General features: G+C 49.8%; 56 protein-coding genes and 4 tRNA genes (1 of these 60 running past the window's edge). 41 read left to right on the top strand and 19 right to left on the bottom strand.

Features of this window, described 5'->3' with window-relative positions; translation table 11 throughout:
- The 15 genes from NOG13_RS05330 to NOG13_RS05260 form a co-directional block, all read left to right on the top strand.
- Positions 1–184, top strand: the end of a protein-coding gene (locus NOG13_RS05330; RefSeq protein WP_283109544.1) for a deoxyguanosinetriphosphate triphosphohydrolase. 812 nt of this gene lie to the left of the window's left edge; 184 of the gene's 996 nt are visible here — the last part of the coding sequence; its start codon lies off the left edge, out of view; the stop codon is at positions 182–184.
- A gap of 44 nt (positions 185–228) precedes the next feature.
- Complete coding sequence (gene dnaG / locus NOG13_RS05325; RefSeq protein WP_283109543.1) at positions 229–1986, top strand: DNA primase; 1758 nt, start codon at positions 229–231, stop codon at positions 1984–1986.
- Between the two features lie 11 nt (positions 1987–1997).
- Complete coding sequence (gene rpoD / locus NOG13_RS05320) at positions 1998–3089, top strand: RNA polymerase sigma factor RpoD (RefSeq protein ID WP_283109542.1); 1092 nt, start codon at positions 1998–2000, stop codon at positions 3087–3089.
- Positions 3090–3107: 18 nt separating this feature from the next.
- On the top strand, positions 3108–3524 hold the full coding sequence (locus NOG13_RS05315; RefSeq protein WP_283109541.1) for an RrF2 family transcriptional regulator: 417 nt from the start codon (positions 3108–3110) through the stop codon (positions 3522–3524).
- 281 nt (positions 3525–3805) lie between these two features.
- Positions 3806–7564, top strand: a complete 3759-nt coding sequence (rpoB, locus tag NOG13_RS05310; protein WP_283111162.1) for a DNA-directed RNA polymerase subunit beta — start codon at positions 3806–3808, stop codon at positions 7562–7564.
- A gap of 17 nt (positions 7565–7581) precedes the next feature.
- Complete coding sequence (gene rpoC, locus NOG13_RS05305) at positions 7582–11124, top strand: DNA-directed RNA polymerase subunit beta' (RefSeq protein WP_283109540.1); 3543 nt, start codon at positions 7582–7584, stop codon at positions 11122–11124.
- A gap of 121 nt (positions 11125–11245) precedes the next feature.
- Positions 11246–11680, top strand: coding sequence for a 30S ribosomal protein S12 (rpsL, locus tag NOG13_RS05300; protein WP_283109539.1), 435 nt, complete (start codon positions 11246–11248; stop codon positions 11678–11680).
- Positions 11681–11844: 164 nt separating this feature from the next.
- Entirely contained in the window at positions 11845–12315 is a 471-nt protein-coding gene (gene rpsG, locus NOG13_RS05295; RefSeq protein WP_283109538.1) for a 30S ribosomal protein S7, read from the top strand.
- 38 nt (positions 12316–12353) lie between these two features.
- Complete coding sequence (fusA, locus tag NOG13_RS05290) at positions 12354–14435, top strand: elongation factor G (protein WP_283109537.1); 2082 nt, start codon at positions 12354–12356, stop codon at positions 14433–14435.
- A gap of 101 nt (positions 14436–14536) precedes the next feature.
- On the top strand, positions 14537–15739 hold the full coding sequence (tuf, locus tag NOG13_RS05285) for an elongation factor Tu (protein WP_283109536.1): 1203 nt from the start codon (positions 14537–14539) through the stop codon (positions 15737–15739).
- Between the two features lie 220 nt (positions 15740–15959).
- Positions 15960–16136, top strand: a complete 177-nt coding sequence (gene rpsU, locus NOG13_RS05280) for a 30S ribosomal protein S21 (RefSeq protein ID WP_283109535.1) — start codon at positions 15960–15962, stop codon at positions 16134–16136.
- Positions 16137–16224: 88 nt separating this feature from the next.
- Positions 16225–16749 (top strand): YqeG family HAD IIIA-type phosphatase, encoded by a 525-nt coding sequence (locus tag NOG13_RS05275; RefSeq protein WP_283109534.1) that lies wholly within the window; start codon positions 16225–16227, stop codon positions 16747–16749.
- Between the two features lie 2 nt (positions 16750–16751).
- Positions 16752–17189: a type II 3-dehydroquinate dehydratase gene (gene aroQ / locus NOG13_RS05270; protein ID WP_283109533.1), complete on the top strand. Its 438-nt coding sequence runs from the start codon at positions 16752–16754 to the stop codon at positions 17187–17189.
- A gap of 106 nt (positions 17190–17295) precedes the next feature.
- Positions 17296–17853 carry an elongation factor P gene (gene efp / locus NOG13_RS05265; RefSeq protein ID WP_283109532.1) on the top strand — a complete coding sequence of 186 codons (558 nt, stop codon included), beginning with the start codon at positions 17296–17298 and terminating at the stop codon, positions 17851–17853.
- Between the two features lie 47 nt (positions 17854–17900).
- Entirely contained in the window at positions 17901–18341 is a 441-nt protein-coding gene (locus tag NOG13_RS05260) for a CD1247 N-terminal domain-containing protein (RefSeq protein ID WP_283109531.1), read from the top strand.
- A 62-nt stretch (positions 18342–18403) separates the two neighbouring features.
- Here the strand turns inward: NOG13_RS05260 and NOG13_RS05255 are convergent, their stop codons facing one another.
- On the bottom strand, positions 18404–19456 hold the full coding sequence (locus NOG13_RS05255) for an FAD:protein FMN transferase (RefSeq protein WP_283109530.1): 1053 nt from the start codon (positions 19454–19456) through the stop codon (positions 18404–18406).
- Positions 19457–19771: 315 nt separating this feature from the next.
- Here NOG13_RS05255 and NOG13_RS05250 point away from each other — a divergent pair, with 315 nt between their 5' ends.
- Both NOG13_RS05250 and trmB read left to right on the top strand, forming a co-directional pair.
- The gene (locus tag NOG13_RS05250; protein ID WP_283109529.1) at positions 19772–20260 is read left to right on the top strand and encodes a YbaK/EbsC family protein; all 489 of its coding nucleotides are present in this window, start codon (positions 19772–19774) and stop codon (positions 20258–20260) included.
- Positions 20257–20913, top strand: a complete 657-nt coding sequence (gene trmB, locus NOG13_RS05245) for a tRNA (guanosine(46)-N7)-methyltransferase TrmB (RefSeq protein ID WP_283109528.1) — start codon at positions 20257–20259, stop codon at positions 20911–20913. The genes NOG13_RS05250 and trmB overlap by 4 nt, the downstream gene beginning before the upstream one ends.
- Positions 20914–21090: 177 nt before the next feature.
- Here trmB and NOG13_RS05240 read toward each other — a convergent pair.
- Positions 21091–21177 (bottom strand) — tRNA-Leu (locus NOG13_RS05240).
- 290 nt (positions 21178–21467) lie between these two features.
- On the opposite strand from NOG13_RS05240, the gene NOG13_RS05235 reads away from it, so the two are divergent.
- From NOG13_RS05235 to NOG13_RS05220, 4 genes are all read left to right on the top strand, one after another.
- Entirely contained in the window at positions 21468–22679 is a 1212-nt protein-coding gene (locus NOG13_RS05235; RefSeq protein ID WP_283109527.1) for a 5-bromo-4-chloroindolyl phosphate hydrolysis family protein, read from the top strand.
- Positions 22680–22708: 29 nt separating this feature from the next.
- Positions 22709–23845 carry a toxic anion resistance protein gene (locus tag NOG13_RS05230; protein ID WP_283109526.1) on the top strand — a complete coding sequence of 379 codons (1137 nt, stop codon included), beginning with the start codon at positions 22709–22711 and terminating at the stop codon, positions 23843–23845.
- Positions 23846–24081: 236 nt separating this feature from the next.
- Entirely contained in the window at positions 24082–24270 is a 189-nt protein-coding gene (locus tag NOG13_RS09515) for an HAD family hydrolase (RefSeq protein WP_283109525.1), read from the top strand.
- Positions 24254–24886, top strand: a complete 633-nt coding sequence (locus NOG13_RS05220; protein ID WP_283109524.1) for an HAD hydrolase family protein — start codon at positions 24254–24256, stop codon at positions 24884–24886. Before NOG13_RS09515 ends, NOG13_RS05220 begins: the two co-directional genes overlap by 17 nt.
- A 192-nt stretch (positions 24887–25078) precedes the next feature.
- Here NOG13_RS05220 and NOG13_RS05215 read toward each other — a convergent pair whose 3' ends face one another.
- Together NOG13_RS05215 and NOG13_RS05210 are read right to left on the bottom strand one after the other, a co-directional pair.
- On the bottom strand, positions 25079–25351 hold the full coding sequence (locus NOG13_RS05215) for a hypothetical protein (RefSeq protein ID WP_283109523.1): 273 nt from the start codon (positions 25349–25351) through the stop codon (positions 25079–25081).
- 120 nt (positions 25352–25471) lie between these two features.
- Positions 25472–25597: a hypothetical protein gene (locus tag NOG13_RS05210; RefSeq protein ID WP_283109522.1), complete on the bottom strand. Its 126-nt coding sequence runs from the start codon at positions 25595–25597 to the stop codon at positions 25472–25474.
- On the opposite strand from NOG13_RS05210, the gene NOG13_RS05205 reads away from it, so the two are divergent.
- On the top strand, positions 25598–26269 hold the full coding sequence (locus NOG13_RS05205; RefSeq protein WP_283111161.1) for a glycoside hydrolase family 18 protein: 672 nt from the start codon (positions 25598–25600) through the stop codon (positions 26267–26269).
- 272 nt (positions 26270–26541) lie between these two features.
- Here NOG13_RS05205 and NOG13_RS05200 read toward each other — a convergent pair.
- Both NOG13_RS05200 and NOG13_RS05195 read right to left on the bottom strand, forming a co-directional pair.
- Positions 26542–26627 (bottom strand) — tRNA-Tyr (locus NOG13_RS05200).
- Positions 26628–26665: 38 nt separating this feature from the next.
- Positions 26666–26741 (bottom strand) — tRNA-Thr (locus tag NOG13_RS05195).
- Positions 26742–26995: 254 nt separating this feature from the next.
- Here NOG13_RS05195 and NOG13_RS05190 point away from each other — a divergent pair.
- From NOG13_RS05190 to NOG13_RS05155, 8 genes are all read left to right on the top strand, one after another.
- Entirely contained in the window at positions 26996–28189 is a 1194-nt protein-coding gene (locus NOG13_RS05190; RefSeq protein WP_283109521.1) for an AI-2E family transporter, read from the top strand.
- 92 nt (positions 28190–28281) lie between these two features.
- A complete protein-coding gene (locus tag NOG13_RS05185; RefSeq protein ID WP_283109520.1) occupies positions 28282–30423 on the top strand; it encodes a glycoside hydrolase family 3 N-terminal domain-containing protein in 2142 nt (713 codons plus the stop codon).
- Between the two features lie 50 nt (positions 30424–30473).
- Positions 30474–30689 (top strand): hypothetical protein, encoded by a 216-nt coding sequence (locus tag NOG13_RS05180; protein ID WP_283109519.1) that lies wholly within the window; start codon positions 30474–30476, stop codon positions 30687–30689.
- A 32-nt stretch (positions 30690–30721) separates the two neighbouring features.
- On the top strand, positions 30722–31987 hold the full coding sequence (locus tag NOG13_RS05175; RefSeq protein ID WP_283109518.1) for a replication-associated recombination protein A: 1266 nt from the start codon (positions 30722–30724) through the stop codon (positions 31985–31987).
- A 210-nt stretch (positions 31988–32197) separates the two neighbouring features.
- On the top strand, positions 32198–32950 hold the full coding sequence (gene rpsB, locus NOG13_RS05170) for a 30S ribosomal protein S2 (RefSeq protein ID WP_283109517.1): 753 nt from the start codon (positions 32198–32200) through the stop codon (positions 32948–32950).
- Positions 32951–32988: 38 nt separating this feature from the next.
- Positions 32989–33903 carry a translation elongation factor Ts gene (gene tsf / locus NOG13_RS05165; protein ID WP_283109516.1) on the top strand — a complete coding sequence of 305 codons (915 nt, stop codon included), beginning with the start codon at positions 32989–32991 and terminating at the stop codon, positions 33901–33903.
- 79 nt (positions 33904–33982) lie between these two features.
- A complete protein-coding gene (locus tag NOG13_RS05160; protein WP_283109515.1) occupies positions 33983–34522 on the top strand; it encodes a M48 family metallopeptidase in 540 nt (179 codons plus the stop codon).
- A 231-nt stretch (positions 34523–34753) separates the two neighbouring features.
- Entirely contained in the window at positions 34754–35206 is a 453-nt protein-coding gene (locus tag NOG13_RS05155) for a YgaP family membrane protein (RefSeq protein ID WP_283109514.1), read from the top strand.
- Positions 35207–35312: 106 nt separating this feature from the next.
- On the opposite strand, the gene NOG13_RS05150 is transcribed toward NOG13_RS05155, so the two are convergent.
- On the bottom strand, positions 35313–35981 hold the full coding sequence (locus tag NOG13_RS05150) for a Crp/Fnr family transcriptional regulator (protein ID WP_283109513.1): 669 nt from the start codon (positions 35979–35981) through the stop codon (positions 35313–35315).
- A gap of 115 nt (positions 35982–36096) precedes the next feature.
- Here NOG13_RS05150 and NOG13_RS05145 point away from each other — a divergent pair, with 115 nt between their 5' ends.
- The 3 genes from NOG13_RS05145 (at position 36097) to hcp (ending at position 38846) form a co-directional block, all read left to right on the top strand.
- A complete protein-coding gene (locus NOG13_RS05145) occupies positions 36097–36810 on the top strand; it encodes an ATP-binding protein (protein WP_283109512.1) in 714 nt (237 codons plus the stop codon).
- Between the two features lie 12 nt (positions 36811–36822).
- A complete protein-coding gene (locus NOG13_RS05140; RefSeq protein ID WP_283109511.1) occupies positions 36823–37167 on the top strand; it encodes a cupin domain-containing protein in 345 nt (114 codons plus the stop codon).
- 86 nt (positions 37168–37253) lie between these two features.
- Positions 37254–38846: a hydroxylamine reductase gene (gene hcp, locus NOG13_RS05135; RefSeq protein ID WP_283109510.1), complete on the top strand. Its 1593-nt coding sequence runs from the start codon at positions 37254–37256 to the stop codon at positions 38844–38846.
- A gap of 56 nt (positions 38847–38902) precedes the next feature.
- On the opposite strand, the gene NOG13_RS09450 is transcribed toward hcp, so the two are convergent.
- The 5 genes from NOG13_RS09450 to NOG13_RS05115 form a co-directional block, all read right to left on the bottom strand.
- Positions 38903–39199 (bottom strand): TspO/MBR family protein, encoded by a 297-nt coding sequence (locus NOG13_RS09450; protein WP_346347643.1) that lies wholly within the window; start codon positions 39197–39199, stop codon positions 38903–38905.
- Positions 39133–39375 (bottom strand): tryptophan-rich sensory protein, encoded by a 243-nt coding sequence (locus tag NOG13_RS09445; RefSeq protein WP_346347642.1) that lies wholly within the window; start codon positions 39373–39375, stop codon positions 39133–39135. The genes NOG13_RS09450 and NOG13_RS09445 overlap by 67 nt, the downstream gene beginning before the upstream one ends.
- A 31-nt stretch (positions 39376–39406) precedes the next feature.
- Entirely contained in the window at positions 39407–40240 is an 834-nt protein-coding gene (locus NOG13_RS05125; RefSeq protein WP_283109509.1) for a tocopherol cyclase family protein, read from the bottom strand.
- On the bottom strand, positions 40230–41456 hold the full coding sequence (locus NOG13_RS05120) for an FAD-dependent oxidoreductase (protein ID WP_283111160.1): 1227 nt from the start codon (positions 41454–41456) through the stop codon (positions 40230–40232). Before NOG13_RS05120 ends, NOG13_RS05125 begins: the two co-directional genes overlap by 11 nt.
- Before the next feature lie 286 nt (positions 41457–41742).
- Positions 41743–42750 (bottom strand): DMT family transporter, encoded by a 1008-nt coding sequence (locus NOG13_RS05115; protein WP_283109508.1) that lies wholly within the window; start codon positions 42748–42750, stop codon positions 41743–41745.
- Between the two features lie 162 nt (positions 42751–42912).
- On the opposite strand from NOG13_RS05115, the gene NOG13_RS05110 reads away from it, so the two are divergent.
- From NOG13_RS05110 to NOG13_RS05085, 6 genes are all read left to right on the top strand, one after another.
- On the top strand, positions 42913–43437 hold the full coding sequence (locus NOG13_RS05110; protein ID WP_283109507.1) for a nitroreductase family protein: 525 nt from the start codon (positions 42913–42915) through the stop codon (positions 43435–43437).
- Between the two features lie 151 nt (positions 43438–43588).
- Entirely contained in the window at positions 43589–44119 is a 531-nt protein-coding gene (locus NOG13_RS05105; protein ID WP_283109506.1) for a flavodoxin domain-containing protein, read from the top strand.
- Positions 44116–44940: a Cof-type HAD-IIB family hydrolase gene (locus NOG13_RS05100; RefSeq protein ID WP_283109505.1), complete on the top strand. Its 825-nt coding sequence runs from the start codon at positions 44116–44118 to the stop codon at positions 44938–44940. The genes NOG13_RS05105 and NOG13_RS05100 overlap by 4 nt, the downstream gene beginning before the upstream one ends.
- Before the next feature lie 81 nt (positions 44941–45021).
- Positions 45022–46719, top strand: a complete 1698-nt coding sequence (gene ade / locus NOG13_RS05095) for an adenine deaminase (protein ID WP_283109504.1) — start codon at positions 45022–45024, stop codon at positions 46717–46719.
- Positions 46720–46917: 198 nt separating this feature from the next.
- A complete protein-coding gene (locus tag NOG13_RS05090) occupies positions 46918–47424 on the top strand; it encodes a DUF2871 domain-containing protein (RefSeq protein WP_283109503.1) in 507 nt (168 codons plus the stop codon).
- Positions 47425–47791: 367 nt separating this feature from the next.
- Complete coding sequence (locus NOG13_RS05085) at positions 47792–48358, top strand: cysteine hydrolase family protein (RefSeq protein ID WP_283109502.1); 567 nt, start codon at positions 47792–47794, stop codon at positions 48356–48358.
- 131 nt (positions 48359–48489) lie between these two features.
- Here the strand turns inward: NOG13_RS05085 and NOG13_RS05080 are convergent.
- The 3 genes from NOG13_RS05080 to NOG13_RS05070 form a co-directional block, all read right to left on the bottom strand.
- A tRNA-Leu gene (locus NOG13_RS05080) sits at positions 48490–48576 on the bottom strand.
- Between the two features lie 35 nt (positions 48577–48611).
- Positions 48612–49640 carry a M23 family metallopeptidase gene (locus NOG13_RS05075; RefSeq protein ID WP_346347674.1) on the bottom strand — a complete coding sequence of 343 codons (1029 nt, stop codon included), beginning with the start codon at positions 49638–49640 and terminating at the stop codon, positions 48612–48614.
- A gap of 62 nt (positions 49641–49702) precedes the next feature.
- Complete coding sequence (locus tag NOG13_RS05070; protein ID WP_283109501.1) at positions 49703–50377, bottom strand: sugar transferase; 675 nt, start codon at positions 50375–50377, stop codon at positions 49703–49705.
- Between the two features lie 165 nt (positions 50378–50542).
- Here NOG13_RS05070 and NOG13_RS05065 point away from each other — a divergent pair, with 165 nt between their 5' ends.
- On the top strand, positions 50543–51490 hold the full coding sequence (locus NOG13_RS05065; protein ID WP_283109500.1) for an ROK family protein: 948 nt from the start codon (positions 50543–50545) through the stop codon (positions 51488–51490).
- 30 nt (positions 51491–51520) lie between these two features.
- Complete coding sequence (locus NOG13_RS05060; RefSeq protein ID WP_283109499.1) at positions 51521–52579, top strand: aldose epimerase family protein; 1059 nt, start codon at positions 51521–51523, stop codon at positions 52577–52579.
- Between the two features lie 88 nt (positions 52580–52667).
- Here NOG13_RS05060 and NOG13_RS05055 read toward each other — a convergent pair whose 3' ends face one another.
- From NOG13_RS05055 to iadA, 4 genes are all read right to left on the bottom strand, one after another.
- A complete protein-coding gene (locus NOG13_RS05055; protein WP_346347673.1) occupies positions 52668–52847 on the bottom strand; it encodes a ferredoxin in 180 nt (59 codons plus the stop codon).
- Between the two features lie 121 nt (positions 52848–52968).
- Positions 52969–55575 carry a cyanophycin synthetase gene (gene cphA / locus NOG13_RS05050; RefSeq protein ID WP_283109497.1) on the bottom strand — a complete coding sequence of 869 codons (2607 nt, stop codon included), beginning with the start codon at positions 55573–55575 and terminating at the stop codon, positions 52969–52971.
- Positions 55565–56380 (bottom strand): cyanophycinase, encoded by an 816-nt coding sequence (locus NOG13_RS05045; protein WP_283109496.1) that lies wholly within the window; start codon positions 56378–56380, stop codon positions 55565–55567. The genes cphA and NOG13_RS05045 overlap by 11 nt, the downstream gene beginning before the upstream one ends.
- A 17-nt stretch (positions 56381–56397) precedes the next feature.
- Positions 56398–57501 carry a beta-aspartyl-peptidase gene (gene iadA, locus NOG13_RS05040; RefSeq protein WP_283109495.1) on the bottom strand — a complete coding sequence of 368 codons (1104 nt, stop codon included), beginning with the start codon at positions 57499–57501 and terminating at the stop codon, positions 56398–56400.
- Between the last annotated feature and the right edge of the window lie 170 nt (positions 57502–57671).

Below are 57671 nucleotides of genomic sequence, written 5' to 3'. Positions count from 1 at the left end.
GGCTTTGATTGAGGCCCTCTACGAATACCTCAACAAACCGGGTGCCCTGCCCGAGGATATGCTTCCCATCGCGGAGCGCGATGGGATGGAGCGCGCAGTCTGCGATTTTATTGCAGGAATGACTGACCACTATGCGGTTCAGCTTTTTGAGAAAATCTACGTCCCGAAGTCGTGGAAGCTATAACCGTGCTTTCGCGGATAGGGCGAGCCGGGCAAGGAGATGATGCCATGCCATTGCCGGAATCATTTCTGGAAGAACTCAAAGCAAGATGCGACATGGCAGAAGTCGCGTCGTCCTATGTCAATCTGAAGCGGAGCGGAAAGAACCTTGTGGGGCTTTGCCCGTTTCACAGTGAGAAAACACCATCCTTCAACGTATACCCGGATAACGGTTCTTTTTACTGCTTCGGGTGCGGTGTTGGAGGGGACGTCATCACATTCATAAGGCGCATCGAGAATCTTGACTACATGGAGGCTGTCCGCTTTCTTGCACAGCGTGCCGGACTGACGGTTCCGGAGAATCAGGTCGATGACGGCATGGCCAAGCTCCGGACACGCATTCTGGCTTTGAACCGTGAAACGGCGCGCTTTTATTATTCGGTTTTGATGTCGGAAGCCGGAGCGGCAGGCAGGGAATATTTTTCAAAGCGTCAGCTTCAGGCATCCACCATCCGCCATTTCGGGCTGGGGTATTCTCCGCCCGGTCGCTTTGCTTTGGTGGACCACCTCGAGAAAAAGGGCTTCACCCAGCAGGAGATGATTCTCGCCAATGTAGCCTTTCAGTCTCGCAGCGGCCGAGCCGTAGACAGGTTCAGCGGCCGCGTCATGTTCCCGATTATTGACCTGCGCGGCAATGTGGTTGCTTTCGGCGGCAGAACGCTCGGCGACGATAAACCGAAGTATCTCAACACAGCGGATACGCCGGTTTTCAATAAAGGGGACATGCTGTTTGCACTGAATTTTGCCAAGAACAACAACGGCGGCCGCCTGATTCTCTGCGAAGGATACATGGATGTAATCTCCCTGCATCAAGCGGGTTTTACAAACGCCGTGGCAACGCTCGGAACGGCGCTGACCCCGTCCCAAGCAAGGCTTATGTCGCGCTATGCGAAAGAAGTCGTCGTTTCTTATGATTCCGACGGCGCGGGCCAGAAAGCGGCGGCAAGGGCAATCCCAATGCTGCGTTCGGCCGGCTTGCTTGTGAAGGTGCTCAGCATCGCAGGCGGCAAGGACCCCGATGAGTACATAAAGACTTACGGCGCGCTGAGGTTCAAGCAGATGCTTGACAACTGCGGCAATGATGTGGAGTACCAGCTGCAGAAGGCAAAGGAAGGCTGTAACCTTCAAACCGCGGAAGGGCGAGTTGCTTACCTGCGCGGATCGGTGCAGGTGCTTGCGGCTCTGGACAATAATGTGGAGCGCGAGGTGTATGCCGGCAAGGTCGCCGAGGAAACGGGAATCGAAACGGCAACGCTGCTCAGTCAGGTTAATGCCGAAAGGCGAAAAATCGAAAAAAACCGCCGTCGGCAGGAATTCCGAGAAATCCGCCAGAAAGCAGTCGGTTACAGGGATAACATCAATCCCGAAAAGGCACAGCATCTCCGTGCGGCAGCCGCAGAAGAAGCACTTATTGCTTATTTAATGAAGAATCCTGGCAGTTTTGAAAGAATTTACGAACTTTTACCACCTGAAAAATTTATCACAGAATTCAATCGCCGTGTATATGCGCGAATTGTGGGAAGAATGAAAGAGGAAAAGTCTGTAAGTTTGACCGATCTTGCCGAAGAATTTTCGCCGGACGAGCTTTCCTACTTGGCCGGCATTCTCGCAAAGCACGACGGCGTCTCCGCTGAATGGAAAGACGCTCTAGAATATGTGAATGTAATCCGGCAGGAAGACGAAAACCGCAGATTAGGCAATGCCGCACAGGCACAGCTAGGGGAAATAGAGAAATATCTGGAAAAGTTGAAACAGCAAAAGAAATAGGAGGCAAAAGTATGCCGGTACCGGATAAGAAAACGGTAATTAGGGAGTTAATCGAACAGGGCAAAAGCAAAGGTCAGCTCACGACCAAAGAAATTTTGGATGCACTGGGCGAACTGGACTTTGAACCGGAACAGATCGAAAAGTTCTACGACAACCTCGAAGCACAGGGCGTGGAAATCGTGGAAGATTTCGGCGATGATTCCATTGACGACATCAGCTTGGAAGGCCACGATGACATCGAAGACCTCGACACCGCTCTGAGCACAGAGGGCATCGCAATCGACGACCCGGTCAAGGTTTATTTGAAAGAGATCGGCCGCGTTCCGCTTTTGACGCCGGAAGAGGAAATTGATCTCGCCGTCCGCATCAAGAATGGCGATGAAAGCGCGAAGAAGCGCCTTTCCGAGGCAAACCTGCGTCTCGTTGTCAGCATCGCCAAACGCTACCTCGGCCGCGGAATGCAGTTCCTTGACCTCATTCAGGAAGGAAATCTCGGCTTGATTAAAGCAGTCGAGAAGTTCGACTACACCAAAGGGTTCAAATTTTCGACGTACGCCACTTGGTGGATTCGTCAGGCCATCACCCGCGCAATCGCAGACCAGGCAAGAACCATTCGTATTCCGGTCCACATGGTCGAGACCATTAATAAGGTAAAGAAGGTTTCAAGCCAGCTGCTTCACACGAACGGGCATGAGCCGACGGCAGAGGAAATCGCCGCAGAGTTGGACATGCCGGTCGATAAGGTTCGTGAAATTATGCGCGTTGCACAGGAGCCTGTTTCACTGGAAACGCCGATCGGCGAAGAGGAAGACAGCCATCTCGGCGACTTCATTCCGGATGACGACGCTCCGGCGCCGCAGGATGCCGCTTCCCACACACTGCTCAAAGAACAGCTTGCTGATGTGCTCGATACGCTGACACCGAGGGAAGAAAAGGTTCTGCGTCTCCGCTTCGGCCTCGAAGATGGGCGCTCCCGTACCCTTGAGGAAGTCGGTAAGGAGTTCAACGTTACCCGTGAACGAATTCGTCAGATTGAAGCAAAGGCTCTGCGGAAACTGCGTCATCCAAGCCGCAGCAAGAAGCTGAAAGATTTTCTGGATTGATGAGGAGATGCCGCTTCTATGGTTATGACGCTTGAAGCCGACTATGCGGTTCGCATTGTGGACGCACTTTCGCAGTCGAACCAGAAAGTCGATGCGAAAACGCTTGCTGCGAAAACACAGGTGCCGCTGCGGTTTGCTTTGAAAATTTTGCGGAAACTTGTTGCCGGAAAGATCATTGTTTCCTACAAAGGTGTTCACGGCGGCTATGCGCTTGCAAGAAGTGCGGACCGCATTACACTCCGTCAGGTAATTGAAGCGGTGGAAGGCCCTTATATGATCAGCCGATGTCAGCAGACGGAGTACGGCTGTGCCCATACGGCAGGTTGCCGCTTCCACGGAATTTATGACGAGATTTCCGGATTGGTTCGACAGAAACTCGATTCTTACACATTTGCTGCAGCAAAGCAGGGCACGGCTTGCGAAACAAAGAAATAACAAAAAGCGCCGAAGGTTATCCCTTCGACGCTTTTATCGTTCTAATAACAGTATGATGCTTGACAATTCGTTATGCAAGAAAAGCCTTGACACAGCAGGAATCTTGTAGTAAAATAGTAAACTGCATCATCATGGAAAATTGTCACAAATGGTTCTGTACTATCATAACACAGGAATTCCAAAAAGGCAAGCAAATCTTCTCAGCAATGGTGTATGCACAGCCTTTTAAAACCTGATTTATGCCGCGGAATGTCAAATTTATGAATGGAGTGATTGAGCCGATGGTGAATGTCAAACCGGTGAAGGTCGGCAAGAATACACGCATGAGTTTTGCGCGTATCGACGAAGTCCTAAATATGCCGAACTTGATTGAGGTCCAGAAAAAGTCGTATCAGTGGTTCCTCGATGAAGGCCTCAAGGAAGTCTTTAAGGAAGTTTCCGGCATCACCGATTACACCGGCAACCTTGTCCTGGATTTTGTGGACTATAAACTGGACTCCGACCATCCAAATTACAGTGTGGAAGAATGCAAGGAACGCGATGCTACCTATTCGGCTCCTCTGCGCGTCACTGCCCGCCTGCTGAACAGGGAAAGCGGCGAAATCAAAGAATCCGAAGTCTTTATGGGTGACTTTCCGATCATGACGGAAAGCGGCACTTTTGTTATCAACGGCGCTGAGCGTGTTATTGTTTCACAGCTCGTTCGTTCTCCTGGCGTCTACTATAAAATGGAGTATGACAAAACGGGCAAAGAGCTTTACAGCACCACGGTCATTCCGAACCGCGGCGCTTGGCTGGAATATGAAACGGATGCCAGCGACGTTTTTTATGTGCGCATTGATAAGAACCGTAAGCTTCCGGTAACTGTTTTCATCCGTGCCCTTGGCCTTGGAACCGATGAGCAGATCCGCGATTTCTTCGGCAATGACGATCGAATTAACGCTACCATTGAAAAAGACCCATGCAAAAACATGGAGGATGCTCTGTTTGAAGTCTACCGCAGACTCAGACCAAGCGAGCCGCCTACCATTGAAAGTGCACAGGCTCATTTGAATGGCCTTTTCTTTGACGCCCGCCGTTATGATCTTTCCCGCGTGGGCCGTTATAAATACAACAAAAAATTGGCACTTGCCGGCCGCCTGACCGGTCAGAAGATTACAAGACCGATTGTCAACCCGTACACGGGTGAAGTCATGGCGGAAGAGGGCACTGTCATTACCCGCGAACTCGCAGCGGACATTGACAATGCCGGCGTAACCGAAGCCTTTGTGGAAGTTGGAGACAAGGAAGTCAAAATCATATCCAATGGTATGGTGGACATTTCCAAGTACGTCAACTTCGATGCAAAGGAAGAGTGCGGCATCAATGAGCGCGTCTCGTTCAAAGTTTTGCGCGAGATTCTCGATTCCTGTTCTTCTGACGAGGAGATCAAGAAACAGCTCATTGCAAGAGCTGACGACCTTGTTCCAAAGCATATTACAATTGACGATATTTTCGCTTCCATCAACTACCTGAATTGCCTCGCTGTCGGCCTCGGCAATGTGGACGATATTGACCACCTGGGCAACCGCCGCATCCGTTCGGTCGGCGAACTGCTCCAGAATCAGTTCCGCATCGGTTTTTCACGCCTTGAACGTGTTATCCGCGAGCGTATGACGCTTCAGGCTCAGGACCTTGAAGTCCTCACACCGCATTCTCTTATTAATATTCGTCCGGTTGTTGCTGCAATCCGTGAATTCTTCGGTTCATCACCGCTTTCGCAGTTCATGGATCAGACCAACCCGCTTGCAGAGCTGACGCATAAGCGTCGTCTTTCCGCCCTTGGCCCCGGCGGTCTGTCGAGAGACCGTGCAGGATTTGAAGTCCGCGATGTTCATTACACCCATTACGGCCGTATGTGCCCAATTGAGACACCAGAAGGCCCGAACATCGGCTTGATTTCCTACCTTGCCACATTCGCACGCATCAACGAATACGGCTTTATCGAAGCGCCGTACCGCCGCGTTGATAAGAAAACCGGTGTTGTTACCAAAGATGTCGTCTACATGACGGCAGACGTGGAGGATAACTACATTGTTGTTCAGGCGAATGAGCCGCTCGATGAAGAAGGACATTTCGTCCATGCGAAAGTAAATGGCCGTTACCGCGGCGAGTTCGTTGAAGTGGAACGTGAAAAAGCAGATTTCATGGACGTTTCACCGCGGATGGTTGTTTCTGTCGCAACGGCAATGATTCCGTTCCTCGAAAACGACGACGCGAACCGTGCGTTGATGGGATCCAACATGCAGAGGCAGGCTGTGCCGCTGCTTAAAACGGAATCCCCGATTGTCGGCACCGGCATGGAATATAAGGCTGGCGTCGATTCCGGCGTCTGCGTCCTCGCAAAACGCTCCGGCGTTGTCCGCAGCGTAAGCGCCGATGAAATCAAGATTGCCACCGATGATGGTGAGATTGATACCTACCACATCATTAAATTCATGCGTTCCAACCAGGGAACCTGCTTTAACCAGGTCCCGATTGTTTCCGTCAATGACCGTGTCAACGCCGGCGATGTCATCGCTGACGGCCCAGGCACCAAAGACGGCGAAATCAGCCTTGGCAAAAATGTGCTCATCGGCTTCATGACCTGGGAAGGCTATAACTACGAAGACGCTGTCCTGATCAGCGAAAAAGTTGTCCGTGAGGATGTATTTACCTCGATTCACATTGAAGAATATGAGACGGAAGCCCGCGATACCAAGCTCGGGCCCGAAGAAATTACGCGTGATATTCCGAACGTGAATGAAGACCTCCTCCGTGATCTCGATGAGAACGGTATTATCCGCGTCGGTGCTGAAGTCCGTGCGGGAGATATCCTCGTCGGCAAGGTTACCCCGAAGGGCGAGACCGAGCTGACCGCAGAAGAGCGCTTGCTCCGTGCTATTTTCGGCGAGAAAGCGCGTGAGGTGCGCGATACCTCTCTGCGTGTGCCGCACGGCGAATACGGCATCGTTGTTGATGTTAAAGTATTTACCCGCGAGAACAGCCACGACGAATTGAGCCCGGGTGTCAATAAAGTCGTCCGCTGCTATATTGCGCAGAAGCGTAAGATTTCCGTGGGTGACAAGATGGCCGGCCGCCACGGTAACAAAGGTGTTGTGTCCCGCATCCTGCCGGTTGAGGATATGCCGTTCCTGCCGGACGGTACCCCACTCGACATCGTGCTGAACCCGTTGGGCGTGCCTTCCCGTATGAACATCGGTCAGGTTCTGGAAGTTCACCTCGGCCTTGCCGCAAAGCTGCTCGGCTGGAAGATTATGACGCCGGTGTTCGACGGTGCGCATGAAAACGACATCGTAGAGTGCCTGAAGCAGGCGGGAATGCGCCCAGACGGAAAAATTATGCTGAAAGACGGCCGAACCGGAGAATACTTCGATAACCCGGTTACCGTTGGCTATATGTATTACCTCAAACTTCACCATCTGGTTGACGATAAGATTCATGCTCGCTCCACCGGACCGTATTCGCTGGTTACGCAGCAGCCTTTGGGCGGTAAAGCTCAGTTCGGCGGTCAGCGCTTCGGCGAAATGGAAGTTTGGGCGCTTGAAGCTTACGGTGCTGCTTATACCCTGCAGGAAATCCTGACCGTGAAGTCCGATGATGTTGTCGGCCGTGTTAAGACCTACGAAGCCATCGTTAAAGGCCAGAATATTCCGAAGCCGGGTATTCCGGAATCCTTCAAGGTTTTGATTAAGGAACTTCAGGCGTTGGCGCTCGATGTAAAGGTTCTGGATGAAAACAACGAAGAGATCGACCTGAAACAAACCTTTGACGACGACGATATCGGGTTCAATCCGCAGGAAGACCACTTCGATGAGCCGAACGTCGCGGATAACCTTGAGGGCTACTCCGTTGAGGGAGACGAAAGCGGCGATGTCGACCAAGGCGATGACTTGTTTGATGTTTCAGACGATTTCTCCGAAGAAAAGGACGACGACGTTTTGTTTGAAAAAGACGAAATGCTCGATTTCGATTCTGATTCAGACGACGGCATTAATTGACAGGAAGGGGCCAGGGCATGGAATTTAATACTTTTGAATCCATTAAGATTGGACTTGCTTCACCGGAGAAAATCCGTGAGTGGTCGCATGGCGAGGTTAAGAAGCCGGAAACGATCAACTACCGAACCCTGAAACCGGAACGCGACGGACTTTTCTGTGAACGGATTTTTGGACCTACCAAGGACTGGGAGTGCCATTGCGGAAAATATAAGAGAATCCGCTATAAAGGAAAAATCTGTGAGCGCTGCGGCGTTGAAGTCACACGCTCCAAGGTGCGCCGCGAGCGTATGGGCCACATTGAGCTGGCTGCTCCGGTTTCCCACATTTGGTATTTCAAAGGCATCCCGTCCCGCATGGGCCTGATGCTTGACATTTCTCCCCGTATGCTGGAAAAAGTGCTTTATTTTGCACTTTACATCGTAACGAACCCGGGAAATGTCCGCGAACTTCAGAAGAAGCAGCTCCTCAACGAAAAAGAATACCGCGATATGCGTGAAAAATATGAGGACGATTTCCAGGCGGAAATGGGCGCGGAAGCGATTAAGAAGCTTCTCGCCGAAATCGACCTCGATGAGCTTTCAGCGGAACTGAAAGCGGAACTCGCAAATGCCACGGGACAAAAACGCGTGCGCATCCTGAAAAGACTGGAAGTCGTGGAGGCGTTCCGCCTCTCCGGCAACCGTCCGGAGTGGATGATTCTGGATTGCATTCCGGTCATTCCGCCGGATTTACGCCCGATGGTACAGCTTGACGGCGGACGTTTCGCGACATCCGACCTGAATGATCTGTACCGCCGCGTCATCAACCGCAATAACCGCTTGAAGAGACTTCTTGAACTCGGTGCGCCGGATATTATCGTGCGCAACGAAAAGCGTATGCTTCAGGAAGCGGTTGACGCCCTGATTGACAACGGCCGCCGCGGCCGTCCTGTCACCGGACCGAACAACCGTCCGCTCAAGTCCCTTTCCGATATGCTGAAAGGTAAGCAGGGACGTTTCCGTCAAAACCTGCTCGGTAAACGTGTTGACTATTCCGGCCGTTCCGTTATCGTCGTCGGACCTGACCTGAAAATGTATCAGTGCGGTCTGCCGAAGGAAATGGCTCTCGAACTGTTCAAACCGTTTGTCATGAAACGCCTTGTGGAAACCGGTGCATCCGGCAATATCAAGGCGGCCCGCAAAGCGGTGGAACGTGCAAAACCGGAAGTTTGGGACGCACTTGAAATTGTCATTAAGAATCACCCGGTTCTGCTGAACCGTGCACCTACGCTGCACCGCCTCGGTATTCAGGCATTTGAGCCGGTTTTGGTAGAAGGCCGTGCTTTGAAGCTCCATCCGCTCGCCTGCACAGCATACAACGCAGACTTCGACGGCGACCAGATGGCTGTTCACGTGCCGCTTTCTTCCGAGGCACAGGCAGAAGCCCGCTTCCTCATGCTTGCGGCAGGAAACCTGCTGAAGCCTTCGGACGGGCGTCCGGTTACGGTTCCAACACAGGACATGGTCCTCGGTTCCTACTACCTCACGCTGGATAAAGACGGCGAATTGGGCGAGGGCAAAGCGTTCCGTAACTTTGAAGAAGCCATCATGGCGTATGACAATCATATTATCGGCCTGCATGCAAAGATTAAAGTTCGCAGAACGGTTGAAGTAAACGGAAAGATTGAGTCCGGCGTCATTGAAACGACTGTCGGTAAGATGATTTTCAACCAGCCGATTCCGCAGGACCTCGGTTTTGTCGACCGCTCCAAGCCGGAAAACAGATTCCGTCTTGAGATTGAGTTCTTGGTCGGCAAGAAGCAGCTCGGCGAGATTATTGACCGCTGCATTAAGGTTCATGGTGTGCCTAAGACCTCCGAGGTTTTGGATGCCATTAAGGCTCAGGGTTATAAATACTCCACTAAGAGCGGCATCACCGTTTCCGTCAGCGATGCGACAATTCCGCCACAGAAAGCGGAAATCATCGCAGAAGCGGAAAAGAAGATTGATACGATTACCGAACTCTATAAGAACGGTCTTCTGTCGAACAGCGAGCGCTATGATGCGGTTCTGAAAACATGGACGAAGGCAACGGATGATGTTTCCGACGCGCTGCAGAAGAACCTTGACCGCTACAACCCGATCTTCATGATGGCGGATTCCGGTGCCCGTGGTTCTATGAGCCAGATTCGTCAGCTCGCCGGTATGCGCGGATTGATTGCAAATACGTCCGGTAAAACAATTGAAATTCCGATTCGTGCAAACTACCGTGAAGGCCTGAATATCCTCGAATACTTCATTTCATCGCGCGGTGCTCGTAAAGGCCTCGCCGATACGGCTTTGAGAACGGCTGACTCCGGTTACTTGACCCGCCGCCTTGTCGATGTTTCGCAGGATGTTATCATTCGCGAAGACGACTGCGGTACAAATGAAGGCCTTGAAGTCTACGACATCAAGGAAGGCAAGGAAGTTATCGAGTCCCTGCACGAACGCCTCATCGGCAGATATCTTGTAGAAGACTTTGTCGATGAAAAGACGGGCGAAGTGCTTGTTTCCAAAGATAAGATGATGGACGACGAAGATGCAGACATCATTGAAAGCCATGGCGTCAAGCGCATCAGAATTCGTTCCATCCTGAACTGCCGTGCAAAGCACGGTGTCTGCCGCAAATGTTACGGCTCCAACCTTGCAACACGCATGCCGGTCAAGGTCGGTGAGGCTGTCGGTATCATCGCCGCTCAGTCCATCGGTGAACCGGGTACGCAGCTTACCATGCGTACGTTTCATACCGGCGGTGTCGCTAGCGCAGAAGACATCACACAAGGTCTGCCGCGTGTTGATGAATTGTTTGAAGGCAGAAAACCGAAGCATCTTGCCATCATCAGCGAGATTTCCGGCAAGGTCTCCTTCGAGGAAATCAAGAAGAGCCGCCATGTGGTGGTTACCAATGACGAAACCGGCGAGAGCAAGTCATACCTGATTCCGTTCGGTTCACGCGTCATCGTGAACGATGGCGATGAAATCAAGGCAGGTACGCGCCTGACGGAAGGTTCCGTCAACCCGCACGATATTCTTGCAATCAGCGGACCCGAAGCTGTCCAGGATTACCTCATTGAGGAAGTTCAGAAGGTTTACCGCATGCAGGGCGTTGATATCAACGACAAGCACATTGAGGTCATTATCCGCCAGATGATGAAAAAGGTTCGCGTTGACGACCCGGGCGACACAACTCTGCTTCCGAGTGCCCTCGTGGAGAAGAGCGAACTTGAGGCCGAAAACGAGATTATCCGTGAGCGCATCGCTGCCGGTGAAACCGAACTCAGAGAAGCAACGGCTACGCCGGTGCTCCTCGGTATCACCAAGGCGTCTCTTGCTACGGATTCGTTCCTGTCTGCTGCTTCCTTCCAGGAGACAACGCGCGTCCTGACCGATGCGGCGATCAAAGGCAAAGTTGACCCGCTGCTCGGCCTGAAGGAAAACGTCATCATTGGTAAGCTGATTCCTGCAGGAACTGGTATGAAATGCTATCGCGACACGAAAGTTGAGGTTGTAAACGACAACTTGACAGATAACGCGGGATAGTGATATACTAACGAATTGTGATGGTCTGTTCTGCCGAGGTATGGCAGAACAGACCCAAATATGTTGTTTTGCGGTCTTTTCGGCCGTTGAACATAGATATTTTCGTGTGAGGAGGTGTACTATGCCAACCTTTAATCAGCTCGTCAACAAAGGGAGAGAAGTCCCCGTGCGCAAGGCGAAGGCTCCTGCCCTTCTGAAAGGCTGGAATGCCAAGAAAAGGGTTCCGATCGATCAGAATTCTCCGCAGAAGCGTGGTGTTTGCACAGTCGTAAAGACCGCGACCCCGAAGAAGCCGAACTCCGCACTTAGAAAGATTGCAAGAGTTAGGCTTTCCAATGGAATCGAAGTTAGTGCTTATATTCCGGGCGTCGGCCACAACCTTCAGGAGCACAGTGTTGTGATGATCCGCGGCGGTCGTGTAAAGGACCTGCCTGGTGTGCGTTACCACATCATCCGCGGAACCCTCGATACACAGGGCGTTGCAGGACGTATGCAGGGTCGCTCCAAATATGGTGCAAAGAGACCGAAAGCCGGCGCTGCAAAAGCCGCTAAGTAAAGCGGTTGATTTTTAAGACAGAAACCTTACGGCTGCATATTTGTGCATGTTGAAAAACAGGATGCAGCGGCGTTTGAATATAGATTTAACGCCTCTGTATTGGCCACGGGAGTTTGTCGCTTTCGAGTACCGATGATATCATTTCTGTGAAGGAGGGAAGTAAAGTGCCAAGAAGAGGTTCAACCGCGAAACGTGATGTTTTGCCGGATCCACTTTATCATTCCAAATTAGTTACACGTTTGATTAATAATGTTATGTATGACGGCAAGAAGGGCGTAGCCCAGAAAATCGTCTACGGCGCATTTGATATTGTCAGGGACAAAACAGGCAAAGATCCGCTTGAAGTTTTCGAGCAGGCAATGGAGAATGTTATGCCGTCCCTGGAAGTAAAGGCACGCCGTGTTGGCGGTGCAACTTATCAGGTTCCGATTGAGGTTCGGCCAGAGAGAAGACAGACTTTGGGTCTGCGCTGGATGGCTGACTACGCTCGCCAGAGATCAGAAAAAACAATGAAAGAACGGCTTGCCGGCGAAATTCTCGACGCTGTGAATGGTGCGGGCGGTGCCGCCAAGAAGCGCGATGAGACGCATAAAATGGCGGAAGCGAATAGAGCATTTGCTCATTATCGCTGGTAAATGCGGTTCTGCACGTTTTCAGTATGTAGGAGGGAATTATGCCTAGGCAAGTACCACTAAATTTAGTCCGCAATATCGGTATTACGGCGCATATCGATGCAGGAAAGACAACCACGACGGAACGTATCCTTTACTATACGGGCATCAACCACAAAATCGGCGAAGTTCATGACGGCGCTGCTACCATGGACTGGATGGTGCAAGAGCAGGAGCGCGGCATTACCATCACTTCCGCAGCAACAACATGCTTCTGGAAGGGCCATCGTATCAATATCATTGATACCCCGGGCCACGTCGACTTTACAGTCGAGGTTGAGCGTTCCCTTCGCGTGCTGGATGGTTCTGTAACAGTATTCTGCGCTAAGGGTGGCGTCGAGCCGCAGTCCGAGACGGTGTGGCGTCAGGCCGAGCAGTTCGGTGTCCCGCGTTTGGCTTATGTCAATAAGATGGACATCATGGGCGCAGATTTCTTCCGCTGCGTCAATATGATGCGCGAGCGCCTCAAAGCCAACGCCGTTCCGATTCAGCTTCCGATCGGCAGTGAAGATACCTTCAAGGGTATTATTGACCTGATCGATATGAAAGCTGACGTCTATTATGATGAAATGGGCAAGGACATGAAGGTCGAGGAAATTCCGGAAGACATGAAAGACCTTGCCGAAGAATATCATGCAAAGCTCATTGAGGCTGTTGCCGAGCAGGACGACGACCTCATGGAGAAATATCTGAACGGGGAAGAACTCACGAAGGAAGAAATTATAGCCGGCATCCGCAAGGCTACGATTGCCAATAAGATGGTTCCTGTCACTTGCGGTTCTTCCTATCGAAACAAGGGCGTTCAGAAACTGCTTGACGCAATTGTCGCTTTCTTGCCCGCTCCGACTGACGTTGCCGCTATCCGCGGAACCAACCCGAATACGGGTGAAGAAGAAGATTGCCATGCGTCCGACGACGAGCCGTTTGCCGCTCTGGCATTCAAGATTGCTACGGACCCATTCGTCGGAAAGCTCGTTTTCTTCCGTGTTTATTCCGGAACTCTCAATGCCGGCGCTACGGTTTATAACTCCGTGAAAGACACGAATGAGCGCATGGGCCGTATTTTGCAGATGCATGCAAACCACAGGCAAGACCTTGAGACCGTTTATGCCGGCGACATCGCCGCAGCAGTGGGCCTGAAGGCAACTACTACCGGTGATACACTCTGCGACCCGAAGCGCCCGATCATTCTCGAATCCATGGAGTATCCGGAGCCTGTTATCCGCGTCGCAATTGAGCCGAAGACGAAGGCTGGCCAGGAGAAGATGGGCATTGCCCTTTCCAAACTGGCGGAAGAAGACCCGACCTTTAGGGCTTATACCGATGAGGAAACCGGCCAGACCATCATCGCAGGCATGGGCGAACTTCACCTGGAAATCATCGTTGACAGACTGATGCGTGAATTCCATGTTGAAGCAAACGTCGGTAAGCCGCAGGTTGCTTACAAAGAAACCATCCGCGGTACTGCAGATGTTGAAAACAAATACGCAAGGCAGTCCGGCGGTCATGGTCAGTACGGTCATGTTAAGATCAAAATTGAGCCGAACCCGGGTAAGGGTTATGAGTTTGTCAACCAGATTACAGGCGGTGCAATTCCGAAGGAATTCATTCCTGCTGTTGACCAAGGTATCCAGGGCGCTATGATGGCCGGTGTTCTTGCTGGCTATCCGGTTGTGGATGTAAAGGTCACGCTGTATGATGGTTCTTACCACGAAGTCGACTCCTCGGAACTCGCATTTAAGATTGCCGCTTCTATGGCGTTCAAAGACGCTATGGCAAAGGCTCAACCGGTTATCCTTGAGCCGATTATGAAGGTTACAGTCATTGTTCCGGAAGAGTATATGGGCGACGTTATGGGCGACCTGAACTCTCGCCGCGGCATGATTGAAGGCATGGATGCGATTCCGGGCGCACAGCAAATTCGTGCGCGTGTTCCGCTCTCGGAAATGTTCGGTTATGCAACTGACCTGCGTTCCAAGACTCAGGGCCGCGGCCAGTATGTAATGGAGCCGGGAGAATATGCTGAGGTTCCGAAGAACATCTCTGAGAAGATCATTACCAGCCGTGCGAAAAAGTCAGAGTAAAGGCTAAAATGCGCTTGCTTTTTGAGACTTTTGTTGCTAGAATATTACCATTAAGTAGCTTTTAGAAACTTATAATCGGATAATAAAAAGGAGGACCCCAAATGGCAAAAGAAAAATTTGACCGCTCCAAACCCCATGTAAACATCGGGACCATCGGTCACGTTGACCACGGTAAAACCACACTGACCGCTGCTATCACGAAAGTCCTTAACTTCAAGGGCGAAGCTGACTTTGTCGATTATGCAAACATCGATAAGGCTCCGGAAGAAAGAGCACGCGGAATCACAATCAACACTGCTCACGTTGAGTATCAGACCGAGAAGCGTCACTATGCTCACGTTGACTGCCCGGGCCACGCTGACTATATCAAGAACATGATCACCGGTGCTGCTCAGATGGACGGCGCAATCCTCGTTGTTTCTGCTGCTGACGGCCCGATGCCCCAGACCAGAGAGCACATCCTGCTCGCTCGTCAGGTTGGCGTGCCTTATATCGTAGTTTTCATGAACAAGGTTGACCAGGTTGACGATCCTGAACTGCTTGACCTCGTTGAAATGGAAATCCGTGACCTCCTGAATGAGTATGACTTCCCGGGTGACGATACTCCGATCATCAAGGGTTCTGCTCTGAAGGCTCTCGAATCCACCTCCACCGATCCGAATGCTCCGGAATACAAGTGCATTCTCGACCTGATGGAAGCTGTTGACAATTACATTCCGAATCCGGAACGTAAGGCTGACCAGCCGTTCCTGATGCCGATTGAAGATGTTATGACCATCTCCGGCCGTGGTACCGTTGCAACTGGTAGAGTTGAGCGCGGTATGGCTAAGATCGGCGATGAAGTTGAAATCGTCGGTTTGTCTCAGGAGAAGAAGAAGTCCGTTATCACAGGACTTGAAATGTTCCGCAAGACCCTTGATTTCGCACAAGCTGGCGACAACATTGGTGTTCTTCTCCGCGGTATCCAGAGAGACGAAATTGAGCGCGGCCAGGTTCTCGCAAAACCGGGTTCAGTGCATCCGCACACCAAGTTCCAGGGCAAGGTTTACGTCCTTACTAAGGATGAAGGCGGCCGTCATACTCCGTTCTTCAACAACTATCGCCCGCAGTTCTACTTCCGTACAACGGACGTTACCGGCGTTATCACTCTGCCGGAAGGCACCGAGATGTGCATGCCTGGCGACAACGTTGAGATGACAGTTGAACTGATCACCCCGGTTGCTATGGAAGAAGGCCTCCGCTTCGCTATCCGTGAAGGCGGCCACACCGTTGGTTCCGGCGTTGTTACCAAGATCTTGGAGTAATTTCAGGGATTCTGCCTGATTTACGAAAACAGATAAATATCCGAAGCTGTTTCGGCAGCTTCGGATATTTTTGTATGTGCCAGAAAAATTACGATAATTCTACATATATGTATGCTATTTAAGATTAATCTTGACAGTATGTGAGAAAATCAGTATAATTAACTAATGTAGCATGTTTTGCTAATAACCCCTGCCTTTTGGCGGATGGGAGGGAAGATAAATGGCTGAGATTAGAGTCAAGGAAAACGAATCTCTGGACAGCGCATTAAGGCGTTTCAAAAAGCAGTGCGCTAGGGCTGGAGTTATCGCTGAAATCCGCAAAAGGGAAGCCTATGAAAAGCCTTCTGTAAGACGTAAGAAGAAATCTGAGGCAGCTCGTAAGCGTAAGTACAAGTAAGTTGTTGCAAAGGTGAAGTGCAAAAAGCGGGCAGTAAGCCCGCTTTTTTGGGTTTACACTCTGGTTTCTTTTCACAGGAGGTACGTAGTTGCCAATCTTAATGCCTTCGGCTTATGTGGCCCGAATAACCGACATTACGCCGTTGCTTCTTCATAAACTTGATGCTGCGGCAGTTTTGCTGGATGTTGATAACACACTTGCCGAAGACGGCTCTCAGGAGCCGTTCCCGGGGTCGATCGAGTGGGCAAAAAAAATCAGCGAAGACGGTTTTAAGCTGCTGATTATATCCAATAATTGCAGTAGCCGCGTTGCACCGTTTGCGGCACTTTACGGACTTCCGTTTTGCTCAATGGCAATGAAACCGCTGCCGGCTGCATATCTGCATGCTGCCCACAAATTGAAGGTACAACGCGAACACACCGTTGTAGTCGGGGATCAGATCTTTACGGATATTCTGGGCGCCAACCTTTCGGGCATGAAGTCCGTTTTGGTTGCTCCGAAATCGAAAGAAGATTCGTTTAGTTTTCGGGTGCGGCGAAGGCTAGAACGGCCGATTCGCCGGAAGTTGGAATTACAAAGCGGAATTAAGACGGATCATGCAGAGGATGATTAAAGATGAATACCAAAAAGATTCTTCTTTTGCTTGGACCGAACCTCAATATGGTCGGAATCCGGGAAAAGGGAATTTACGGCGATGAATCGGCTGACAGCATTAATTTGCAGGTCAAAGAATATGCAAAACAGATCGGCTTTGAATGTGAGATTTACCAGTCGAACCATGAAGGCGACCTGATTGACCGAATCCACGAGGCTCGGGGTAAATATGACGGCGTCATCATCAATGCAGGTGCGCTTACGCATTACAGTTATGCTCTGCGCGATGCAATTGCGTCTGTCTGCATTCCTTTTGTAGAAGTGCACATGAGCAACATTTATGCACGGGAAGAATTCCGCCATAAAAGTGTAATTGCTCCGGTTTGTGTCGGTCAGATTACGGGTTTCGGCAAATACAGTTATCTCCTTGCGCTTTCGGCCTTGAAGAACCTTTTGTAGTATCCCTTTTCCCTGGCGCGGCAGGGAGCGAAATATCTATTGAAAAACCGCGGAAAATATAATAAAATATAATATGTTTGGAATAAATTAATGGGGGCTAAGACCAATGATATCAGCAGGTGATTTCCGTAACGGCGCAACATTTGAAATGGACGGCAATGTCTATTCCATTATCGAATTTCAGCATGTTAAGCCGGGTAAGGGCGCGGCATTTGTCCGCACAAAGATTCGTAATGTTATTTCCGGCGCCGTGACGGAGCGTACTTTCAACCCGAACGATAAGTTCCCGACCGCTTTCATTGAGCGCAAGGAAATGCAGTACCTTTACAATGACGGTGATCTTTACTATTTCATGGATCCCGATACTTTTGAGCAGATTCCGATTAGCAAGAGCGTTCTCGGTGACAACTTCAAGTTTGTAAAAGAGAATATGACATGCAAAGTTCTTTCCTACAAGAACAATGTTTTCGGGGTTGAGCCGCCGAACTTTGTTGAACTCGAAGTCATTAAGACCGAGCCGGGCTTCAAAGGCGACACCGCAACAAACGCAACAAAACCGGCAACTGTTGAGACAGGTGCAGAAATTAAAGTTCCGCTTTTCATTAACGAAGGCGAAAAAATTCGCATTGATACCCGCACCGGTGAATATATGGAGCGCGCTTAACTGATACTACCCCCGAGGAGAAGTTATTAATTAGGAGGGTATGCCCAATGAAAACCACGGAACGGGTATCTTACGTCCGGGGCCTCGCTGAAGGACTCGAATTGGATACCGACAAAAAAGAAGTAAAGGTCATAAATGCAATTATTGACCTGCTGGATGATATGGCATTTTCTCTGTCTGAGATGGAGGATAACCTCAATGATGTCATTGATCAGGTCGATGCAATCGATGAGGACCTCGGTTCTCTCGAAGACGACTTTTACGATGAGGGCGAAGAAGAGGATTCTGATGAAGAAGACGGTTGCTTCTATGAAGTAACTTGCCCGAATTGCAACGAAACCGTGTGCCTTTCCGAGGATCTCGTTCAGAAGGGGCAAATGGAATGCCCGAATTGCGGCGAAATGCTTGAGTTTGACTTGGATGATATTGATGATGAATGCTGCTGCGATTCGGAATGCAGCTGCGATGAAAATTCAGACGACGAATAATCCGTGTGCGAAAAGCGGACTGCCTTTTAAGGCAGTCCGCTTTTTGCGCCCGGAGCAACGAATCAGGATTGAAGCACATAATTGCTGTTTGTTAAGGTAAATTTCTGTTTCAGCCCATCTGTGACGAAAATATGTTTATCGCTGTCTGCGAAAATCGCTTCGGCATTGTACTTTTTCAGAAGGGACATGCTTTTCTCACGGCCAAGGATGAAGCAGGCGTTTGCAAGCGCATCGCTCGTAACGCCGCTCGAAGAAACGACCGTAACGGAGCTTAACCCGTTGTTTTCGGGATATCCTGTTTTTGGGTTGAGCAGGGAATGGTACGTGATGCCGCCCGAAACGAAAGAACAGCTGCCCGTTCCCACGGTGGAAACAAAACCGGAAGTCAGCTTGAGTTCCCCAAAGGTGTCCAAGTAGCCTGAATCCGGCGCAGGGCTGCCAACGGCAATGCTCCAGGCGGAGCCGTCTGCTTTCTGCCCGTAGATGCCGATGCTTGTTCCGACGGAAATGATGCCGCATTCGGCGCCTGCAGAACGATAGGCAGCTACCGCTTCATCGCAAGCGGCGCCTGCGCGAACCGCGTCCAGCGTAACCCCTTCGTAGTGGTTGCGTAAGCTGGCGGTGTCCTCGGAGGAACTGACGCGCAAATCCTTATAATTGACATACCGCAGATATTTTGAAATTTCCGATTCCGAAGGTACATGCTGATTTTCGCCGCCAAAATCCCACAAGGCGGAAACGGGCAGGATGGTCGGGTCATAGGCACCGTCCGAGTCTTTGGCAATGGCTAAAACAGTGCGCAGAAGCCTTGCCGTTTTCGCATGAATGGGAATCCAGACGGTTCCCGCCGCAGCGTTCAGCTTCGCCATGTCGGAGTCGCTGGATTTCAGCGTGATTAAGTTCTCAAGCGTGCCAATCGCGGATGCGGCGGCGGATGCAGCGGTTTTCGCGTTTTCTCCGTAAATATTCTGCTGGATGTAGTAGCCCATGGCGTAATTTGTGCAGGAGTACAGGCTCGCACGCTGTCCGAATTTGCTCCAGAGAAATATGACCGTTCCGATAAGAACGACCAGCACACTAGACAGCAAGATGATTATTTTCTTCTGTTTTGTCATATCTGTCTCCAAACGAAAAATCTTTTCTTCATCATATCCAATCCATACCGAGAAATCAAATGAAAATCGGTAGGACTGCGTAAAATTATATTTCGGAAATCGGGCGGGAATGGTTACTCTCCCGATTTCTTTTTGCAAATATAGCTTTAAAAACTTGGATTAAAACGGGTAAAAAAATCGGGTGGCTTGATGGTCGAGTACAAAAAGCGTACCGCTAGCGTGACAGGCGGAAAGGAAAGTTGCGGAGAAACGGGAAAAATGTTATACTGAACGAGATTTTTGCGGAGTTCTCATATCTTCTCAGGAGGGTTAACCATGTCTGTTGAAAAGGTCAGAAGCTATCTTTCCCGCTACGGCTTGGAAGAGCGGCTGACAGTTTTTCCGGTTTCCAGTGCAACGGTTGAGTTGGCTGCGAAGGCGCTTGGAGTAGAACCTGCGCGGATCGCCAAATCCATCTCGTTCTATGATAAAGACGGCGGATGTCTGCTGATTGTAACTGCTGGCGATGTCAAAATCGACAATGCGAAGTTCAAAGCCGAGTTCGGTTTTAAAGCGAAGATGCTGAGCCACGACGATGTGGAAAAACTGACGGGGTACCGTGTCGGAGGGGTATGCCCGTTTGATAACCCGCCCTCCGCAAAGGTTTACTGTGACAGTTCGCTGCAGCGCTTTGATTGCATTTATCCAGCCGGAGGAAGCGACAATTCGTGTGTCAAACTCACATGCGATGAGCTGTTCCGTGTTTCCGGTGCGATTAAGTGGGTTGATGTCTGCAAGAGTATGGAGGTTTCTGCAACAGCATGAGAATGCGTTATAAGCCATGGGCGACAAAGGAACTTGACGCCTGCCCGTTCTTTATCCGTCATCCCGAGCAGTATTTGGGAAAATGGCACAGCTTGTTTCCGAGGAGTCAGCCCGTGGAACTGGAGCTCGGCTGCGGCAAAGGACTGTTTCTTGCCGCCCTTGCACCGGCCAATCCGCAAGTGAATTACATTGGCGTCGACCTAAAAGACACCGTTTTAGGTCCGGCCAAACGCAATCTGGAGGCCGCCTACCGTGAGGCTGGCCGTGAGCCGGACAATATCATCCTTACCGCTATGAATATTGAGCGCATCGCCGATTCCATGGGTCCGGAAGACACGGTGCAGCGCATCTATATCAATTTCTGCAATCCCTGGCCGAAGAAAAAACACCACAAAAGGCGCTTGACGCATCCACGCCAGCTCGAAAACTACAAAAAAATTCTGGTTCCGGGCGGTGAAATCGCGTTTAAAACCGATGATGACGACCTTTTTGCGGATACACTAGAGTATCTCGCAGAAAGCGGATTCGTCGTAACCGAAAAGACGTATGATTTGCGAGCCTTAAACCGTCCCGATGATATCCCGACGGAGCATGAATTGATGTTTGTGGAGCGCGGAATCAAAATCAAAGCGCTTTGGGCAAAGCTGGCATAGAAAAAGGAGGCGGCGGATATGGTTTCCGCCGCCTTTTTTCGCATGAGACTATCGCCTGCACGCCTCGGTCAGTCGCGGCTCTGGCATGCCACCGGCACGCCATTCGGTACCGCTCCTCTTCGTGTGTGAATGAATATAAAAAAAACTCTGTGGCTTTTATCTTCCACAGAGCTTTCTTGGTGCCGGTGGTGGGGGTCGAACCCACACGGTGTCGCCACCACGGGATTTTGAGTCCCGCACGTCTGCCAATTCCATCACACCGGCATTTTCATTTGTGCAGAGAAGTGTCTCAAGACCACAGCCGCACACAACATAAATAAGTATATCGTAATCAGACTAAAAAATCAAGTTGAAATTGCGTAAGACGTGCCAATACGGCATATTTCTACGGAAAAACACCTGTAACTTTCCCGAGAAATAAAAATTACCTTCGCAAAAGAAAAATTTTACCGTGGAATGAAGGAGGAAGCCATTGTCATTTATTTGGGAATGCTTTATAATTATTTCACTATGGACTGTGTTTACGTTTTTCACAGTAGTATTCGGAGGAAGCTATGCGCAACAGAGATTACAGAGATATTCACCGAACCGTGCGCAATGCAATCCATAACGGCGATATTGAACAGATCGGCCATGCAGTTGAGAACCATGTTCAGGAGATTACGGATGAAATCAATGAAATCCTAGAAAACCTCAGAACACAGGGACGAAATGCTGCTGGCCGCAACCCAGGGCAAGGATTCACCGGAGGGAGCGGAGCACCGGGGCAAGCTGGCTTTGGGCATATCCCTGAGCAAGGGACATTTCGCAGAAGAATGCCAGGCCTCATTTCGGGAATCGTCTTTACGATTATCGGCGCTATCTTTGGAAGTATGCTGCTGATTACGGATATTGCCCTGTTAGCCGGTGCACTTGTCGGAGAGCTTCCAGCAGACAGTATCGTAGTTGCATTGAGCGTCATAACACCTCTTACCGCCGGTTCGTTCTTTCTGATGGGCTACGGAATCGTCTCGCAGAAACGCGCACGCAGGTTTGCCCGTTACCGTGATGCAATCGGCGGAGCGGCGTTCTGCACCATTGCAAAACTGGCGGAACTTGTGGGAGAAGACCCTCAGCGCATCCGAAAAGACCTCAAAAAAATGATATCAACCGGTGTTTACCCCGAGGGACACCTCGACCGAAACGAAACCTGTTTCATGGTTGACGATATCACCTACGAGGAGTTTCTGGAAGCCGAACGGAATTATATGGCTCGCATGAAGGCGAAACAGGAAGAAGAGCAGAAGACGCAGGCTGACCCCAAGGTTGCCGAGCTGGAAGCAGTTAAAAAAGAAGGCAATGATTATTTAAAGCAGATTCGTGCGGTAAACGACGCTTTGCCGGAGAAAGAAATTTCCGATAAACTGGATCAGCTGGAGAATGTGACAGCGCGGATTTTTGCATGCGTCGCACAGCATCCGGAAAAACTGCCGGATATCCGCAGTTTTATGCGGTATTACCTGCCCACAACACTGAAGCTTGTGAAGGCATATCAGGAGTTTGATGAGCAGCCGGTTCAGGGCGAAAACATTAAAAAAGCGAAAACAGAGATTGAGCATGCACTCGATACCGTCAATGTCGCATTCGCCAATCTGCTTGATAAACTGTTTGAAGACGATGTCCTTGATATATCCGCAGATGTTTCCACATTGGAAATGTTATTGAAGCAGGGCGGCCTTACGGGAAGCGATTTTGAAAAAGTGCCGGATAACGGCGGCAAAGAATAGAAAAATTATCAATCGGATGGAGGTTTATCATGGACCAGAATGAGGTGCTTACTCCGGAATTGACTCTTGAACCGACTCCTGCTCCAACGGCAGAGCCGATCGAGAAAATTGCGGCTTCACAATCCGACGAGCTTACGGTTGCGGAACCGATGCTGACCCCGGCGGAAATGAAAATGGTTGAGGAATTCGCTCAAAAAATAGATTTGACCAACAGCAATCAAATCATCCAGTACGGTGCCGGTGCCCAGAAGAAAATGGCGGATTTTTCGGAAAGCGCATTGGAAAACGTCCGCACGAAAGATCTGGGCGAAGTGGGGCAGATGCTTTCCAATGTTGTGGCGGAGCTGAAAAGCTTCGACGTCGGGGAAGAGGAAAAAGGCTTTTTCGCGCGCTTTAAGCGCGGAGGCAACAAGCTGGCTGTCTTGAAAGCTCGTTATTCCAAAGTGGAGACGAATGTCGACAAAATCTGCGAAGCACTCGAAGCACATCAGGTGCAACTGCTGAAGGACATCTCGGTTCTGGATAAAATGTACGAGGTCAACAAGGCCTATTTTAAGGAACTGTCCATGTACATTCTCGCGGGCAAGAAAAAGCTCGAAGAAGTCAGGAGCAAGGACCTTCCCGCCTTGCAGAAAAAGGCACAGGAATCCGGCCTTGCGGAAGATGCGCAGGCAGCAAACGACCTTTCCAATATGTGCGAGCGCTTTGAAAAGAAACTGCATGACCTTGAACTGACACGCATGGTATCCATTCAAATGGCTCCGCAGCTTCGACTGGTGCAGAACAATGACATTGTCATGAGCGAAAAGATTCAGTCAACGCTCGTGAACACCATCCCACTCTGGAAGAGCCAAATGGTTCTTGCCGTGGGTGTCGAACATTCTGCGCAGGCGGCGAAAGCGCAGCGCGAAGTAACCAATATGACAAATGAACTACTCCGCAAAAATGCGGATACGCTCAAAATGGCAACTATCGAAACGCAAAAGGAGTCCGAGCGTGGAATCGTGGATATGGAGACCCTGCGGCATACCAATGAAACTCTGATTTCCACTCTGGATGAGGTACTGCGGATTCAGCAGGAAGGCCGCGAAAAGCGTGCGCAGGCCGAGCAGGAAATGCGGAAGCTGGAAACCGAACTCAAGAACAAACTTCTGCAGCTCCGCTGATTTCCGGTATCTTGCGGCTTAACAAAAAATGCAACAAAAGAGGCGTAGACTTTTTCGTCTGCGCCTCTTTTCTATGCACTGCTCCATGGCGAGAAAATGGTTTGCTTGTAGAATCTTGTTGCTGTATAATCAAGGAAATACGCATAACTTTTGCAAACGAAGCTTCGTTACTTTCTGGAAACCAACACCAATCTTTCACACAAATTTTGAAGTGATTTATTCTGAAAACATTGTATGTGTCCGATTTAGACGGAACGCTGCTCAATACCGAAAGCAGGATTAATCAAACTAGCCTTGATATACTGAACAGGCTCATTCAAAATGGGATGCACTTCACTTATGCAACGGCGCGGTCGCTGTCCTCGGCTTCGGTTGTTACGGCCGGATTACAGATATCCATGCCGATTATTGCCATTTATCTTTGAACCTTCCGGCAAAATTGTAATCTCCAATGTTTTCAGCAAAGAAGAAAAGCGAACCGTCGCCGAGTTTTTCATTGCAAACCATATTTACCCGCTTGTGTATGCCTTTGTTGATAAGAAAGAAATGGTTTCTTGGATTCGGGGCAAAGAAAACGCCGGAATTCTGAACTATCTGAATTCGCGCAGGGGAGATAGGCGTTTGAACCCGCTAAACGATATTGATTCCTTGTATCGCGGGGATGTGTTCTATTTTACATGCATCGGCACAAAAGAAGAGTTGCAGGGAATTTATGACCGGTTTAAGGATGACCCCCATTATAACTGCACGTTCCAGCAGGAATTGTATCGCGATGAATATTGGTGCGAAATTATGCCGAAGGTAGCGAGCAAAGCGAATGCAATCTTAAAGCTGAAAGAAATCGGACATTACGATAGAATCATTTCCTTCGGCGATGCGATAAACGACGTTCCTATGTTCAAAATCTCGGATGAATGTTATGCGGTAGAAAATGCGGTACCGGGGCTAAAGCAGATGGCCACAGGCGTTATTGAGAGCAATAACCGCGACGGCGTTGCAAAATGGCTGCTGAAAAATTGTTCTCCGGAACTTCGTGGATAATTCTCCAGTTGGCGCTTCGATTTGTCTCTCAGCACCCCTAAGGGGTGCATTTTTTATATTTGTAAGAAAAATGTAAAGTAATACATTTCTTAGGTCATTGTCTGAATTTTACCAAATTTTGCTGCTTGTAAAATGTCAAAAAAATATGCTACTATTTACCCCAGTTTGTTACAACTAACAAGAAAGGGTTTATTAAATGAGAGAGAGGAAAAAAGTTAACATTAAGACGCATTTGACGAAACGTGTTCCGCTTGTCATACTTGCGGTGATCTCGGTCCTCTTAATTTCTGTATCTACCAACAGCGGGGCGGAAACATTGCGGTAAAAGATCGTTAGCACAGTGCCGAAGGATGTGCTGCTTGATGACCATTCGGCTTTCTCAGCAACATCGCCCAACGAGATAGAGAAATCCGCATCCTCTTTCGCAGCAAGTTCGGCTTCTTCAGCGGCGGCAACCTCGAACACTTCATTGAAAGTGTCTCCTTCAAGCGCTTCGAGCGCGGTATCTTCTGCCGCTTCGGCAGCAGTATCGTCCTCTCATTCTTTTGCTGCGGCGCTGTCTTCCGCATCCAAAGCGGCGACCTCTCAGTTAGCTTCTTCCTCTTCCAAGGCGGTATCGTCCGCTTCTAAGCCGACCTCGGCGCCTCCCAGAACAGCTCCTTCTTCATCTAGCAGTTCTTCTGCAGCGCCTTTGCCTTTTACACACCCCATATTTCACGCTCAGCGGATAAGACAAACTTCGGTCTGCTTTTGAAAACACTTCGGGCGAAATTGGAGAAGCAAGGCATCGCGGACAACAAACACTATATTCTTTCTTTTGCTGGTGGGGCAAACAACAGTTATGCAGCCGGCGTCGGCCTTTCCAATATCGCGCAGTATGTGGATTATGGAATGATTATGACGTATGACATTCACGGAACGTGGGACCAGTACACAGACTTTAACGCTCCGCTCTACATACCATCCGGCACCTCTCCACAGTATAAATTCAGCGTGGACAATGCAGTTCGTACATGGCTGAATTACGGCTTCCCTGCGAAAAAGTTGGTCATGGGCGTACCGTTTTACGGATACGCGTATCAGGGCGTGACGAATGCGAATAACGGCCTGTGGCAGCGCTTTACTTCTGGCGCGACGGTTTCGTACGATACCATCCAGTCCAAATATGCGTCGAATTCTTCCTACAAGAAGTTCTACGATTCCGCTGTTATGGTGCCGTGGCTGTATAACGGTTCCACGTTTGTTAGCTATGAAGATGCTTCTTCCATTCAGAAAAAGACGCAGTATGCGCTTTCAAAAAACCTGCTTGGCGTCGGTATATGGGAACTGTCCCAAGACCGAAACGGAACGCTGCTCAGTGCTGTGCGGAAAGCTTTAGGCTGACAGGACCGAGCTTTAATAGAGTGTTTGAAGAACTCCAGTATATGAAATAAGGCCCTTGCCAAAGTAATTGGCAAGGGCCTAAAAGTTATAAATACAAATCGCACCCGAAGTTAATTACCGGATTTTTACGTCAAAAGGGAAGGGGGCCTCTTAATGGTAAGCCGATTGTCTGCTGATATTTGAGGGGATTCCCGAGTCATGCCAGAACACTTCCGAAGCAATGATTCTATGACAAAAGGCCAAAGTGCTGAACACTTTGGCCTTTTGTCATTTGGTGGAGGAGGATGGATTCGGACCATCGAAGCCGTTAAGCAACAGATTTACAGTCTGCCCCATTTGACCGCTCTGGAACTCCTCCAGATAAAAAATCTATATGGAATTTTGTTGTAAGCTGTTTGGAGCTGGCAGACGGACTTGAACCCCCGACCTGCTGATTACAAATCAGCTGCTCTACCAACTGAGCTACGCCAGCGTTTTCACAGTGCCTTGTCATTGTACCATACACAAAACGCGATGTCAAGACCAAACTTTCTTAAAATTTGATTTTTTCTTACAGCACTTGCAGCGGAAATTTACTGTGTAACCGTGCCTAATTTGGGGCAGAATCAGATTGTGCTGGCTCCTGCAAATGCTTTCAGCAAACTTCTTGTTTTGCAAACCTTTTGTCGTTATAATAGAGAAAATGAACTTTCGGCCAGAGAATCCGATTTCGGAAAGGGAAGCAAAATGGAACTCAACAAAAGGAATATGAAGAAAATCATTATCCTTATCGTCTTTGCCATTGCCTTTTACATGCTGGTAAAGAATCTGTACCTGGTTCCCAATTTCTTTGGAGCGTTATTGAACATTGTTGGGCCTGTGCTTGCCGGATTTGCGGTTGCCTTCGTCGTTAACGTCCTGATGATTCAGGTTGAGAACCGCCTTTTTGCTCCGCTGAACCGGAGGTTCCAAAAACGCTGGCCGAAAATGCGGCGCGGCTTTAGTATTCTTGTCACGTTTATTATCATCCTCGGCCTTATTACCCTTTTGCTTTTCTTCGTGATTCCGGAACTGGCACGCACCATTACCAACTTGACGAACAGTATTCCGGCCGTTATCGCCCATCTGCAGCAAATGATTTCGGCATTTTCCGAGCAGCATCCGAAGCTGATGCAATATGCGGATCAGCTCAACATTAACTGGCCCAACATCAGCAATATGCTATCCAAATACGGGCAGCAGATGGCCAGCAGGCTTGTCAGTTTTACGGTAAGCGCCGTCTCAAATCTTTTCCATGGCGCGGTTTCTCTTGTGCTTACAATTGTCATCGCCATCAATACCTTGGCGCAGAAAGAAAAACTCGTCGCGCAGATGAAAAAGGTTCTTTATGCCTACCTGCCGCGGAAACAAGCGAGTTGGGTCCATCATGTGTGTCACCTTACCAATCGTGCTTTTTACAACTGCGTTACGGGAACATTGACGGAGGCCTGCATCCTTGGCACACTTTGCTTCATCGGCATGAACATTTTTCGTTTTCCTTACGCAATATTGATTTCAGTCCTTGTCGCATTTAATGCCCTCATCCCGATTATCGGTGCATTTCTCAGCACGGTTATCGGTGCACTTCTTGTTTCAATCGTCAGCCCGATTGAAGGACTATGGTTTATTGTTTATTTCTGCGTGCTCCAGCAATTGGAGGGCAACCTGATTTATCCCCGCGTCGTCGGTTCCCGCGTCGGATTGCCGGTTCTCTGGATGCTGATTGCCATTACCATCGGCGGCAATGCATTCGGCGTTCTCGGAATGATTATCAATATCCCCATTTGCTCCGTGATTTACGCATTGCTTCGGGAAGATGTCCAGCGCCGTGCGAAGCCGCAGACTTGGAATATTCCGGATGAGGCCAACCCGCAAGAGAAAGCGGACAAGCAGCCTGAATGACTTTGCTGGCCTGCCGAAAGCGCAACTAGCCCCGCATGGCTGATGAAAATCAGACGCATGCGGGTTTTTTAGAATAGAATCGAGGATGTTGTATGGTTGATGCAAAAGAACTGGAAAATCGTGTGGAAGAACTTTTGTCCCGCATGACCCTGCCGGAAAAAGCAGGGCAGATGATACAGATTCCATGTAACATGGTTTCCAGACAAGAAGCGATCGAATGGGCCAAGAAAGGCGCGGGTTCGTTCCTCCATGTGTTCGGGGACGATGCCAGAGAGCTGCAGTCCATTGCGCTGAAAACAAGGCTCGGAATTCCAGCCCTGTTTGGAATTGATGCGGTACACGGACATTGCCTGAATGAGAACGCCACAATCTTCCCGTCACAGTTGGCGGCGGCCTGCAGCTGGAACCGCGATTCTGTTGAGGCGATGGCACGTGTAACGGCGCGTGAAGTAGCAACGGATGGCGTGCATTGGACTTTTTCGCCGGTGCTTTGCCTTGCGCGAGACACGCGCTGGGGCCGCGTTGACGAAACCTTCGGGGAAGACCCATATCTTGCCGGAGAACTGGGCGCGGCCATGGTAAAAGGCTATCAAGGCGACAGCCTCGACAGCGATGACAGTATTCTCGCCTGTGCCAAGCATTATATCGGCTATGGCGAAGCGGTTGGCGGGCGCGATTCCTGTGACACCGAAATGACCTTCCGTAAAATGCGTGAAGTGTTCCTGCCCCCGTTTGAGAAAGCGGTCAAAGCAGGGTGCGGAACAATTATGACGGCGTACGGTTCCATTGACGGCACGCCGTTTACGGCATGCCGAAAAGCTCTGCACGACATTCTGCGGGATGAGCTGGGCTTTGACGGCTTTGTCGTTACGGACTGGGACAATGTCAACAGCCTCGTGAAGAACCAGCATGTTGCGGCAGACATCATGGAAGCCTCACGCATGGCGGCAATTGCCGGAAACGACATGATTATGACAAGCTCGGCCTTTTATGAAGCTGTTATTAAGCTGGTGGAAAACGGCCGGCTGGATGAAAAAGTCATTGACGATGCAGTACGCAATATTCTCAGAATCAAGTTCCGCATGGGCTTGTTTGAAAAGCCTGAGAAAAAAGGCAGACCGGGGTGCATGGGCTGCGCCGAGCATCTCGAAGTATGCAAGAAGCTCGCGCGGGAAAGTATTGTGCTGCTGAAAAACAACGGTGTCCTGCCGCTGTCCAAAGACATAAAAAGCGTCGCAGTCATCGGCCCCAACGCAGACGATATCCGCGCACAATACGGCGACTGGACGTATTTTTCGCATCCCACTCCCAATCCCGACCATAAACCCGTGAAACCGTATTATACCGTTCTTGATGGTATTCGGGAACTGGCCGAGCAAAACGGTATTGCGGTGAGCTATCATCGGGGCTGTGGCGTTTTCCCCGGGGTTGACGACGATATTTCGGGCGCAGTTTCTACCGTCCAGCAATGCGATGCAATTGTGCTCGTCCTCGGCGACAGAATTGAACAGACCGGTGAAATGAAGGACAGGGCAGACCTATCTTTGTCGGGTGCGCAAATGGAATTGTTCCGCGGACTTCGCAGGCTGCGTAAACCGATGGTTACTGTGCTCGTTGCTTCAAAGCCACTCTGCATCCAAGAAGCGGCAGAACAGACCGACGCCCTGATTGTAGCGTTCAACGGCGGAATGTTCGGCGGCCTTGCCGTTGCGGAAACCATCTTCGGCAAATGGAATCCAAGCGGGAAGCTGCCGATTTCTTTTCCGCGCCATGTGGGGCAGCTTCCCGTTTACTACAACAGCCTACCCGGCTGGCATGGCGGAAAATACATGGATTTGCCCGAAACGCCGTTGTTCGCGTTTGGCGAAGGAATGTCCTACACAAGCTTCCGTTATTCCAATCTGCGGGTGGACGGCGAAAGCCTCACTGCAAAAGTTGATGTGACGAATATCGGCGACAGAAACGGCTTTGAGACCGTTCAAGTCTATTTTCGAGACTGCGTTAGCTCGGTGATGACTCCGATTAAGCAGTTAATCGGCTTCCAGAAAATCTCTCTGAAAGCTGGGGAGACAAAAACTGTGTGCTTCAAATTCCAGCGTGAAGATTTTTCGCTGGTAACGCCGGATGAACGCCGCGTCACCGAGCCGGGGAAATTCATTCTTATGGTCGGTCCCAGCTCCAAAGACAGCGATTTGCTGCGGGCAGAATTTGTTTTGACAAAACCAGCGCAATAGCCCGAAACGGAATTTTCGGGCAAAACTTGTTTCTTTTACCGCTGTGCGTTATGATAGGGAAGAAAATACAAAGAGGGCTAGGGGGATTCACCGTAAAAAAAGGTACACTGTTTTTGCTTTGCAATTTCTTTCTGCTGCTTGGTGTCGTTATCGGCATACTGCTCAGCCCGGCAAAGCAGGGAATGACACTGCACATCGGTTGTAATAATGGAAACAGTGGCAGTTATTTTGCAGATAATGAAGAAGACCCCAAAGAAAATAAATAGTTTACAAAATAATCTTGCAGGGGAGGATTTCCATGGCGGCTCCTTTGGCGGACAGACTGCGTCCCCAAACACTTGACGATATTGTGGGCCAGCATCATCTTTTGGATGAGGGTAAGCCGTTGCGTCGTATTATCGAATCCGGCGTAATTCCGAATATGGTTTTCTACGGGCCTTCCGGCGTCGGGAAAACTACACTTGCCTCCATCATAGCCCGAAGAACAGAGCGGGCACTGTTCAAACTAAACGGTACAACCGCATCGACTTCCGATATCCGTTCCATCGTTGACCGTATTGATACCCTAGAAGCTCCGAACGGAATTCTCCTTTATTTGGACGAAATTCAGTACTTTAATAAAAAGCAGCAGCAAACGCTGTTGGAATTCATCGAAAACGGTTCCATCACGCTGATTGCTTCCACAACGGAGAATCCGTATTTCTATGTTTACGGTGCTATCCTCAGCCGGTCCACGGTGTTCGAGTTTAAGACCGTGGAAAAGGAAGACGTGCTTTTGGCGGTGAAACGCGCGTTCCGCTTCCTCGAGGAGGAACAGCACCGCAAAATTACCGTCGAGGACGGTGCCGCGGAGTATATTGCAACTGCCTGCGGCGGTGATGTGCGCAAGGCGATGAATGCGGCTGAACTTTGCGTACTCTCCGGCGATATTGCCGCGGACGGTTCCTGTCATGTTACGCTTGAAGCCGCCCGAGAGCTGACCCAGCGCTCCGCCATGCGGTATGACCGCGCGGGGGACGAGCATTACGACATCCTTTCCGCCTTTCAGAAATCCATGCGCGGCTCCGACCCGGACGCTGCGGTGCATTACCTTGCTCGGCTGCTGGAAGCGGGAGATTTGCCTTCCGCCTGCCGCAGACTGATGGTTTGTGCCTGTGAAGATGTGGGCCTCGCATACCCCCAGATTATCCCGATTGTAAAGGCTGCGGTTGACATCGCCCTTCAGGTCGGCCTGCCGGAAGCGCGAATTCCGCTTGCGGACGCCGTCGTTTTGGTCTGCTTGGCTCCCAAATCCAATTCTGCCTATTGCGCAATTGATGCAGCAATTGCAGACATTCGTGCGGGCAAAACCGGCCCGATCCCGCGCCAGCTCCAGAACAAGCACTATGACGGGGAAGATAATCCGCATAAAGGTCAGTTTTATAAGTATCCGCACGATTTTCCGAATCATTGGACCGAGCAGCAGTATCTTCCGGACGTTCTGAAAGACACGGTCTATTACCGGTTTGGCGATAACAAAACCGAGCGTGCTTACGAAAGCTATTGGAATAAGATTAAAAAATAAAAACATACTTCTGAATGTTGGTAGATTGCGTCAAGGTTAATTCCATAGGCAACGTGCCGAAAATGTAAAATTTGCTTGTTTTCGGAATTACAGTATGATATACTAAATGATGCATAACGCACGCCGCACCGGCGAACGGTGCCCGCAGCAGCGGGTTTTATCGCCAGAAATCAAGTGCGGCGGTGGAAAAACCAAGGAGGTTTATTTATTATGTCAGTCGTATCCATGAAACAGCTCCTCGAAGCAGGCGTACACTTTGGCCACCAGACCAGAAGATGGAACCCGAAAATGGCTCCGTATATTTTTACAGAGCGCAACGGCATCTACATCATTGATCTGCAGAAGACTGTCCGTAAACTGGAAGAAGCCTACAATTTCGTTCGCGATCTTTCCGCAGAAGGCAAGTCGGTTCTGTTCGTCGGCACAAAGAAGCAGGCTCAGGAGTCCATTAAAGCGGAAGCTGAGCGCGCAGGCGCTTACTATGTGAATGCCCGTTGGCTCGGCGGCATGCTCACAAACTTCCGTACCATTCGCCGCAGGATTGACCGTCTGAACCAGCTCAAAGCGATGGAGGAAGACGGAACGTTCGATCTCCTTCCGAAAAAGGAAGTCGGCAAACTGAAGCTCGAAATTGAAAAACTGGAGAAATTCCTCGGCGGCATCAAAGACATGAAGTCTCTCCCGGGAGCGCTGTTCATTGTTGACCCGCGCAAAGAGCGTATTGCGGTTGCAGAAGCTCGCAAGCTCGATATTCCGATTATTGCAATCGTCGACACGAACTGCGACCCGGATGAAATTGATTATGTTATCCCGGGCAACGACGACGCTATCCGCGCTGTCAAGCTGATTTCCGAAACCATGGCGAACGCAATCATCGAAGGCAGAGAAGGCCAGATGGGCGCTGCCGCGGCAGAAGAAGAAGAGACGGGAGAAGAAGCTGCAGATCAGGAAGCAGCAGAATAATTCATTCAACATTAAACAGCAAAGCGAGGAATTGTAATATGGCTTTCACAGCAAAAGATGTTGCAGCCCTCCGTGCAAAGACCGGCTGCGGAATGATGGACTGCAAGAAGGCTCTTACAGAAGCTAACGGTGATATGGACAAGGCAATTGATTTCCTGCGTGAAAAGGGCCTTGCCGCAGCAACGAAAAAGGCTGGCCGCATTGCAGCAGAAGGCATTGCTTATGCTGCTGTCAACGAGGCTGGCGATGCCGGCGTTGTCATTGAAGTCAATGCGGAAACAGACTTCGTTGCGAGAAACGCAGAGTTCCGTGAGTTTGTAAAAACTTGCGCAGATACTATCCTTGCCTCAGATCCGGCTGACATTGATGCTCTTCTTCAGACAAAGGCTGTCGGCTCTGACGAGACAATTGATGCTATCCTGAAGGAAAAGATTCTGAAAATCGGCGAGAACATCAAGATTCGCCGCTTCAAGAGGCTCACCGGTATTGTCGGTTCTTATATCCATGCAGAAGGCAAAATCGGCGTTCTTGCTAAATTTGACACCACTCCGGAAATCGCAGCAAAACCGGAATTCAAGGAATTTACCAAAGATGTCTGCATGCAGATTGCCGCAATTGCTCCGCAGTATCTCGATGAAGCAAGCGTACCTGCCGATGTTGTTGAGCACGAGAAGGAAATTCTCAAGCAGCAGGTCATTGAGTCCGGCAAGCCGGCCGCAATTGCCGACAAGATTGTCAACGGAAGACTCCGCAAGTTCTTTGAGGAAGTTTGCCTTGTTGACCAGGCCTACATTAAGGACGACAAGAAGACCATTAAGCAGCTGACAGAAGAAGTTGGCAAGCAGCTTGGCGGCAGCATTAAGATTGTTGACTTTGTAAGATTTGAAAAAGGCGAAGGCCTTGAAAAACGCCAGGATAATTTTGCAGAGGAAATCGCCAGCATGGTGAAATAATTCTAAGCAAGATCATAGAAAAGGGACCTGTTTCGCAGGTCCCTTTTGTCATAACAACAGAAAAAGCGTGGTGAAGGAAATGGACATACCGGTTGAGGTTCAGCGCTCCCGAAGAAAAACGCTTGCCGTTTCGGTCGGGAAAGACCTTCGCGTGCTTGTCAAAGCACCGCTGTTTTTAAGCGACAAGGAAATTCACGCGTTTCTCGAAAAGCACCGCAAATGGATTGAAAAGCAGCTGGTGCGCCAGCGTGAGCGGAAAGAAAACGCAAGAAATTTTTCACCCGCGGAAGTCAAAGAGCTTAAAATGCAGGCACGGCAGCTGGCGGAAGAACTGATTCAAAAATACGCTCCGCAAATGGGCGTAAAACCGACCGGTCTGAAAATCACGTCAGCCGTAACGCGCTGGGGGTCATGCAGCGGGAAAAACAGCATTTGCTTTTCCTACCGATTCGCTCTGCTGCCAAAAGAAGCGGCGGAATACATCGTCGTGCACGAACTGGCACATATCCGCGTGAAAAATCACGGGCCCCGCTTTTATGAGCAGGTGCGCCGAATTCTGCCGGATTATAAAGAACGCATTGCCCTGCTCAAACAGGCGCAGTGCAGCCTTGGACTTTAACAAAAAGGGTCTCCGTTTGCCCGCTTTTTTTCGGAATGCGGCTTCAAGGAGAAGCCGCATTTTTTATACAGGTTTTCTGTCCGCGCCGGAGAAGAAAGACCCATTTTCGATTCGGAAAAACAGACAGCGGAGGAGCTTTTGTGATTTTCGCAGCTCTTTTTCCGTTATAACCCGCCCTTTTCGGGAGACAATACATTTAAAATCAAATTGGGTTAAGAAAGGATTGTATTTATGAAAAAATGGGTTTCTTCCACAACGGAGAGAGTACCGCAGCATACCTGCGAAAAGATAAATAAAAGAATACGGGCATGCACCGTCTGCCGGATTCATCTCCTTCAAAACAGCAGCGAAGAGGAGCTGACCGACCGGATTCGGGAGCTGGACGAGGAATGGGACACGGAAAGGGTTCTGGAAGCGAACGCCGGAATGCTGGTAACAACCGCGTCGCTGGCCGGCTATATGAAGAGCAAATGCCCCTGTTTCCTGTTTACCGGCGCGGTGGGGTATTGCCTTTTGCAGCATGCCGTTCAGGGCTGGTGCCCGTCCATTCCGTTTATCCGCCGCGCGGGCATCCGCACCGCGAAGGAAATTCAGGATGAAAAGACCGTCATGAAGCTGATGCGGGGCGATTTCATGCAGGGAATCGGGAACCCGGACGAAATACTGCGCATGGCGGAAATGTAAAGTGCCGATTCCCCCGGAAACGGAAAGCTTAGCAGAGAAGGGGCTCTTCCGGAATATTCCACAACGGATTCTCCGCTTGCTTTCAAAGCGGCGGAATCCTTTTCATTTAACCGTCTTTTTTCAGCCAGTAAAAATGGTTTCCTTTATAATCCAGAAGCCCGTCGGCTTTCATATGCGAAAGCTCGCGGCACATGGCGCTCCGGTCCACGCAGAGATAGTCGGCGAGTTCGTTCCGGTTCAGCGGGATAATAAATTCGTTGGAACCGCATTGCTCCATCCGGTCGTAAAAATAGGCTTCCAGGCGGCTCCGGATGGTTTTGTAAGCGATAAATTCCATTTTCCGGCTCAGCATGGCGGTTTTCTCCGCCATAATCCGCAGCAGGTTTGTGATGAGCTGCTGGTGAAACGGGCAGGCGCTTTGGCACGTGTGGATAATCCGTTCCACATGCAGGAGCAGCACGTCGCATTTCCCAAGCGCGACAACGGAAACCGGCAGCACGCTTTTCCCCATGCAGGCGTAAACCTCCCCGAACAGGTCGCCGGTCCGGATTGTGCCGACGATCATTGCGTCCCCCAGCCGGTTTTCCTTTGTGATCTGTGCTTCGCTGGAAAGCAGAATGCCTACGGCAGGTTCCGTCCGGCCCGCCATACAGATATATTCGCCTTTTTGAAAGCTTTGGCGCCGTGTCCCAAGGCATTTCAGCATAGCGGGGATGTCCGCTTCCTTTATATTCGCAAACAATTTATTCCTTTTTAAAATAGTTATTTCGTTCATAAAAATCACTTCTTTTCTTTTTTTTGTTGCGCCTGCAACAGAAATCTTTTTTAAAGTATAGTACACTAGGGCCAGAAAGTAAAGGAAATCCAAAAATTGAAACAGAGGTGTTTTTATGATACGTAAGATTATCCATATTGATGAAGATAAATGCAACGGCTGCGGCCTTTGCGCCAATGCCTGTAAAGAATCCGCCATTGCGATGGTCAACGGGAAAGCGAAGCTGATCCGCGACGATTACTGTGACGGATTAGGGAACTGCCTGCCGGTCTGCCCGACCGGGGCAATCTCCTTTATTGAAAGGGAAGCGGCGGCGTATGACGAGGAATCCGTGAAAAGGCACCAGGAGGCCGTGAAGCAGAATAGCCCCTGCCATTCGGGCGGATGCCCCGGCTCCCGTGCAAAAGCCATTTCGCGCGAGGCGGCGCCCGCGGCGGCAAGCGCTCCGTCGCAGGCAAAAAGCCAGTTGATGCAATGGCCGATACAGATGAAGCTGCTCCCGGTGAAAGCGCCGTTTTACGAGAACGCGAACCTGCTGATTGCGGCAGATTGCACAGCATACGCTTACGGCGATTTCCATAACCGTTTTATCAGAAACCGGATTGCCTTAATCGGCTGCCCGAAGCTGGACGAGGGAAACTACGCCGAAAAGCTTACGGAAATTTTAAAGAACAATGAAATCAAGAGCATTACGGTGGTGCGGATGGAAGTTCCCTGCTGCGGCGGTATCGTCAACGCGGTAAAGAGCGCGCTGATGAACTGCGGCAAGCTGATTCCTTGGCAGGTTGTCACCATATCCACCGATGGAGAAATTTTAGAAGAAGCATAAGGAGGAAGAAAAATGGCAGACAAGTATATTAAGAACATTGATTTCGCACAGGTGCTCCCGTTGGCGGAACAGGTGGGCTATCAGCCGGGGCAGATCGTCAGCAAGACGCTGGCGCAGAACGGTGCGCTCAGCCTGACCCTGTTTGCGTTCGACAAGGGAGAGGAAATCAGCACCCACGAGTCCGAAGGGGACGCGATGGTGGTTGCGCTGGACGGCGAAGGCGAAATTACCGTGGGCGGCGAAAAGTTTACGGTTCACGCGGGGGAAACGATTATTATGCCCAGCAAGACGCCGCATGCCGTTTACGCGGCGGAGCGCTTTAAAATGTTTTTAATTGTAGTATTTCCGAATAAATAAATCCGATTTTCCGCCCCTCCCATTTCACCATGCGAGGGGCGGGCGGAATGCTAGAAAATCCATTACATAATCAGGAGGAATAAAGAATGTCGAATATGTTTTGCTTCCAGTGCGAACAAACGGCCGGGTGCACCGGCTGTACCGGAAAAGCCGGCGTCTGCGGCAAGCAGGCGGACACCGCCAATTTGCAGGATGAACTGACCGGGGCGCTGATCGGCCTTGCGCGTGCGGCGTCCGGAAAGGAACCCGGCGCTTCCGCCGACCGCGCGATGCTGGAGGGGCTGTTCACCACCATAACCAACGTAAACTTTGACAGCGAAACCGTACGCCGGCAGATTCAGGCCGTCCACAGGGAGAAAAACGCGCTGGCTCCCGGTTGCGGATGCTGCTCTTCGCCCTGTTCCCGCACCGACGATTACAACATGAAGCAATTGTGGGAGGAGAACGAAGATATCCGTTCCCTGAAATCCCTCATTCTGTTCGGCCTGCGCGGAATGGCTGCCTATGCCTACCACGCATTGATGCTGGGCTATACCGATAAGGAAGTGAACCGCTTCTTTTACAAGGGCCTGTTTGCGATTGGCGAAGACTGGGGCATGGACGAGCTTCTGCCCATTGTGATGGAAACCGGAACCGTGAACCTCAAATGCATGGAGCTGCTGGACAGGGCGAACACGGAAACCTACGGCACACCGGTGCCCACCACCGTACCGCTTACCATCGAGAAAGGGCCGTTCATTGTGGTCAGCGGCCACGACCTGCACGATTTGTACCTGCTTTTGGAACAGACCAAGGGCAAGGGAATCCATATTTACACCCACGGCGAAATGCTTCCGGCGCACGCCTATCCGAAGCTGAAAGCCTATCCGCACTTAAAGGGGAATTTTGGAACCGCATGGCAGAATCAGCAGAAGGAGTTTGCGGATATTCCGGGCGCGGTGCTCTTTACCACCAACTGCCTGATGCCGGTAAAAGACAGCTACCGCGACCGCGTCTTTACCACCGAAGTGGTGCAGTATCCGGGAATCGTACATATTGATGACAAGAAGGATTTCACTCCGGTTATCAACAAGGCGCTGGAGCTGGGCGGCTATGAAAGCGACCATCCGATGACGGGCATCAACGGCGGGACACAGGTAACCACCGGCTTTGGCCACGGGACGGTGCTTTCCGTAGCCGACAAGGTTGTGGAAGCGGTGAAGAGCGGGGCGATCAAGCATTTCTTCCTTGTCGGCGGTTGCGACGGCGCGAAGCCCGGCCGCAATTACTACACGGAATTTGTGCGCAAAGCGCCGAAGGACAGCGTAATCCTTACCCTTGCCTGCGGGAAATACCGCTTCAATGATTTGGACCTTGGCGAAATCGGCGGGCTGCCGCGCCTGATGGATATGGGGCAGTGCAACGATGCATACAGCGCCATCCGCGTTGCGCTTGCCCTTGCGGACGCCTTCCAATGCGGCGTAAACGAACTGCCGCTGACGCTGGTGCTTTCCTGGTACGAGCAGAAAGCGGTCTGCATTTTGCTGACGCTCCTGTCGCTCGGAATAAAGAATATCTATCTCGGGCCGACCTTGCCGGCGTTCGTTTCCCCAAACGTACTGAATTATCTTGTGGAGAATTTCGGGATATCCCCGATTTCCACGCCGGACGAAGATCTTAAGAAAATCCTTTCCAAGTAAACGGTTCCAAACGAAAAGCACCGTCCCTTTGGAGGCCCTTTTATATGTGGAAAGCGTTAGTTTAGCTGGAATACACCAAAATTCAAATATACGGCAAATGTGACCCAGAGAAAATAAGGAATTAACAAATACATGGCGCTTCTTCGGATTCTGTAAAATAACGCCATGGTTACGATAATGAGCACCCAAAGAAGCAGTAACCAGAGAAATGCAAAAAGGAACGCCTGCATGTTGAAGAAAATAATTGACCAGAAGAAATTGACGGCGAGCTGTATTCCGTAGGCAATCAGTGCTTTTTGAATTCGCTCGCTGGAAGCCTGAGAGGTATAGATGAGATAAGATGCAATGCCCATGTGAGCACAAACAGAATACTCCACACAATCGGGAATAGCCATCCCGGAGGAGCAAAAGGCGGTTGTTTTACTCTTTCAAAATCCTTCATGCTGCCTTGCGTAATCAGTGTGGACAGTCCGCCGACTGCAAGAGGAATCACAATACTGATAATCAGTGGCTTCCATTGAATTTTCATAATTCTCACCCCCAAAAAGAAACAAGAAATTTTATCGTTTGCTGTCTGAGAGAAAAGAATATCCGCAGACCTCTAGACCCGCGTTGTCGCTGCGCCAATGGCAAAGAACGGAATCCTCCTTCGTAAGCGTGATTTCTACGGAGGTATGGTTATGCTCCTTGATGAGTCCTTGCATTTTTCCGTTGTGAGGTGTAGCAAGCGAGAAACTGTCGCCGCGCGTTAGGATTTTCACCATCAGCCGCAGATTTTGCTGATTCACAACGACCATGTCCTTCAGAAAAACCACTTTTGCGCCGCAGTAGGTTGCAAGGCGATATTCTTTCTGCCCGATGATGACAACGCAGATGCACCCTTCAAAGCGAAACCCCAAAAACGGAATTTCAGCGACGGAAAGCATAAAGCTTCCGCCTTCAAAATCATTTGCCTGCAACCAGAGATATCTTTTCGGAAAAGACCGCCCGCTGTCGCCTTCCACGTAGCCGATGCCATTTTCAAAGTCATATTCTTGCCCTTGAATGGTAACGCTGCCGTGAATTCGGTGACGCATGCTCAGAACTGTATGTCGACATTCCATCGGAAAAAATCGAAACGGCCCCATAATGTCCGAGCGGACTGGCGTTATTCCCGAATACGATAAATCCCCTTTGATGTCCGGAAGGTCAATATGGGCACCGTGCAGAGAAAATGTGCATTTCCCGATGCTGACTTCCGGCTGCATCACACCCGACGAAAAGGTATAGTTTTTTGAAAAGGTATCGGTAATTACCTGGATGAATGCACCGCTTTCGGAAACACCGGGAATAAAAGCGACCGTTTTTCCGCCTTTTTGATGCTTGAAATACAGTCCTTCAAACTTATTTTTCACGGAGGTCACCGGTTGCAGGGTCGTTAATGAGCTTTCCGTCTTTGGTAAATCGTGAGCCGTGGCAGGGGCAGTCCCAAGTCTGCTCTACCTCGTTCCAGCTCAGCGCACAGCCTAGGTGAGGGCAGCGCTTCGGAACCGGCTTGAGCAGATTGAGAATCGATTCCCCAAGGTTGGCAAAAAGCTGGGGCGTAAGCACACTTCTCGATGGATTAAAAACGTCGGCGTACTTGTTTTCCCGCTTCATAATCATGTCGCACAGAATCTTTGCGGCGACCATGGAAGAAGTCATGCCCCATTCATTAAAGCCGGTGGCAACGTATACATCCGGCAGCAGCTCGCTGTATTTTCCGATATACGGCACGCCGTCAAGGCTCATGCAGTCCTGTGTTGCCCAGGCATATTTTTCTTTTGCGCCCGGATAATTGGCACGAATGAAGGTCCGAAGTGCTTCAAAATTACCGCCCTTTTTACCGGTGCGGTGCTCGCCGCCGCCGACCAGCAGCAAGTTTCCGTAGTTGCGGAAGTACATTCCGCTTGTACCGTTATCGACAAACGTGCCGTCGTACTGTGGAGCGTTTTCTAGCGCGATGATATAGGAACGTTTTTGGTACAGCTTCGCGTAGTAAAAACCGTGCGTGTTCAAAATCGGAAAATGCGACGCAACAATGATGCGCTTTGCCGAAATGCGGTATTTCTCCGTAAAGGCGTCGGTTCCTTTCATTCGGACAATGCGGGAGTGTTCCCGAATGTTTAGGTTGTTGCAGATGCCCCCGATGAATTTCAGCGGATGAAACTGCGCTTGCCCGGGAAATTTCACAGCGGCCGCAATTTTAATCGGGAGCGGCAGTTCTTTTACAACAGAAGCGGAGAAGCCGAGAGATTGCAGGGCCTCAACCTCGTGCTCCATCAGGCGGGGCTTGTCGACCGTATACATATAGGAGGGCCTTTCCTCATAATCGCAGTCAATTTTCTCTGCCAGCGAGCGGTATTCTTTCAGCGCATCCAAATTTGCATCCAGATACTGCTGCGCTTTTTCGTGCCCCCAGCGGCTGATTAGGTCCGAATATAAGGTGTCGTGCTGCGCCGAGAGGACCGCGGTTGTTTTGCCGGTGGTGCCGCTCGCAATGGTGGCAGCTTCACATAAAAGATAGTCAATCCCTGCTTGGTCGAGAAAATAGGCACATAGAATACCGACCAGTCCTCCGCCGATAATCAGTACGTCGGTGTCCTCGTTTTTATCTAATTCCGGGAACGACGGCAGAGACGCTGTCGATTCCCAAAGTGATTTTGTAATCGTGATTCTTCATCTCCTGTTCCAGTTCCACAGTCTGCGCGCGCCGATTTGTCGTTTGCGCGCCGATTACCGATTAACGGGGATACCTTATTATCTGCAATCTGACCGGATTGATACACAACACGCTTCCTAGTCGGTCAAGACGCTAAAAAACGGCCCGCAAACACTTTTTCAGCATTTGCGGGCCGCAGTTATTTTTGCAGCGAATTTACGGCTTGATCACCGTTTCCTCGGTTTCCGCTTCAAATTCGGTCCGGATTTCACGCAGGTCTTCTTTTAAGTCGTTTCCTTTTGCAAGGCGAATTCCGGGGATGAAGGCAATCAGTGAACCAGCAAGGATGAACGCAATCCCAATCAGCATCCTGCCGGAGATTGCTTCATGCAGCAGGATAAGCGCAAAAATTGGTGCCAATATGGGTTTGATGTAAAACACAAGCGAAGTTGTCGCGGCGGAAGTTGCTTCCATTGCAAGAAAGTAGAACGTGTAGCCCAGACCCGTTACACAGATTCCAACGTAAAGAAGCCCCACAAACGCGGGAAGGCTGATTGCCGAGAATACTGGAATTTCCGAGAACACGGCAAGACCGGCCTCTTTCATCTTGAGGGCGACAGCGGGAATATGGCTTGCCGCAATCAGCACGAGCATTTCCACGCATCCGCAGAGAAAGCTTCCGCAGGTCAGCGTGATTCCGCCGCATCGGTCGCTTCTCGTTCGGCCGACGACGTTATAGAGCGCAAACGTAATCGCTGCGCCGAGAACGCAGATGACGCCAATCGCACTGCCGGTGAAATGCGTCGGGTTAATGATGATAGCCATTCCAAGGAAGCTCACGAGGATGGAGATAACGGTGTGCCTGTGGATTGGCTCCCGAAGGAACAGGTAAGCAAACGTGACCACGAAAACCGAGTTGCAGCTGAACAGAACTGCCACAACGGAGGCGGGCGCATAAATGACGCTCATCTGGTATAAAATCATGCTTACCACAACACAAATGAAACCCGTTAAAAAGAAAAATGCAATTTCAGAGCGCCCAATGTGCTGATTTTTCTTTTTGAGTTCTCGTGCGGCAAGAGGGAGAAGAACGCATCCTCCAATCAGAAAGCGAAGAAAAGTGAGTTGAATGGCATTGAAATTTCCTGCGGAAAGCTTCAGTGCAACTTCCATGGAGCTGAAGAAAAACGTTGCGAGAGCTATGTAGAGATACCCTTTTTTCATTTCGTGATGCCTCGAATATTATGAATTTGTTAAAAACATAACTTGCATAAGTATAGCACGATAACAGCGAATTGTAAAATGAAAAGCGACCTGTGCTTGACTAAGCGCACCGTATGGTTTAAAATGATTGAAAATATTCAAGAAGTTGCAGGGGAGGTATTCATGATGAACGAAACGATTCAGACTTTGCTGACGAGGCGCTCAATTCGATCTTTTCGGCCGGAAGCCATTCCGCAGAGCACAATGGAGAGCTTGATTCAGGCGGCAAAGTTTGCACCCACTGCTATGGGACTGCAGGACAGACATTTTACGATTGTAAACGACGCGAAAATCTTGGACCACATCGTTGAAGTCGCCGTCAAGAACGGTGCAACATTTCTGAAAGGCCATACGCCTTTTTACCATGCTCCGAGTGTCGTCGTTGTCTCTGCACCGGAGAATTCTCGCTACGGCAGAGAAAATGTGGCCTGCGCGATTGAAAACCTAATGCTTGCGGCAAAAGCACTGGGGCTTGGCACCTGCTATATCTGTTCTGTGCTGCCCGGCTTGCAAGATGAAGTAATCCGCAAAGAATTGAAATTGCCGGAAAATTATATTCCTTACGGCTGCGTCAGCGTTGGTTATCCTGCGGAAGAAGCGCCGGAACCGAAGCCACGCCGTACCGATGATGTAACAATCCTTCCATAAAAAGACCGGGCAGGCTTTCTGCCTGCCCTAACAGAAAACTGCCGGCACAAGTGGAAGAATGACCGGCTTTTCTCTGCCGCTACTTATGATTCGCAGAAAGTGTTGTATTATAGATGTTAAATTCTACATATTTTTTTAGGAGAGGTTGCTCGTGAAAGTCCTGATTCTTTATGAGACAACACATGGTGCAACCAAAGTTTGCGCTGAAAAACTGGCTGACGCGCTGCATGGGCAGGCTGATGTTTTTCGTGCTAGGCATTTCAGCGGAGATTTTTCAAAATACGATTGCGTCATTGTCGGTTCGCCTGTTTACGGGGGTTCCGCTGCAAAGCAGATTAAGGGATTTTGCAGCCTCAATTGTGAACAGCTGGCGCAAAAACCGTTTGCTGTTTTCTTTTCCTGCCTTATGGAGGATAAGCAGGAGATTGACCGATACCTCCGCCATAATTTTCCTCAAAAACTTGCGGAAAACGCGCTTTTGTGCGAATCATTCGGCGGCGCATTTTATTTTAGCCGTTTGAATTTTATGGACCGCCTTATCGACAAAATCCTCTTAAAGGCTTACGCAAAGTCGGCTGGTATTCCGACCCCCGATGGAAAGACGGATTTTGTAACGATTTCAGAGCGGAAAATCAAGGCATTCGCAGAAAAAATAGAAAAGGCAGCGGTGCCGATTCCATGAGTATTAAATTGATAGCCTTTGACCTTGACGGAACCGTGCTTCGTGAGGACAAAACCGTATCGGAGCGGACAATTGCTGCCATGAGCCGAGCGGTGTCCCGAGGATGCATCGTGCTGCCTGCAAGCGGCCGCGTGCTTGCCACTTTTCCGGAGCAAGCGCTGAAAATTCCGGGTGTTCGGTTTGTTCTGACTTCAAACGGTGCTTCTGTTTTCGATTTACAACAAAATAAAGCAATCTATTCCGATCTGATGACAGCCGAGGAGACCGAATTTCTGATACATCGCCTCTATGACGCCGGCTGCTTTGTAGAGGCTTACTGCGGCGGAAAATCGTACAGCGATCGTTTGGCTTTGCCGCGCCTTCGTGCGATGAATCCTCCGGAAAGTTTTATGGATTTCCTGATGCGCACTCAGATTTTTGTCGATGACTTGCCCCGATGTATTTCGGAGCATGGTTTTCGGCTGGAAAAGGTGAATGTTCCGCTCCTTCCGCAGGAGCTGTTTTCCAGCCTAAGCCGTGAATTGGAGGAAACAGGAATGTTTACAACTTGTTCTTCCATGTTCGGCAATCTTGAGGTCAATCGGGCAGGCTGCAGCAAAGCAAAAGCCCTCAGCCATCTGTGCGATTTATTCGGAATCACACAGCGGGAAGTCATGGCTTTGGGCGACAGCGGAAACGATCTTGAAATGCTGCAGTTTGCGGGTCTTGGTGTTGCAATGAAGAACGCAACTTCAGAGGTTCTGGCGGCAGCCGACTACGTTACTGCCACGAACGACGAAGACGGCGTAGCACTTTCAATTGAAAAATTTGTTTTGGCCTGACCGAAGTTTCATACTCCGGCAGGCTTTTTTGTAAATATAGTTATAAATATTACAGTATATAACAGCGGAGGTAGATTTCTGATGAACATACGGGAGAAAAAGAGACTGATTAGCTGCGCAGCCGGAGAAACGGAACCGGATTTTGTGCTGAAGAATGCACAGATTGCAGATGTGTTTACGGAAACGCTTTTTACCGGCGACATTGCCGTGCTTGACGGAAGAATTGCCGGCATCGGAAACTACTCCGCTTCACGAGAGATAGACTGCAGCGGGAAAACCGTTGTACCGGGTTTCATCGACGCGCACGTTCATCTGGAATCTACCATGACGTCGCCCTCCATCCTTGCTCCCGTCCTGCTCCGCAGAGGGACAACGGCGGTCATTGCCGACCCGCATGAGATTGCGAACGTCTGCGGCATGGAAGGCGTCCGCTGGCTGATGCGCGACAGCGCAAAAACCCCTTTGGATGTTTTCTTTGCCTTGCCGTCCTGCGTTCCGCTTGGCGAAAACGACCACAACGGAGCGGTATTCGACCCACAGGACATAAAGGAACTGCGTTCTGAAGAATGTGTTTCTGGCCTTGGCGAAGTGATGAACTGCACCGCGGTTGTAGCGGGCGATGAGGATTTGCTCGAAAAAATCGAATTCATGCAGGAAAAGACAATTGACGGTCATGCCCCGGGAATTTCCGGAAAGATGCTTCAGGCATACCGCGCAGCGGGCGTTCAGACGGACCATGAGTGCTCCTCTTGGGAAGAAGCGCTCGAAAGGCTCCGTGCGGGATTTCTTGTGCAGGTTCGCGAAGGCTCGGCGGCGAAGAACCTGAAAAGCGTCCTTAGCGGTGCCCTGCGTGCCGGAATCCCGTTTGACCGTTTTGTTTTCTGCACAGATGATATGCACCTTGACGACGCAGCGGAAAACGGCCACATTGACCGCAATATCCGCATGGCTGCCGAACTTGGGGTAAAACCGGTAACCGCCGTCAAAATGGCGACCCTCAACGCCGCGCGTGCCTATGGCCTGCGCGACCGCGGCGCGATTGCACCCGGCTATCTTGCGGATTTCGTCGTGCTGAGTGACCTTGAAACGTTTACCATCTGTGAGGTATACAAGAATGGAATTCCATTGCCGGAACTTTCTTGGGATTTGAGCCGCACCCCTGCCGGCAATAGGCTGATGCACAGCGTCAACCTGCCGGATTTACCGAATGATTGCTTTTCGCTGAAAGCCTCCGACAATTTTCCCGTCATCGGAATTGTACCCGGCCAACTTATAACCGAAAAACTGATGCTTCCGCTTCCGGAGAAAAACGGTCTCTTCGCTCCTGCCGATGATATTTTGAAAATCGCGGTTGTGCAGCGACACGATGGTTCGGGCCGAGTCGGGGTCGGCGCTGTGAAGGGCTTCGGATTGAAAAACGGAGCGGCAGCGTCCACGGTCGGGCACGATGCCCACAATCTGATTGTCGTAGGCGATAACGATGAAGATATGCTTGCTGCCGTCAATGAGCTGAAATCCTGCGGGGGAGGGTATACACTTGTCCGCGGCGGAAAGGTGCTCAAAACGGTGCGCCTTGAAATTGCCGGACTGTTTACAGACGACAGAGAGGTCAACCTTCCGAAGGAACTGAAAGAAATGGCGTCGCTCGCGCACAGCATGGGCGTGCCGGAAAATATCGACGTGTTCCAGAACCTTTCGTTCTTGTCCCTGCCGGTGATTCCCGCCCTTCGCATCACCGACAGCGGCGTTTACGATGTGGAAACCCAGCAGTTTGTGTGATGTGCCCTTTGTATTCGACTATAGTTTCTACATGGCTTAAGTACTCATTATTTAAGTACTCATTACTGATGTCTACGTTCGTTGGAATGTGTCAACCTTTCGTGCCTTGTTATTATCCATATTTAGTGGTATAGTGTTAATAGATTCCTATATCATGTGGAAATTTCAAATAAATTAAAATGGAAAGGAGTAATACAAATGAAGAGAATTGCAAGATTTAGTTTTTTCTATTGCATTTTAGGAATGCTTCTTGGAGTCTTTTATCGGGAATTTACAAAGATAAATCACTTTACAGGACAAACTGTCTTAAGCGGTCTACATACTCATGTGTTGGTTTTAGGGGCATTATTCTTATTAATTTTATTACTGCTGGAAAAATCCTTTGCATTAACTGAGAATAAGAAATTTAATTTATTCTTTATAACTTACAACATCGGACTTTTCTTAACAGTTATCATGATGGCAATACGTGGATGTGTCGAAGTATTAAACCTTGAAATATCATCTGCGATTAATTCTACAATTTCAGGTGTAGCCGGCTTAGGCCATATTATTATGATGATAGCTTATATCCTATTCTTCCTAATACTGCTTCATGGAATCAAGGATGCACCCCAACACCCGAGTAATACTGCGACAGATGCATCGCAGGCGGCGGAAGTTAAAGCCGACATCACAGAATCCAGCAAACAAGATAAAAAATAAACCCATTGGTTCCAGCAAAAAGGACAATAGAAAATACCCCCTGATGTAGAAAAATAGAACTACATCAGGGGGTATTTTCTAGTATGTATTTTCATGTACCAAAGCTTTGGCAAGCGATAAAATGATGAAAATGGAAACTGCAAATGCACCGCTGAAGGACAAAATGAATTCTGTTCTGTTTTGAGAGAAAAGAAGTCCATTCCATATTTCCGCTTTTCCAACACTGTTACCCCCGCAGTTGAATTGCATTGCCAAAAGAAGCATTAATTTTGCTTATTTTACCAATATCCTTAATTAAAATCAAATTGTATTGAGATGGATGTGATATAATTCTTTTTAGTAAAAACAGGAATGGGGGTTACCTAACATGAAATGTCTGGTTGTAGTCGATGTGCAAAATGATTTTATTACCGGTGCTTTGGGGACTGAGGAGGCACGCCTCATGCTGCCGCGCCTTCTGAAGAAGGTAAGAGAATTTGAAGGCGATATCTATCTGACACAGGATACCCACACGGAAGAGTACCTAAAAACGCAGGAGGGGAGAATGTTGCCTGTTCCTCATTGCATAGCCGGAACGGACGGCTGGCGTTTCCCGGCCGAATTGGAACAGCTCCGGCAGGAACGGAAGGCCAAGGTTTATGAAAAAAGCTGTTTTGGCAGCACTCGCCTTATGGCAGATTTGAAAAAAATCTATGATCAAAAAAATCTGGATTCAATAGAAATAGTAGGATTATGCACGGATATTTGCGTGGTTTCCAATGCTCTAATGCTCAAAGCTGCCATGCCGGAACTGCCAATTTATGTGGATGCGGACTGTTGCGCGGGTGTTAGCCCGGAGAAGCACGAGGCTGCCTTGTCTGTGATGGAGAGCTGCCAGATAATTGTAAAGGGTGGACACCGTGCACAGTCGGAACCCGGCAGTCAAAACGGGTGAAATTAACGGAAAGAATTGTTATTGCCCTAGTACGCCCGTTATTACGCCTTTTTGAATCAATTTCAGCGGATTTCCTGATAAAGCAAAATCCCTATGAATGCCATTTTTTCAGCATTCATAGGGATTTTTGCTGGTGCCGCTGACCGGACTCGAACCGGTACGGTATCGCTACCGAGGGATTTTAAGTCCCTTGTGTCTGCCAATTTCACCACAGCGGCAAGTATGATAATTATATCATAGCCGCTGTGTAAAATCAATGAAACTTTGCAGTGTCGGATTCAATAATAATGTCAGAAGCACGGGTATATTCTTTTGTTTCATTATTCCGCACGACTTCGCTCTGGTGCTGCCGGAGAAGCTTTGTCAGCGCGTAGACGTCAATCCAAATCTCATTGTCACATTCTTTCTGGCTTTCGTCAAAAATCAGCTGAAGCCCAAAGTGAAGATGGCTGACCTTAATGTTGTTCACGTTTTCGTGGGTACTGTATCCGGTACGGCCTACATAACCGATGACGTCGCCTGCTTTCACGATTTTCCCGAGCGCAAGGTTGGCAGCATAGGGCCTGTTCTGGCGCAGATGCGCATAGTAATAGTAGCGCTTTGAGTCAAAGCTGCGGATTCCGATTCTCCATCCGCCGTACTGGTTCCATCCGAGCGCCTCCACAATGCCGGATTCTACCGCTATGACGGGCGTCCCCGTTGCCGCCATCATGTCGTGGCCGAGGTGCGGGCGTGTGTAGCCGTAAGTCCGCCGTGCCCCGAAATCGTCATAACCGGTATAGGGAAAACCCTTCGCGATCGGAGAGTACGCAATTAGTCCGTATTTTTCCTGGCCGTTTTCGATGTATTTCCCAAGCATACCTCCGAGCACGGCGGAATACGCTTCGTGGTAGTAGTTGTAATATTTCATGCCGGAAGTAATCTCTTCTACACTTTTCGTCTCGAGCTGCTTCAAGAATGCGTCGATGTCGGCGCTTTTGTAACGGGAAAAGTCACCGCCGTACTTCGCACCGAGATATGCGAGAATCGTAATCCAGCTGAGGTCTTTTCCTTGTTTATGTGCTTCAATGTCAAGGTTCATTGCCTTTTTCAGTGCGAGATACGGAACATTAAATTCGACATATTTAATGAATTTTTTCTCTCCGGATGACGAAGACGTTCCGGAAGCTGCCGTCGGCGTGGCGACCATAGTTGTTCCGCTGGTTGTCAGTAGGGACATCGAAAGAATAATTGCCCCAAGTACCAAAATAGAAATGGTCTTCCGCAGCAATAGCTTTTTCACTGACAAGACCCATCCCCCCGCTGTTTCGTTTAATTCTATGAGCGGGGGGAGTAAAATATTGCTTAAAAAACAGCGGCTATGGTTTGAAATATGATGCGCAGATCATTCCAAACCGAAATTTTGCGCATGTACTCAAGGTTCATTTTCATTTTCTGGGGAAGAATCTTTTCTACATAGATTTTTTCCGGGTCGCCGCCCTCGTTCAGAAGCTTGTCCTCGTCTTTGAACGCAATGCTGGAGGGTGCCGTAATTCCGGGCCGGATGAGAAGCGTTGCCATATATTCCGGCGTGTAGGCATCTACATAGCGCCGTACTTCAGGCCGAGGCCCTACGAGACTCATGCTGCCGCCGAGCACGTTTAGAAGCTGTGAAAATTCGTCAAGGCGCAGTTTGCGGATGAAAGAACCGACCCGTGTAATGCGTGGGTCTTTTCCGGTTGTCAGCGGAAGCCCGATTTTGTCCGCATCTTTCACCATCGTGCGGAATTTATAAATCTTGAAATTTTTGTTGTAGCGCCCGACGCGCTCCTGTTTGTAAAAAACTGGGCCCGGCGAGTCGATTTTCACCGCAATGGCAAGCAGCAGAAAAAATGGAGAGAGAACAACAAGCGCGACAAATGAAACCACAATATCAAAAATGCGTTTCATTATAAGTGTCGCTTTGTGAGAACGCAAATCTTGCCAGTAGGACTTTGTGAATTCATTCTTCATTGTTTCAGGGAGCATTTCGTATGTCATTTTATATTCCTCATATTCCTCAATAACAAAGTTCTGTCGATATTGTACCATAATATTAGGAAAAATGTTGATACATTCAAGAAATACTTTCCTTTTCCCTTGTTTACACTGCCCATCACGAATGATATACTAGGATTTAACGAATAGGAAATGAGGGACGGTTTCATGTATTATTTGGGTGTTGATTTGGGCGGAACGAACATTGCGGCTGGCGTTGCAGATGAGTCTTATCAATTGATTGCCAAAACAAGCCGCAAAACTCATATTCCATGCTCGAATGAAGAAATTTGCGAGCAGCTTGCCGGCTCCGTAAAAGAAACGCTGGAAAAAGCCGGCCTCACATTAAATGATATTCCTTATATTGGCGTCGGAAGCCCGGGCACGGTCAATCGTGAGACGGGTGTCATTGAATATGCCAACAATTTGAAATTTAAACACCTTCCGCTTCAAAACCTTCTGGAAGAAAAACTCAACAAGAAAGTGATTCTTGAAAATGACGCAAACGCTGCGGCGTTCGGCGAATATAAAGCCGGCGCACTGAAAGGTGCCAAGATTGGGGTCGCGATTACGCTGGGCACCGGTATCGGTGGCGGAGTCATCATCGACGATAAAATCCTTACAGGCAGCAATTTTGCAGGCGGAGAGTTGGGACATACTGTCATTGAAGCAAAAGGGCGTCCATGTACCTGCGGGCGACGCGGCTGCTGGGAAGCTTATGCTTCCGCCACAGGTTTGATTCGCTCAACGCGCGAAGCAATGGAAAAGGATCGTTCTTCTGCGCTGTGGACGGTTGCGCACGGTGACTTGAACAACGTGGATGGCCGCACGGCCTTCCAGGCAATGCGCGAGGGTGACGCGACAGCAAAAGCTGTTGTGGATGATTACATATATTACCTTGCGTGCGGTGTCATTAACATAATTAACATATTTCAGCCGGATATTCTCTGCATCGGCGGTGGCATAAGCCATGAGGGTGATCCTCTAATGGTTCCCCTGAAAGAACAGGTTGCCAAAGAGGTTTATTCCAAATATTCGTCCAAACAGACGGTTATTTGCCGTGCAAAGCTCGGCAATGATGCAGGAATTTTGGGAGCTGCATTGCTGGGTGAATAAAAATATCAATTACAGAAAGCGGGTATGAAAATGGGAATTGAAGTTAGAACATTCGGAACACTGGCCGACGGAACCAAGGTGGAGTGCTGCACCCTGAAAAATACGAACGGCATGACGGCGGAACTCCTTACCTATGGATGCCGGATTGCTAGGCTGTTTGTGCCTGACCGGAACGGCAAAATGGAGAACGTCGTTCTCGGCCACGATACCCTTGAAGAATACGCAACGGGCAGCGATTTGCAGGGAGCTCTTGTCGGTCGCTACGCGAACCGCATCGGCGGGGCGAAGTTTACCATCGGCGAAAAGACATACGAAGTCTATAAAAACGAAGGGGAAAATTCACTTCACAGTGCTCCAGGGGGCTTTCAGGATAAAGTGTGGCGCATAAAGCGCAGCACCAATGATGATGACGCTCCCTCCGTTACGTTCGCCTACCACAGCCCGGATGGCGAGTGCGGTTTCCCCGGCAACGTGGATGTCGAGGTAACTTATACGCTTTCCACCGACAATGCCCTGATTATTGAGTACAGAGCAAAAACGGATGCGGAAACCCCGTTTAACCTGACGAACCACTCTTATTTCAACATCACGGGCAACCCCTCAAAAGATATTCTTTCCCTTGAAATGCAGCTGAATGCGGACGCAATTACGGAAAGCGATGACGGGCTTATCCCGACGGGCAAGCTCCTTCCGGTAGAGAATACGCCGTTTGATTTCCGTAAGCCGAAAACCATCGGGCAGGATATTCACGCGCAGGATCATCTACTGAAGCTCTGCGGCGGCTATGACGTCAACTTTGTCCTCCGCCCCTCCGACGGCGTTCAGAAGGCAGGGGAGATTTACGACCAAGCAAGCGGCCGCAGGATGCTTGTCTTTACGGATTTACCCGGAATTCAGATTTACACGGCAAACAGTTTTGCCCCCGGAATGAAGGGAGTCGGCGGCGTCCCGATGAAGCCTCACAGAGCCATCTGCATGGAGACGCAGTTCTATCCGGATTCCGTGAACCATCCGGAATTTCCGTACGAAAACCTCAAACCCGAGAAGCCTTTCCACAGCACAACAATTTATAAATTCACAATTGACTGATAAAGAGACAGCCTTGCCCCGAATTTCCACGGAGCAAGGCTGTTTTTCTTTCCCTACGGCTGCGGAGTACCTCGTGTCTTGCAGGATGCTACTCTTCCAGTGAAATTACCGATACCGGGCAGTTATCGCGGGCCGCTTCCGCACTTTCCCGAACGTCATCGGTGACTTCTGCGTAAACTTCTGCGAGCCCGTCGTCTCCCATGCGAAATACCTCCGGACAAGTCTCGGTGCATAATCCGCATGCAATACAGCCTGTTCGATTGATCATAGCTTTCATTGCAATACTTCCTTTCGCTTTTTATCGTTTTACCCTCAACGAAGTTTATGATATAACAGTTGCTTTGAAATATTACCCGTCATAAGAAATCTCTCGAGCGTTGTAGGAATCCTTAAAAGATTCTTTGAGCTCCTGCGTCCTCCAAATACTCTTTTATCAGATTGTAGTTTTCGTAAAAAATTGCAATAAAGTCTCCGGGTGCAGCATTTTCTACCGCGCTTTTCAGAGCCTCCAGCTCGTTTTCTATGATGATTACATTCTCTGATGGAAATCCGGTTTCTTCAATTGCCCTGCGAAAAATTTCCGCCACTTCTCCGGGAGCACGTCCACGAAAGTCTTGGTCCTCCTTGATGATGATGCGGTTGAAAACACCGGCACATTGCTTTCCGACGTCGCGCATGGCGTCGTCCGGTCGGTCGCCGGGCATGCCGATGACACCGATTAAACGGCCCGAAGCAAGCGCACGGCAGGTTTTCAGTGCTTGCCTGTAGCCGGCAGGGTTGTGCCCATAATCCATCATAATGCGCAAGCCGTTCAGTTCAAAAACATTGAAGCGGCCGGCATTGTCTTCAAAGTTTTTGAAACCCTCGGCAATTGTTTCCGACGGAACCTTTAATGCATAAAGCGCTGCTGCGGCAGCAAGGCAGTTTTCCACGTTACATTCGATTTTTCCCTGCAGGGTAATCGGAATTTCTGTAACGGGAACGATGGCCTGCACCTGCCCGTTTTCCTCCGCGGTGATGACGCCGTCCTTCAAAAACACAACTGCATCATTCGGTTTCATGAATTTTTCGGCAGCACTTTTTTCTTTGCAGAAAAAGACGACCCTGCATTTTACCCGCCCAAGCACATAAGGCGTTGTTTCGTCTTCCGCATTGAGCACAGCGGCGCCGTTTTCCTTTACGGCCTCTACAACAAGCGATTTGACAAATGCCAAATCTTCCAGAGTGTTAATGCCGTCCAGTCCAAGATGGTCGCCGGTAATGTTCGTAATGACACCGACGTCTGCAAGGTCATATCCCAGCCCCTCACGGACGATTCCGCCGCGTGCGGTCTCCAGCACCGCCGCGTCAATCGCTTTGTTGGAGAGCAGCGCTCTGGCACTCCTTGGGCCGGAATTATCGCCTCTGCAGATACATCGTCCGTTTACATAAGTTCCGCTTGTGCTGGTCATGCCCACGGATTTTCCCGTTGCGGAAAGCACATGGGCAATCAGGCGCACGACGGTTGTTTTTCCGTTTGTTCCCGTGACCGACACAATGGGAAAATGCGCGGCGCTGTCATCGGGAAAGAGCAAATCGACAATATCTTTGGCAACATTTCGGGGCGTGCCTTTGCTCGGGTAAAGGTGCATACGAATTCCGGGGGCGGTATTTACCTCCACAACCGCTCCGCCTGTTTCGTAAATTGATTTTGAAATGTCCTCTGTTACAATGTCGATTCCCGCAATGTCGATGCCAATTGCGTTCGCTGCCCGCACCGCAATCTCGGCGTTGTCGGGATGAATCAGGTCCGTACAGTCGACGGAGGTCCCTCCCGTACTTAGGTTGGCGTTTCCGCGCAGCTTTACAACCTGGCCGGCGGCGGGAATGCTTTCGCGCGTCATGTTTTGTGATTTCAGAAATTTATCCGTAACGTCATCCAGGCGAATTTTGGTAAGCGCTTTTTCATGCTCCTCGCCGCGCCGCGGGTCTTGATTAATGATTTTTACCAGCTCTTCTATGGTGTGCTTACCGTCACCAACTACAAGCGCGGGCACCCGTTCGGCAACGGCGCTGACTTTGCCGCCCACAACCAGTACACGGTAGTCGCGCCCCGCAATATATTGTTCCACGATAATTCCATTGCTGTACTTAGAAGCATCCCGAAAAGCGGCAATGATTTCTTGCTTCGTTTTTAAATTGAGGTGCACACCCTTGCCTTGGTTGGCGTCAAACGGCTTGATGACGACCGGCAGCCCGATTTGCTTGGAAACCATCTGCGCCGAAATTTCGGAAAACACAACTTTGCCGTAGGGGACAGGAATTTGATTCTCGCTCAGCAGAAATTTGGTGAGCTGCTTGTTGGAGGAAATATCTGCCGAGATGCAGGGGGTTGCGTCCGTTAGCGTTGCCTCAATCAGCCTGCTGTATTTTCCGTATCCGAGGCGGATAAGGCTCCCGTTTCCAATGCGCGTGACAGGAATATTCCGTTTCTTCGTCTCCTGCACAATGGCAGCGGTGCTAGGTCCAAGTTCCGCTTCGCTCGAAATTTTTTTCAGATAATCAATGAATCCGTCAATCTCGATTTCCTCGCCATCCAAAAGATGATTCAAGATAAAGACGGATGCTTTTCCACACTCCAACCCACACACTTCATTTTCATATTCATATACGAGGTAATAAACCGAAGGTTCTTGAATCACCCGCGTTTTTCCGTAGTGAAGGTCATAACCGACCATTGCCTGCATTTCAAGAATAACATGTTCCAGAACATGAGCCAGGTAAGTCCCTTTTTTCAGCCGTTCGAGAAACCCGCCTTCATACCCCAGCCCGCATACATTGGTTTGAAGCCCGGGGAATAAGGCAAGCAGTTTTTCGTTAAAACCCGGGATCTGATTGGTCGGAATTTCTCCATATTTTCCAATATCCAAAATCATCTTCATAACGGGCCGATGGCTGTAAATATTCCTTCCGCGGTAAATCGTAAAGTCAATGATGTGGAGTTTATCAGCGTTCATCTTTCAATCGTAAAACCTTTCTGTTGATTAGGTCAAACCCATATCCTTGGGGCAGCACATGAACCGTGACGCCCGAGATGGCAAGAATTTCGTCCTGTTTCAGCTCCGAAACGTTGGAACTCTGAATTGATTTCCCGTCGATGATGGTAACGGCATTGGAGCCGATTATCTCAAAGTGCATATCCGGGTAGAGCTTAATGGAGGTATCCTCGTCAATGCCGATGCCGAAAACGCCCGGGTTTTCCGCAACCCCGCACAGCAGCCGCCCAAAGCGCCCGCGCTGGTCAAAGTGCTGGTCAATAATCACGTTGTTGATAAGGCCAAGCCCCGGCGCCATTTTCAGCGTACATTTTTTGGCAGGCTCGTTGTCCGGGCCTTGGACAATCATGGTAGAACTCATGACCGAAGCGCCCGCACTGGTCCCTATGATGATGCCGCCGGAATCATAAATCTCTTTGAGTATGCCACTCGCCATCGTTCCGCCAAGGATGCTCGTAATGCGCAGCTGGTCGCCGCCCGTCATGAAAACACATCGCGAGGCGCGCAGCTTGTCGCAGTATTGCTTGTCGTCTGCGTTGTCACGGGTGTTGATGTTGAGAAGCTGTATGTTCGTGATGCCGAGGCGGCTGAACGCTTCGAGATATTTTTCTCCCACTTCCTCCGGCTTTTCCGTTGCCGTCAGCAGGACGGCGAGCTGTTCATCGTCCCTAAGCATCTCACGAACCTGTTTTAATATGATGCTGTTTCCTGTTTTGTCCTCGGCTCCGCCAATAATAAACAGAAAGCCTTTCGTGTTGTCTCCCATTGTGCTTACTCCTCGATTTATTGATTCATACCGTTCTGCAGAACCAGCTTTCCTCGACTGAACAGCATCCGAATTTGGTATTTCTCATCCATAACCAAAATATCCGCATCGCTTCCTTGCTGAAGAGTTCCCTTTGCGGGGTAGAGTTTCAAAAGTTTGGCGACATTCTCCGTTGCCAGCCGAAAGGCATCCGTCGGACGGATGCCGGAGCGGATACAAGCGATAAGGTCGTCGAAAAGCGCTTTGTTTTTCGCAACACCGCCGCCCGGAATGCTGCCACCTGCATCGGAACTCACCGTCACCCGGGAAAGTTCAATGCCGTTGTTCTGCAGCGCATGAATGGCGTCGGGGACGGCAATTCCTGCGGTTTCTCCGGCTGTCAGGTCGATGTATCCACCCGAGCCGCAGTAGCCCATCGCTTCCTGAAAAAGGGACGGATTCCGGTTAGTATGGGTGGGAACGAGCGCTTCTTTCGGCAGGTCGGATTGCTCCAAGATCTTTTTCAGCGGAGTCAGTCCCTCTTTACCGTCGCCAATGTGAAAATGCACCACACCGGCTTTTTTGGCCAACATTCCTCCAAGATATGTGTTCGATGCGAGACGGAGAAGCTCCGGCAGTGTAGGACAGGAGGAACGGTAATCGGAAACCGCGATTTCTCCCGCTCCAATCACCATGTCGATAAGTACAAGGTCTCGCGTGATATTTCCGGTAAAGGTAACAGGGGGAACCGCATAGCTGCCCGAATATAAATAGGCAGTTACATTTTGAGCTTTCAGCGCCTTTGCTTTCGCATAAAGATTCTCGAGCGTTCTGGTTGTGCCGTCAGCGCCCAGCAGTCCCACAACCGTGGTAACGCCTGCGCTTTGAAGGTCGCTGACATCAAGCTCTTTGGTGCGGCTTTCAAATCCCTGTTCTCCTCCGGCTCCAAGTATGTGAACGTGTTGGTCGATGATTCCTGGAAACGCAGATAATCCGCTGCAATCGTACTGCGTGTCGATGAGCGGGTTATCGGAGAGGGTGCCGGCCGGGGCAATCTTTTCAATTTTGTCCGCGGCAATTAGAAGATCCTTTTTCCCGCATGGGTTCGGATCGTAACATTCAATATTTCTTAGTAAAAGCATCTTATCATTCCAATTGAAATTTGTTTTTTATTGTGTCTAAGAAAGATTAAAATATTCGCCGAATTGAGCGGAGTGGTGCTCATAAGAGAATATTTCAAAAAAAGGTTCCGAGCTATTTTGCTCGGAACCTATTAAAATTATTTCGTAGTTGTAAAGTAGGTTTCAATTTT

The sequence above is a fragment of the Thermocaproicibacter melissae genome, from assembly GCF_024498295.1.
GTDB classification, from domain to species: Bacteria; Bacillota; Clostridia; order Oscillospirales; family Acutalibacteraceae; genus Thermocaproicibacter; species Thermocaproicibacter melissae.
The sequence above is the reverse complement of the archived record's forward strand: the minus strand, read 5'-3'. Positions and strand labels throughout refer to the sequence as shown.

Coding starts and splice junctions, on each gene's coding strand:
- dnaG (WP_283109543.1), top strand. CDS start 229: ATGCCATTGCCGGAATCATTTCTGGAAGAACTCAAAGCAAGATGCGAC.
- rpoD (WP_283109542.1), top strand. CDS start 1,998: ATGCCGGTACCGGATAAGAAAACGGTAATTAGGGAGTTAATCGAACAG.
- NOG13_RS05315 (WP_283109541.1), top strand. CDS start 3,108: ATGGTTATGACGCTTGAAGCCGACTATGCGGTTCGCATTGTGGACGCA.
- rpoB (WP_283111162.1), top strand. CDS start 3,806: ATGGTGAATGTCAAACCGGTGAAGGTCGGCAAGAATACACGCATGAGT.
- rpoC (WP_283109540.1), top strand. CDS start 7,582: ATGGAATTTAATACTTTTGAATCCATTAAGATTGGACTTGCTTCACCG.
- rpsL (WP_283109539.1), top strand. CDS start 11,246: ATGCCAACCTTTAATCAGCTCGTCAACAAAGGGAGAGAAGTCCCCGTG.
- fusA (WP_283109537.1), top strand. CDS start 12,354: ATGCCTAGGCAAGTACCACTAAATTTAGTCCGCAATATCGGTATTACG.
- tuf (WP_283109536.1), top strand. CDS start 14,537: ATGGCAAAAGAAAAATTTGACCGCTCCAAACCCCATGTAAACATCGGG.
- rpsU (WP_283109535.1), top strand. CDS start 15,960: ATGGCTGAGATTAGAGTCAAGGAAAACGAATCTCTGGACAGCGCATTA.
- aroQ (WP_283109533.1), top strand. CDS start 16,752: ATGAATACCAAAAAGATTCTTCTTTTGCTTGGACCGAACCTCAATATG.
- efp (WP_283109532.1), top strand. CDS start 17,296: ATGATATCAGCAGGTGATTTCCGTAACGGCGCAACATTTGAAATGGAC.
- NOG13_RS05260 (WP_283109531.1), top strand. CDS start 17,901: ATGAAAACCACGGAACGGGTATCTTACGTCCGGGGCCTCGCTGAAGGA.
- NOG13_RS05255 (WP_283109530.1), bottom strand. CDS start 19,456: ATGACAAAACAGAAGAAAATAATCATCTTGCTGTCTAGTGTGCTGGTC.
- NOG13_RS05250 (WP_283109529.1), top strand. CDS start 19,772: ATGTCTGTTGAAAAGGTCAGAAGCTATCTTTCCCGCTACGGCTTGGAA.
- trmB (WP_283109528.1), top strand. CDS start 20,257: ATGAGAATGCGTTATAAGCCATGGGCGACAAAGGAACTTGACGCCTGC.
- NOG13_RS05235 (WP_283109527.1), top strand. CDS start 21,468: ATGCGCAACAGAGATTACAGAGATATTCACCGAACCGTGCGCAATGCA.
- NOG13_RS05230 (WP_283109526.1), top strand. CDS start 22,709: ATGGACCAGAATGAGGTGCTTACTCCGGAATTGACTCTTGAACCGACT.
- NOG13_RS05210 (WP_283109522.1), bottom strand. CDS start 25,597: ATGGGGTGTGTAAAAGGCAAAGGCGCTGCAGAAGAACTGCTAGATGAA.
- NOG13_RS05190 (WP_283109521.1), top strand. CDS start 26,996: ATGGAACTCAACAAAAGGAATATGAAGAAAATCATTATCCTTATCGTC.
- NOG13_RS05185 (WP_283109520.1), top strand. CDS start 28,282: ATGGTTGATGCAAAAGAACTGGAAAATCGTGTGGAAGAACTTTTGTCC.
- NOG13_RS05180 (WP_283109519.1), top strand. CDS start 30,474: ATGATAGGGAAGAAAATACAAAGAGGGCTAGGGGGATTCACCGTAAAA.
- NOG13_RS05175 (WP_283109518.1), top strand. CDS start 30,722: ATGGCGGCTCCTTTGGCGGACAGACTGCGTCCCCAAACACTTGACGAT.
- rpsB (WP_283109517.1), top strand. CDS start 32,198: ATGTCAGTCGTATCCATGAAACAGCTCCTCGAAGCAGGCGTACACTTT.
- tsf (WP_283109516.1), top strand. CDS start 32,989: ATGGCTTTCACAGCAAAAGATGTTGCAGCCCTCCGTGCAAAGACCGGC.
- NOG13_RS05160 (WP_283109515.1), top strand. CDS start 33,983: ATGGACATACCGGTTGAGGTTCAGCGCTCCCGAAGAAAAACGCTTGCC.
- NOG13_RS05155 (WP_283109514.1), top strand. CDS start 34,754: ATGAAAAAATGGGTTTCTTCCACAACGGAGAGAGTACCGCAGCATACC.
- NOG13_RS05150 (WP_283109513.1), bottom strand. CDS start 35,981: ATGAACGAAATAACTATTTTAAAAAGGAATAAATTGTTTGCGAATATA.
- NOG13_RS05145 (WP_283109512.1), top strand. CDS start 36,097: ATGATACGTAAGATTATCCATATTGATGAAGATAAATGCAACGGCTGC.
- NOG13_RS05140 (WP_283109511.1), top strand. CDS start 36,823: ATGGCAGACAAGTATATTAAGAACATTGATTTCGCACAGGTGCTCCCG.
- hcp (WP_283109510.1), top strand. CDS start 37,254: ATGTCGAATATGTTTTGCTTCCAGTGCGAACAAACGGCCGGGTGCACC.
- NOG13_RS09450 (WP_346347643.1), bottom strand. CDS start 39,199: ATGGGCATTGCATCTTATCTCATCTATACCTCTCAGGCTTCCAGCGAG.
- NOG13_RS09445 (WP_346347642.1), bottom strand. CDS start 39,375: ATGAAAATTCAATGGAAGCCACTGATTATCAGTATTGTGATTCCTCTT.
- NOG13_RS05115 (WP_283109508.1), bottom strand. CDS start 42,750: ATGAAAAAAGGGTATCTCTACATAGCTCTCGCAACGTTTTTCTTCAGC.
- NOG13_RS05110 (WP_283109507.1), top strand. CDS start 42,913: ATGATGAACGAAACGATTCAGACTTTGCTGACGAGGCGCTCAATTCGA.
- NOG13_RS05100 (WP_283109505.1), top strand. CDS start 44,116: ATGAGTATTAAATTGATAGCCTTTGACCTTGACGGAACCGTGCTTCGT.
- ade (WP_283109504.1), top strand. CDS start 45,022: ATGAACATACGGGAGAAAAAGAGACTGATTAGCTGCGCAGCCGGAGAA.
- NOG13_RS05090 (WP_283109503.1), top strand. CDS start 46,918: ATGAAGAGAATTGCAAGATTTAGTTTTTTCTATTGCATTTTAGGAATG.
- NOG13_RS05085 (WP_283109502.1), top strand. CDS start 47,792: ATGAAATGTCTGGTTGTAGTCGATGTGCAAAATGATTTTATTACCGGT.
- NOG13_RS05070 (WP_283109501.1), bottom strand. CDS start 50,377: ATGACATACGAAATGCTCCCTGAAACAATGAAGAATGAATTCACAAAG.
- NOG13_RS05065 (WP_283109500.1), top strand. CDS start 50,543: ATGTATTATTTGGGTGTTGATTTGGGCGGAACGAACATTGCGGCTGGC.
- NOG13_RS05060 (WP_283109499.1), top strand. CDS start 51,521: ATGGGAATTGAAGTTAGAACATTCGGAACACTGGCCGACGGAACCAAG.
- NOG13_RS05055 (WP_346347673.1), bottom strand. CDS start 52,847: ATGATCAATCGAACAGGCTGTATTGCATGCGGATTATGCACCGAGACT.
- cphA (WP_283109497.1), bottom strand. CDS start 55,575: ATGAACGCTGATAAACTCCACATCATTGACTTTACGATTTACCGCGGA.
- NOG13_RS05045 (WP_283109496.1), bottom strand. CDS start 56,380: ATGGGAGACAACACGAAAGGCTTTCTGTTTATTATTGGCGGAGCCGAG.
- iadA (WP_283109495.1), bottom strand. CDS start 57,501: ATGCTTTTACTAAGAAATATTGAATGTTACGATCCGAACCCATGCGGG.